The 57,010-nt window shown below is 56.9% G+C and carries 53 protein-coding genes and 1 pseudogene (2 of these 54 cut by a window edge); 35 read left to right on the top strand and 19 right to left on the bottom strand.

Going from position 1 to position 57,010, the window contains the following annotated elements; translation table 11 throughout:
- On the top strand, positions 1-477 hold the 3' end of the coding sequence (acnB, locus tag ACNT1W_RS22455) for a bifunctional aconitate hydratase 2/2-methylisocitrate dehydratase (protein ID WP_012146710.1). Its footprint begins 2,121 nt before the window's first position; only the last 477 of its 2,598 coding nucleotides appear in the window; its start codon lies off the left edge, out of view; it ends in the stop codon at positions 475-477.
- A 139-nt stretch (positions 478-616) separates the two neighbouring features.
- Positions 617-979: a protein YacL gene (yacL, locus tag ACNT1W_RS22450; RefSeq protein ID WP_012146709.1), complete on the top strand. Its 363-nt coding sequence runs from the start codon at positions 617-619 to the stop codon at positions 977-979.
- 43 nt (positions 980-1,022) lie between these two features.
- On the opposite strand, the gene ACNT1W_RS22445 is transcribed toward yacL, so the two are convergent.
- From ACNT1W_RS22445 to ACNT1W_RS22415, 7 genes are all read right to left on the bottom strand, one after another.
- On the bottom strand, positions 1,023-2,258 hold the full coding sequence (locus tag ACNT1W_RS22445) for a phosphopentomutase (RefSeq protein WP_419246155.1): 1,236 nt from the start codon (positions 2,256-2,258) through the stop codon (positions 1,023-1,025).
- Entirely contained in the window at positions 2,251-3,417 is a 1,167-nt protein-coding gene (locus tag ACNT1W_RS22440; RefSeq protein ID WP_012146707.1) for a YhfX family PLP-dependent enzyme, read from the bottom strand. Before ACNT1W_RS22440 ends, ACNT1W_RS22445 begins: the two co-directional genes overlap by 8 nt.
- 60 nt (positions 3,418-3,477) lie before the next feature.
- Positions 3,478-3,846 carry a PRD domain-containing protein gene (locus ACNT1W_RS22435; protein WP_012146706.1) on the bottom strand — a complete coding sequence of 123 codons (369 nt, stop codon included), beginning with the start codon at positions 3,844-3,846 and terminating at the stop codon, positions 3,478-3,480.
- Positions 3,847-3,861: 15 nt separating this feature from the next.
- Positions 3,862-4,761, bottom strand: a complete 900-nt coding sequence (gene yhfZ / locus ACNT1W_RS22430) for a GntR family transcriptional regulator YhfZ (protein WP_115183849.1) — start codon at positions 4,759-4,761, stop codon at positions 3,862-3,864.
- 187 nt (positions 4,762-4,948) lie between these two features.
- Entirely contained in the window at positions 4,949-5,743 is a 795-nt protein-coding gene (gene speD, locus ACNT1W_RS22425) for an adenosylmethionine decarboxylase (RefSeq protein ID WP_419246154.1), read from the bottom strand.
- Positions 5,744-5,770: 27 nt separating this feature from the next.
- Positions 5,771-6,634 (bottom strand): polyamine aminopropyltransferase, encoded by an 864-nt coding sequence (gene speE / locus ACNT1W_RS22420; RefSeq protein ID WP_012146703.1) that lies wholly within the window; start codon positions 6,632-6,634, stop codon positions 5,771-5,773.
- Positions 6,635-6,744: 110 nt separating this feature from the next.
- The gene (locus ACNT1W_RS22415; protein WP_037410781.1) at positions 6,745-7,092 is read right to left on the bottom strand and encodes a YacC family pilotin-like protein; all 348 of its coding nucleotides are present in this window, start codon (positions 7,090-7,092) and stop codon (positions 6,745-6,747) included.
- 221 nt (positions 7,093-7,313) lie between these two features.
- On the opposite strand from ACNT1W_RS22415, the gene cueO reads away from it, so the two are divergent.
- A complete protein-coding gene (gene cueO, locus ACNT1W_RS22410; protein ID WP_261132608.1) occupies positions 7,314-8,933 on the top strand; it encodes a multicopper oxidase CueO in 1,620 nt (539 codons plus the stop codon).
- A gap of 97 nt (positions 8,934-9,030) precedes the next feature.
- Positions 9,031-9,567, top strand: a complete 537-nt coding sequence (gene hpt / locus ACNT1W_RS22405; protein WP_012146700.1) for a hypoxanthine phosphoribosyltransferase — start codon at positions 9,031-9,033, stop codon at positions 9,565-9,567.
- Positions 9,568-9,604: 37 nt separating this feature from the next.
- On the opposite strand, the gene can is transcribed toward hpt, so the two are convergent.
- Positions 9,605-10,261: a carbonate dehydratase gene (gene can / locus ACNT1W_RS22400; RefSeq protein ID WP_012146699.1), complete on the bottom strand. Its 657-nt coding sequence runs from the start codon at positions 10,259-10,261 to the stop codon at positions 9,605-9,607.
- Positions 10,262-10,497: 236 nt separating this feature from the next.
- On the opposite strand from can, the gene ACNT1W_RS22395 reads away from it, so the two are divergent.
- From ACNT1W_RS22395 to ACNT1W_RS22385, 3 genes are all read left to right on the top strand, one after another.
- Positions 10,498-11,421, top strand: a complete 924-nt coding sequence (locus ACNT1W_RS22395; protein WP_012146698.1) for an ABC transporter ATP-binding protein — start codon at positions 10,498-10,500, stop codon at positions 11,419-11,421.
- The gene (locus ACNT1W_RS22390; protein ID WP_012146697.1) at positions 11,418-12,188 is read left to right on the top strand and encodes an ABC transporter permease; all 771 of its coding nucleotides are present in this window, start codon (positions 11,418-11,420) and stop codon (positions 12,186-12,188) included. Before ACNT1W_RS22395 ends, ACNT1W_RS22390 begins: the two co-directional genes overlap by 4 nt.
- 221 nt (positions 12,189-12,409) lie before the next feature.
- Positions 12,410-13,690: a polysaccharide deacetylase family protein gene (locus tag ACNT1W_RS22385; protein WP_017893937.1), complete on the top strand. Its 1,281-nt coding sequence runs from the start codon at positions 12,410-12,412 to the stop codon at positions 13,688-13,690.
- Between the two features lie 39 nt (positions 13,691-13,729).
- Here ACNT1W_RS22385 and panD read toward each other — a convergent pair whose 3' ends face one another.
- From panD to panB, 3 genes are all read right to left on the bottom strand, one after another.
- Positions 13,730-14,110 carry an aspartate 1-decarboxylase gene (gene panD / locus ACNT1W_RS22380; protein ID WP_012146695.1) on the bottom strand — a complete coding sequence of 127 codons (381 nt, stop codon included), beginning with the start codon at positions 14,108-14,110 and terminating at the stop codon, positions 13,730-13,732.
- 222 nt (positions 14,111-14,332) lie between these two features.
- Positions 14,333-15,187 carry a pantoate--beta-alanine ligase gene (gene panC, locus ACNT1W_RS22375; protein WP_112363496.1) on the bottom strand — a complete coding sequence of 285 codons (855 nt, stop codon included), beginning with the start codon at positions 15,185-15,187 and terminating at the stop codon, positions 14,333-14,335.
- Positions 15,188-15,211: 24 nt separating this feature from the next.
- The gene (panB, locus tag ACNT1W_RS22370; RefSeq protein ID WP_419246153.1) at positions 15,212-16,006 is read right to left on the bottom strand and encodes a 3-methyl-2-oxobutanoate hydroxymethyltransferase; all 795 of its coding nucleotides are present in this window, start codon (positions 16,004-16,006) and stop codon (positions 15,212-15,214) included.
- A 169-nt stretch (positions 16,007-16,175) separates the two neighbouring features.
- Between panB and qseB the strand changes: the two genes are divergently transcribed.
- Both qseB and qseC read left to right on the top strand, forming a co-directional pair.
- Positions 16,176-16,838: a quorum sensing response regulator transcription factor QseB gene (gene qseB, locus ACNT1W_RS22365; RefSeq protein ID WP_012146692.1), complete on the top strand. Its 663-nt coding sequence runs from the start codon at positions 16,176-16,178 to the stop codon at positions 16,836-16,838.
- Complete coding sequence (gene qseC / locus ACNT1W_RS22360; RefSeq protein WP_419246152.1) at positions 16,835-18,193, top strand: quorum sensing histidine kinase QseC; 1,359 nt, start codon at positions 16,835-16,837, stop codon at positions 18,191-18,193. Before qseB ends, qseC begins: the two co-directional genes overlap by 4 nt.
- Positions 18,194-18,219: 26 nt before the next feature.
- On the opposite strand, the gene folK is transcribed toward qseC, so the two are convergent.
- From folK to thpR, 6 genes are all read right to left on the bottom strand, one after another.
- Positions 18,220-18,720 carry a 2-amino-4-hydroxy-6-hydroxymethyldihydropteridine diphosphokinase gene (folK, locus tag ACNT1W_RS22355; protein ID WP_017893931.1) on the bottom strand — a complete coding sequence of 167 codons (501 nt, stop codon included), beginning with the start codon at positions 18,718-18,720 and terminating at the stop codon, positions 18,220-18,222.
- A complete protein-coding gene (gene pcnB / locus ACNT1W_RS22350) occupies positions 18,720-20,270 on the bottom strand; it encodes a polynucleotide adenylyltransferase PcnB (protein WP_071593043.1) in 1,551 nt (516 codons plus the stop codon). The genes folK and pcnB overlap by 1 nt, the downstream gene beginning before the upstream one ends.
- Before the next feature lie 61 nt (positions 20,271-20,331).
- Positions 20,332-21,243: a tRNA glutamyl-Q(34) synthetase GluQRS gene (gene gluQRS, locus ACNT1W_RS22345; protein ID WP_012146688.1), complete on the bottom strand. Its 912-nt coding sequence runs from the start codon at positions 21,241-21,243 to the stop codon at positions 20,332-20,334.
- Positions 21,244-21,314: 71 nt separating this feature from the next.
- Positions 21,315-21,770, bottom strand: coding sequence for an RNA polymerase-binding protein DksA (gene dksA, locus ACNT1W_RS22340; RefSeq protein WP_012146687.1), 456 nt, complete (start codon positions 21,768-21,770; stop codon positions 21,315-21,317).
- A 183-nt stretch (positions 21,771-21,953) separates the two neighbouring features.
- Entirely contained in the window at positions 21,954-22,661 is a 708-nt protein-coding gene (gene sfsA, locus ACNT1W_RS22335; RefSeq protein WP_017893929.1) for a DNA/RNA nuclease SfsA, read from the bottom strand.
- The gene (thpR, locus tag ACNT1W_RS22330) at positions 22,658-23,200 is read right to left on the bottom strand and encodes an RNA 2',3'-cyclic phosphodiesterase (protein WP_012146685.1); all 543 of its coding nucleotides are present in this window, start codon (positions 23,198-23,200) and stop codon (positions 22,658-22,660) included. Before thpR ends, sfsA begins: the two co-directional genes overlap by 4 nt.
- 79 nt (positions 23,201-23,279) lie before the next feature.
- Between thpR and hrpB the strand changes: the two are divergent.
- From hrpB to ACNT1W_RS22290, 8 genes and pseudogenes are all read left to right on the top strand, one after another.
- Positions 23,280-25,704: pseudogene (gene hrpB / locus ACNT1W_RS22325) on the top strand (ATP-dependent helicase HrpB).
- A gap of 99 nt (positions 25,705-25,803) precedes the next feature.
- On the top strand, positions 25,804-28,314 hold the full coding sequence (mrcB, locus tag ACNT1W_RS22320; RefSeq protein ID WP_129939581.1) for a bifunctional glycosyl transferase/transpeptidase: 2,511 nt from the start codon (positions 25,804-25,806) through the stop codon (positions 28,312-28,314).
- Between the two features lie 181 nt (positions 28,315-28,495).
- Positions 28,496-29,890, top strand: coding sequence for a DUF1996 domain-containing protein (locus tag ACNT1W_RS22315; protein WP_419246151.1), 1,395 nt, complete (start codon positions 28,496-28,498; stop codon positions 29,888-29,890).
- 222 nt (positions 29,891-30,112) lie between these two features.
- A complete protein-coding gene (gene fhuA / locus ACNT1W_RS22310; protein WP_261132595.1) occupies positions 30,113-32,302 on the top strand; it encodes a ferrichrome porin FhuA in 2,190 nt (729 codons plus the stop codon).
- A 47-nt stretch (positions 32,303-32,349) separates the two neighbouring features.
- Positions 32,350-33,147 carry a Fe3+-hydroxamate ABC transporter ATP-binding protein FhuC gene (fhuC, locus tag ACNT1W_RS22305; protein ID WP_012146680.1) on the top strand — a complete coding sequence of 266 codons (798 nt, stop codon included), beginning with the start codon at positions 32,350-32,352 and terminating at the stop codon, positions 33,145-33,147.
- Positions 33,147-34,055 (top strand): Fe(3+)-hydroxamate ABC transporter substrate-binding protein FhuD, encoded by a 909-nt coding sequence (fhuD, locus tag ACNT1W_RS22300; protein WP_218217929.1) that lies wholly within the window; start codon positions 33,147-33,149, stop codon positions 34,053-34,055. The genes fhuC and fhuD overlap by 1 nt, the downstream gene beginning before the upstream one ends.
- Complete coding sequence (fhuB, locus tag ACNT1W_RS22295; RefSeq protein WP_419246150.1) at positions 34,052-36,040, top strand: Fe(3+)-hydroxamate ABC transporter permease FhuB; 1,989 nt, start codon at positions 34,052-34,054, stop codon at positions 36,038-36,040. The genes fhuD and fhuB overlap by 4 nt, the downstream gene beginning before the upstream one ends.
- 315 nt (positions 36,041-36,355) lie before the next feature.
- On the top strand, positions 36,356-36,508 hold the full coding sequence (locus ACNT1W_RS22290; protein ID WP_041418706.1) for a Hok/Gef family protein: 153 nt from the start codon (positions 36,356-36,358) through the stop codon (positions 36,506-36,508).
- 125 nt (positions 36,509-36,633) lie between these two features.
- Here ACNT1W_RS22290 and metK read toward each other — a convergent pair whose 3' ends face one another.
- A complete protein-coding gene (gene metK / locus ACNT1W_RS22285; RefSeq protein ID WP_012146676.1) occupies positions 36,634-37,788 on the bottom strand; it encodes a methionine adenosyltransferase in 1,155 nt (384 codons plus the stop codon).
- A 757-nt stretch (positions 37,789-38,545) separates the two neighbouring features.
- Here metK and ACNT1W_RS22280 point away from each other — a divergent pair.
- From ACNT1W_RS22280 to rluF, 4 genes are all read left to right on the top strand, one after another.
- A complete protein-coding gene (locus tag ACNT1W_RS22280; protein ID WP_112347340.1) occupies positions 38,546-38,689 on the top strand; it encodes a virulence promoting factor in 144 nt (47 codons plus the stop codon).
- Positions 38,682-40,658 carry a biosynthetic arginine decarboxylase gene (gene speA / locus ACNT1W_RS22275; protein ID WP_012146675.1) on the top strand — a complete coding sequence of 659 codons (1,977 nt, stop codon included), beginning with the start codon at positions 38,682-38,684 and terminating at the stop codon, positions 40,656-40,658. Before ACNT1W_RS22280 ends, speA begins: the two co-directional genes overlap by 8 nt.
- A gap of 772 nt (positions 40,659-41,430) precedes the next feature.
- Positions 41,431-42,351 (top strand): agmatinase, encoded by a 921-nt coding sequence (speB, locus tag ACNT1W_RS22270; protein WP_115183856.1) that lies wholly within the window; start codon positions 41,431-41,433, stop codon positions 42,349-42,351.
- 53 nt (positions 42,352-42,404) lie between these two features.
- Positions 42,405-43,265, top strand: a complete 861-nt coding sequence (rluF, locus tag ACNT1W_RS22265) for a 23S rRNA pseudouridine(2604) synthase RluF (RefSeq protein ID WP_419246149.1) — start codon at positions 42,405-42,407, stop codon at positions 43,263-43,265.
- Positions 43,266-43,315: 50 nt separating this feature from the next.
- On the opposite strand, the gene ACNT1W_RS22260 is transcribed toward rluF, so the two are convergent.
- Positions 43,316-44,563, bottom strand: coding sequence for an MFS transporter (locus tag ACNT1W_RS22260; protein WP_012146672.1), 1,248 nt, complete (start codon positions 44,561-44,563; stop codon positions 43,316-43,318).
- A gap of 394 nt (positions 44,564-44,957) precedes the next feature.
- Here ACNT1W_RS22260 and ACNT1W_RS22255 point away from each other — a divergent pair, with 394 nt between their 5' ends.
- The 14 genes from ACNT1W_RS22255 to ACNT1W_RS22190 all read left to right on the top strand — a co-directional run.
- Positions 44,958-45,275, top strand: a complete 318-nt coding sequence (locus tag ACNT1W_RS22255) for a non-heme iron oxygenase ferredoxin subunit (RefSeq protein WP_012146671.1) — start codon at positions 44,958-44,960, stop codon at positions 45,273-45,275.
- A 2-nt stretch (positions 45,276-45,277) separates the two neighbouring features.
- The gene (locus ACNT1W_RS22250; protein WP_012146670.1) at positions 45,278-45,586 is read left to right on the top strand and encodes a recombinase-like helix-turn-helix domain-containing protein; all 309 of its coding nucleotides are present in this window, start codon (positions 45,278-45,280) and stop codon (positions 45,584-45,586) included.
- A 20-nt stretch (positions 45,587-45,606) separates the two neighbouring features.
- A complete protein-coding gene (locus ACNT1W_RS22245; RefSeq protein WP_012146669.1) occupies positions 45,607-46,650 on the top strand; it encodes an aromatic ring-hydroxylating oxygenase subunit alpha in 1,044 nt (347 codons plus the stop codon).
- Positions 46,647-47,402 (top strand): SDR family oxidoreductase, encoded by a 756-nt coding sequence (locus ACNT1W_RS22240; protein ID WP_012146668.1) that lies wholly within the window; start codon positions 46,647-46,649, stop codon positions 47,400-47,402. Before ACNT1W_RS22245 ends, ACNT1W_RS22240 begins: the two co-directional genes overlap by 4 nt.
- A gap of 28 nt (positions 47,403-47,430) precedes the next feature.
- A complete protein-coding gene (locus ACNT1W_RS22235; RefSeq protein WP_419246148.1) occupies positions 47,431-48,225 on the top strand; it encodes an IclR family transcriptional regulator in 795 nt (264 codons plus the stop codon).
- A gap of 110 nt (positions 48,226-48,335) precedes the next feature.
- Positions 48,336-49,277: a VOC family protein gene (locus ACNT1W_RS22230; protein ID WP_259191757.1), complete on the top strand. Its 942-nt coding sequence runs from the start codon at positions 48,336-48,338 to the stop codon at positions 49,275-49,277.
- Complete coding sequence (locus tag ACNT1W_RS22225) at positions 49,274-50,485, top strand: NAD(P)/FAD-dependent oxidoreductase (RefSeq protein ID WP_419246147.1); 1,212 nt, start codon at positions 49,274-49,276, stop codon at positions 50,483-50,485. Before ACNT1W_RS22230 ends, ACNT1W_RS22225 begins: the two co-directional genes overlap by 4 nt.
- A gap of 24 nt (positions 50,486-50,509) precedes the next feature.
- Positions 50,510-51,772: an MFS transporter gene (locus ACNT1W_RS22220; RefSeq protein WP_017893911.1), complete on the top strand. Its 1,263-nt coding sequence runs from the start codon at positions 50,510-50,512 to the stop codon at positions 51,770-51,772.
- 31 nt (positions 51,773-51,803) lie between these two features.
- Positions 51,804-52,328, top strand: a complete 525-nt coding sequence (locus tag ACNT1W_RS22215; RefSeq protein WP_012146663.1) for a cupin domain-containing protein — start codon at positions 51,804-51,806, stop codon at positions 52,326-52,328.
- Positions 52,328-53,146, top strand: coding sequence for an alpha/beta fold hydrolase (locus ACNT1W_RS22210; protein ID WP_419246146.1), 819 nt, complete (start codon positions 52,328-52,330; stop codon positions 53,144-53,146). The genes ACNT1W_RS22215 and ACNT1W_RS22210 overlap by 1 nt, the downstream gene beginning before the upstream one ends.
- The gene (locus ACNT1W_RS22205) at positions 53,143-53,937 is read left to right on the top strand and encodes an SDR family oxidoreductase (protein ID WP_218217943.1); all 795 of its coding nucleotides are present in this window, start codon (positions 53,143-53,145) and stop codon (positions 53,935-53,937) included. Before ACNT1W_RS22210 ends, ACNT1W_RS22205 begins: the two co-directional genes overlap by 4 nt.
- 17 nt (positions 53,938-53,954) lie before the next feature.
- Complete coding sequence (locus tag ACNT1W_RS22200) at positions 53,955-54,749, top strand: aspartate dehydrogenase (protein ID WP_012146660.1); 795 nt, start codon at positions 53,955-53,957, stop codon at positions 54,747-54,749.
- Positions 54,750-54,764: 15 nt separating this feature from the next.
- Positions 54,765-56,234: an aldehyde dehydrogenase gene (locus ACNT1W_RS22195; protein WP_112363483.1), complete on the top strand. Its 1,470-nt coding sequence runs from the start codon at positions 54,765-54,767 to the stop codon at positions 56,232-56,234.
- Positions 56,235-56,283: 49 nt separating this feature from the next.
- Positions 56,284-57,010, top strand: the 5' portion of a protein-coding gene (locus ACNT1W_RS22190) for a thiamine pyrophosphate-binding protein (protein ID WP_329908138.1). Its footprint extends 914 nt past the window's final position; only the first 727 of its 1,641 coding nucleotides appear in the window; the start codon lies at positions 56,284-56,286; the stop codon falls past the right edge of the window.

Below are 57,010 nucleotides of genomic sequence, written 5' to 3'. Positions count from 1 at the left end.
GGGTCCTGTATGACCAACATCGGCCACTTCCGTGCCGCCGGCAAGCTGCTGGATCAGCACAAGGGCCAGTTGCCGACCCGTCTGTGGGTAGCACCGCCAACCAAGATGGACGCAGCTCAGTTGACCGAAGAGGGCTACTACAGCGTATTCGGCAAGAGCGGGGCACGCATCGAGATCCCGGGTTGTTCACTGTGCATGGGTAACCAGGCGCGTGTGGCTGATGGTGCGACGGTAGTTTCCACCTCTACCCGTAACTTCCCGAACCGCTTGGGTACTGGCGCTAACGTCTATCTGGCGTCTGCAGAACTGGCGGCGGTGGCTTCATTGCTGGGCCGCCTGCCAACGCCGGACGAGTACCAGACGTACATGGCGCAGGTTGATAAAACGGCGGCGGATACTTACCGCTATCTGAACTTTGACCAACTGGGTCAGTACACTGAAAAAGCCGACGGCGTGATCTTCCAAACCGCTGTTTAAGTCGCTATATTGCGCAACTGTTTAACGGGAGGCCTTGGCCTCCCGTTTTATTTTTCTCAGTTGCCAACTTTGCGAGCGCTCACTGAGTTAGTCATGAATTAATGTTTACACTAAGAGAAAGGGCTCAGGAGGGCGTGCTATGGATTACGAATTTCTGCGTGACGTGACCGGACAGGTGATCGTCAGATTTTCGATGGGGCATGAGGTCATTGGCCACTGGATCAACGAAGAACTCAAAGGCGATTTTAACCTGCTGGATCGCATTGAAGCCGGTGCGGCGGAAGTGAAAGGCAGCGAGCGTCAATGGCAGTTGGAAGGCCATGAATACACATTGCTGATGGACGGTGAAGAAGTAATGATCCGTGCCAATCTGCTGGAGTTTGAAGGCGAAGAGATGGAGGAGGGGATGAATTATTATGACGAAGAAAGCCTCTCATTCTGCGGCGTCGAAGATTTCCTGCAGGTGCTGAAGGCCTACCGTTCTTTTATGCTGAAATACTGATTGTGCCGGCAGGGGCAGTGAGAGTGCCCCTGTACATTAGGCGCTAAGCGTTAAGCGCGGCCAGAAATGAGCGGCCGTTGTAGGGAGCTTTAGCGTTGAAGAACTCACAAACTGTTGCCCCCACGTCAGAAAGCGTGGTGCGAATACCGAGTGAGCAAGCCGCTTGTCCTGGGCGAAAAATTAACAGGGGAACTTGCTCGCGCGTGTGTTTGCTGTGACCAACGGTAGGATCGTTACCGTGGTCAGCCATGACGACCAGACAATCGCTTCCATCCATCGCGGAGATGAGTTTTGCCAGTAAAGCATCGACCAGTTGCAGGCGTTCGGCGTAACGTTCTGCATCTTGCGCATGACCGGCAAGATCGGTTTCCTGAATATTGGTGCAGATAAACGCCGGCCCCGGGCGCTGCAATTCATCGAGCGTGATATCCAGAATGGTTTGCGAATCAACCAGCTGCTGATAATTACGTCCCTGCGGGTTTTCGACAATATCGGCCACTTTCCCTACCAGGACGGTCAAAATGCCTTGCTGGTATAATTGTTGCGGTACCTGAACGCTGGCATCGACCCCATAGCCCAGGTGGATCACCTGGAAGCCGTTCCGATAAACCCCGGCCTTTGGGCTGTTGATGCCGATAAAGCGGTTATCTTTGACTTCCACCGCCGCCAGGATTTGTTCACTGCTTTCCAGCAAGCCGCCGTAGGCGATAACCCGGCCAACTTCGACACAACTGCGCACCACCCGACCAATTTTTTCAACCTGTTCAAAACTGATGGCCGAGAGATTGCCACAGACATTAAACACCTGGCCTAAATCCGCTTCGAGGTTGTCACCAATGGCGACTGCGTCGTTGACCCAAAGTAAACGCAATTCGCTGTTGTGAGCCGGATAGCGTTCGACCTTAAAACCTTCGTTCTTTAGCGCCTGTTCAACCTTTTCAAGCCGGGTAGAGAAGGGCATGCGCACCGGAGGAAGCGGCAGGGTACCCATGATCTCCTGATGCCCCATGAAGGTATCACCGCCCTCGTGTTGCAGCAGTGCGACGCCAAAAGCCGCTGTCGGGCTTTCGTGCATGGCGCTGACGCGATGGCCGGGTTCGGCGATATGCAGCGCATTGATCAAACCGAGCTTTTCCAACATCGGCAGTTGCAGATTGGGCAACCGTTGCAAAATATGGCCGCAAGTATTGGCGCCAATGTCCTGTGGGCGCACTTCGGGAACATCGCCCATCGCGCCCACGCCAAAACTATCAATGACCAAAACCACAAACTTATCCATGATGGCTCCTTGCCAGGTCGTTACCGAGACTATCAAACACCCCCAACAGTTGAGGGTTACCCATTTGAATACCGCTTATCAGCGCCACATCGCTGCGTGTTACAAAAACCTGAGTGCGAAAACACATAATCACCGGGCTGCTGACAGGCCAGCGTCCTGCTAATGGCAGCGTATAGTCGATGCTGTCGCTATCTATCGGCAGTACGCGACAGCGCTGCCATTGGCCGTCGAGCACCAGCGCGTTTTGCAGGTGACCGCGGCGATAGTAGCCACCGCCATAGCAGAAACTGATGTTGTCCTGGCCGTGCGAAATTTCAGAAAGATAAAGCATGGCTATTTTTTCCGGGCCGCCGCCGTACTGATTCGCGGGCTGCGTGCCCGTCAGGGCATGGCCGGGCTCGGTATGGGTCACGCCGGCAGCGGCCAGTTTGGGCAGGGTTTCAATGCAGGTTGCCGAAGCGGCATTCATTTGGCGAACTTCAATACCCTGCTGTTCCAGCAGGTTTTTTGCCCTGGCTAATGTGGCGAGATTGGGGGTTGCCTCGGTAGTTTGCCGTTGCTCGTTGAATAGCATGCAGGGGAAGTGAGTGACCCCAATAATTTCAACGCCTGCCATCCTGCTGATTTGATTAATCACGTCCGGCAGTTCTGCCAATAAGAAACCCGCCTCCTGGCCCGGATAGACCACGTCGCCTTTATCCTGAACTTTCAGTAGCAGTGCCTGCCGGTGATTTTGGCGCAGCGCCGCAGTGGAGATCTGCCGTGCTTTTTCAACGCTATAAACGGTAATGACTTCTGGACGCTGGGCAATGGCTTCATCAATCATATTGACGGGCGTTTGCACCAGATGGCCAATGTGGGCTATCGGTAAACCCTGCTGCCAAAGTTGACGCGCCTCTTTAAAATCAACGGCGACAATGCCCTGATAACCCTGCTTCAACAGTAGCTGGCATAGCAGCGGATTGCGGCCAAACTGTTTGCTCATCAGGTACAGCGAAAGGCCCAGTTTCTCTGCGCATTCCTGTAATAGCCGGGCATTTTCCAATACCAGGTCGACATCGATAACGTAGCAATCCGGCTTGATAGCGCCGTTACGCCAAAAGTGAACAGCGGCATCAATCAGGGCAGGGTTTTGTTTTTCCAGCGCATTTAGAAACATAGGTCCCTCGATGTGTGCTATTAATTCATTTTTTTGAATATTTAATGCGTGATCAAAACTTCACACTGTGCTGCTGTCTGTCTGAGCGAGATACAGGCCAAAAACGTTAGCCAGTAGGTAGCCGAGTTCAGAATCTGGAATCGCAAATGCGAATAAACTCAGCAGGTCACTGTTGATTTCCCGGATGTTGGCAAAGACGTTTGATGCTTCGATCTCATCTAATAGCTCCGGATCGATAGCCGCGATGATTTCCCCACGGCGTGCGCGTGTCAGGGCATTGGCCATATGGGTAATCATCATTTCGCCCTGGGTATGGCGGATATTAAGCTGCCAATGCTGCTCGAGCCGTTTAACGACCTCGAGCATACCGATATAGACCTCAGTATCGATGACCTGGGCATCATGTAAAATCTGCAGACGTGTTTCCATTTTGCTGCTCCTGAGTTAGTAACTGGGTTCTCTGGTGCCTTTTTTGACTTCTTGTTGATGTGCCAATAGCCGCTGCAGGTTAACCAGCGTCTTGACCAGATGAGGGATCACCCGGTCATCATTGCGCACCAGCAGGACGGCTTCGGAAGCCTTAATGCTAACCGGGTAATGATTAAGGGGTTCCTTGACCAGGTTCAGACTGTCGAGATCTTCGGTTACGTTCCACACCGTTGCATCTATTTCTCCCCGCTCAATCCGCGTCAGAGATTCGTTATAAGGCAGGTTAATGCGTTCAATATCCTGCCCGGCAAATACCACTTCCGTGAGTAAACGCTGATCGGGTGAACGAGAGTCCAGACCAATACGACGGATGTTCTGCTTTTCGCCTTTGCGATAAACCAACTGATGCCCGTCAACGTAAGAACCGGCCCCCAACATCATTGCCGCAGTGACTTTGCCATCGCGCAAGTAGCTTTCTGCGGCAAGATGGGAGACGACCGCCATGTCATAAACGCCGTCGATCAGGCATTCAATGCGGACATCTGCACCGCGCATATGGGCGTAATAGAGTGGGTAACCCTCAAACTGGGCCTTAAGCGCGCTGGCCAGTCCTTCATACAGTCGGGTGTAGGGCAATGGCATGGCACACACAATATTGCCGATATCCGCTTGCTCCAGCAGGGCCGGATAATTCATGTTGCTAAGCAGGGTGCCATTCCTGCCGCGACGCTCCAGCGTAACGCAAGACGCGGTTTCCAGGGTCTTCAAGGCGTGTTGTACCACGCCGACCGAGAGATTCAGTTCGCTGGACAGCTCATCAATGGTTTTCAGACGGGCACCCGGTGCCAGTCCGAACAGGTAGCGTGCCAGGCTGACTAACGCCAGACCTTCCTTCTTAATAAATGCCTTGCTCATCTTTTTTAATTTTCATTTTTGTGAAGATTTAAATCTTCTATCTTCCCGGCCCATCAGGCAATCGACAAAAAATGATAATGGGAGAGGGATCACATAACTCAGAGAGGTAGACGAATGAGGCTTATGGTTTGGGCGAAAACAGACAGGCATTTAAGAGTAGGGTGCGGCATGCCGCACCCGTTACTTATCACAGATGCGGAATATTGCGGCCGTAATAGATTTCCTGCATCTCTTTCCACAGCAGATCGGTAATCTCTTTACGTTCGGCGGCACTCAGCGCATCCGGTTTGGCGTTAAACAGGTAGTGCTTCAGATCGAAATCCTTCAGCAACATCTTGGTATGGAAGATGTTCTCCTGATAAACATTCACGTCCATCATGTGGTACAGCGCCTTCATATCATCAGGCATAAAGTTCTGGATCGAGTTGATCTCATGATCGATGTAATGCTTCACGCCGTTCACGTCGCGGGTAAAGCCACGCACGCGGTAGTCCATGGTAACGATGTCGGATTCCAACTGGTGGATCAGGTAATTCAGCGCTTTAAGCGGTGAAATCACGCCGCAGGTCGAGACTTCGATATCGGCGCGGAAAGTGCACAAACCACCTTCCGGATGGCTCTCCGGATAGGTATGAACGCAGATGTGGCTCTTGTCCAGGTGGGCAACCACCGTTTTTGACAGCGGGCCTGGGTGTTCCGAGGTATCGACATCGTTCGGATCCACCGGCTCTTCGCTGACCAGAATGGTCACGCTGGCACCCTGAGGCTCATAGTCCTGGCGGGCAATGTTCAGAATATTGGCGCCAATGATCGAGCAGGTTTCGCTCAGGATCTCGGTCAGGCGATTGGCGTTGTATTGCTCGTCAATGTAGGCGATATAGCCAGCGCGGTCATCCGCGGTTTTGGCGTAACAAATATCGTAAATACAAAAACTCAGGCTCTTGGTCAGGTTGTTGAAGCCGTGCAGTTTTAGCTTATGCAATTTGGTTCACCTCCTTTATCTTCTCGCTTAACGTGAAACGTTCAGTGCGTCGAGCAAATACTGCGGCAGAGCAAAGCTGCCCGCGTGAATTGCCGGGTTGTAATAACGACAGTTTAAGCCGCTTTGATGAAAGCGATGTTGCAGCGTGGTCAGATCAAGCTGGCGCAGCGCCGGATCCTGGCTCGCCCAGGCGAAGGTCATGATACCGCCGTAATAGGTCGGGATCGCCGCCTGATAGAAGCTGACGTCCTTGAAGTATTGGCTCAGCCTGGTGTGGCTATTGACCGCTTCGTCTTGCTGCAGGAAGCACACGCCGTTCTGCGCAACAAAAATGCCGCCTTCGTTCAGGCAGCGCGCGCAGCCTTCGTAGAATGCTGAGGTGAACAGACTTTCGCCGGGGCCGATGGGATCGGTACAGTCAGAGATAATCACATCGAATTTTTCATCGGTCTGATTAACAAAGTTGACGCCGTCGTCGATCACCAGCTTGAAGCGCGGATCGTCATAAGCACCGGCATTGTGGTTTGGCAGATATTGGCGACAGAACTCGACCACACCGGCGTCGATCTCAACCATGGTGATCTGCTCTACGCCCTGATGGCGGCTGACTTCGCGCAGCATGGCGCCGTCGCCACCGCCGATGATCAGCACTTTCTTCGCCTGGCCGTGGGCCAGCAGCGGTACGTGGGTCATCATTTCGTGATAGATGAACTCATCGCGCTCGGTGGTTTGCACCACGCCGTCGAGCGCCATCACGCGCCCCAGAACCGGGTTTTCAAAAATCACCAAATCCTGATGCTCGGTCTTCTCACGATACAGTACGTTCTCTACCGAGAAGTACTGGCCGAAGTTGGCATGCAGCGTTTCATACCAAATTTCTTTCTGGGTCATGTGCGGGGACTCCGTAATAACAGCCATGAAAAATTGGCGCAACATCATAGCTAACTCTGCCTGGTGATGCACGGCTGAATTTCAAACAGAGGTAGCGCAAGGCGGGGGGATTAGTTGGCGTATGCCAGCAGGCTCAGCGAGTCGCGCGCCAGGGATTTGCACTTGTTAGGGGTAGGGATGGCTATCCCGCTGAGATCGCGATAGCTGTCTTCACCCAGCGCCTTCATATTAAAACTATTATAGTTGGTCAGATCCCAACGGTTTTGCTGAGCGAAATAAACGATGGCGCGCTTGATTTGTGCATTGGGCAAATCGTTGTAGCCGCAGTCATTTTTCAAATAAATAAAGACCGCCGTCAGATCGGCCAGATCTTCCGCCTCAGACTCATTCAGCGCCAGACTGGCGTTGGAGAACCCCAGCATGGTGAGCAGCAGCACCAGTAACGTTGTTTTTTTCATCATGAAAATAGACCTGTTTATTGTCCACAGACGTTATCACACTTGCCTGTAAAGGCACCAAATTTTATTACCGGCAGGTAACATAACCGGCAGCAAAGGCTTGACCTTCCGCTAAGGGGAGGGTTTAGGCTGCGAACAGATCAATCTATACCCATACTCTTTCAAGTTGCAGTACAGCTTGTGCCGCATTAAGTGCCGATCAATGAAAAAGGGAGTCAGCGATGTTACGCCGTGATTTTATCAAATTGACCGCTGCGCTGGGCGCGGCAAGTGCTTTACCCTTGTGGAGCCGGGGCGTGTGGGCAGCCGAGCTGCCGGCGTTGCCGATCCCGCCGCTGCTGATGCCGGACGCTCAAGGGAACATAGCGCTGGCGCTGCAAACCGGCGAAATGAACTGGCTGCCGGGCAAGGCGACCCAAACCTGGGGCGTTAATGGGGCGTTATTGGGGCCTGCGGTGCGATTGCAGCGCGGCAAACCGGTGACGGTGGATATTCGCAATGGCTTGCCGGAGGCCAGTACCGTTCACTGGCACGGTCTGGAAATCCCCGGTGACGTTGATGGCGGCCCGCAGGCACTGATTCAGCCAGGTACCACGCGCAGGGTGCAGTTCAAGGTCGAACAGCCCGCAGCCACCTGCTGGTTCCATCCGCATACTCACGGCAAGACCGGCCAGCAAGTGATGATGGGTTTGGCGGGGCTGGTTCTGCTGGAAGACGACGAGAGCAGCAAGTTGCCGCTGCCTAAAACCTGGGGGCAGGATGATATTCCGGTGATCCTGCAGGACAAACGGTTGGGTAAAGATGCACAGATTGAATACCAGCTGGACGTAATGAGTGCCGCAGTAGGCTGGTTCGGTGACCGCATGTTCACCAACGGTGCCCAGTATCCACGGCATGTGTCACCGCGCGGTTGGCTGCGTTTGCGTTTCCTCAACGGTTGTAATGCGCGTTCACTGAATCTGGCAACCAGCGATAATCGACCGCTCTACGTGATCGCCAGCGATGGCGGCTTTTTGGCCGAGCCGGTCAAGCTGACCGAACTGTCGATGCTGATGGGCGAACGCTTTGAAGTGCTGGTGGATGCCTCCGACGGCAAGCCTTTCGATATTGTTACGCTGCCGGTTAAACAGATGGGCATGACGCTGGCCCCGTTCGACCAGCCGCTGCCGGTATTGCATATTCAGCCTTCGCTGGCGCAGGGTATCAAGAGCATGCCGGACAGCCTGGTCAAATTGCCCGCAATACCGGCGGTAAGCGGGATCCAGGAGCGCTGGTTGCAACTGATGATGAACCCGCAGTTGGATAAGCTGGGTATGCAGGCGTTGATGGACCGCTACGGCCATCAGGCCATGGCCGGCATGAGCATGGACCACGGCAGCATGCCTAAAGACGGTGGTGATATGGCCGGCATGAAAGGCATGGACCATGGCAGTATGAAGGGGATGGACCACGGCAATATGAAAGGGATGGATCATGGTGCCAAGTCGTTCGACTTCAGCCATGCCAATATGATCAACGGCAAGGCCTTCGACATGACCAAGCCGATGTTTGAGGCCAAGCGCGGCAAATACGAAAAATGGACCATTTCGGGTGAGGGCGACATGATGCTGCATCCGTTCCATATTCACGGCACCCAGTTCCGCATCCTGTCGGAAAACGGCAAACCTCCGGCGGCTCACCGCAGCGGCTGGAAAGACACGGTGCGGGTCGAAGGTTGGCGCAGTGAAGTATTGGTGCGCTTTGATCACCCAGCCAATAGCGATCATGCCTATATGGCCCACTGCCACCTGTTGGAACATGAAGATACCGGCATGATGCTGGGCTTTACCGTCACCGACTGATCACCCCCATGGAAAACCGGGCGGCGCACTCGCGTCGCCAGCGGCGTCAGGCTATGCTAAACTCTGCGCCCTTCTTCCGGCAACTGACCTGAAAACTATGAAACACACTGTAGAAGTAATGATTTCCGAGCAGGAAGTTAAGACCCGTATCGCCGAACTTGGCCGCCAGATCACCGAAGATTACCGCGATAGCGGCAGTGATATGGTGCTGGTCGGGCTGCTGCGCGGTTCCTTTATGTTCATGGCCGATCTGTGTCGCACCATTGAAGTGCCGCATGAGGTCGACTTTATGACCGCCTCCAGCTACGGCAGCGGCATGTCCACCACCCGTGACGTGAAAATCCTCAAGGATTTGGATGAAGACATCCGTGGCAAAGACGTGCTGATCGTCGAAGACATCATTGACTCCGGCAATACGCTGAACAAAGTGCGCGAAATTCTGGCGTTGCGCGGGCCGAAATCACTGGCGATTTGCACCCTGCTGGACAAGCCTGAACGTCGTGAAGTCGAAGTGCCGGTGGAGTACGTGGGCTTCCCGATCCCGGACGAGTTCGTGGTGGGTTATGGCATCGATTACGCTCAGCGTTATCGCCATTTGCCGTACGTTGGCAAAGTAGTGCTGCTGGACGAGTAATATGCGGTGGGCGCGGTTTGCCGCGCCCCTGACAGGATTAAATCCCCTTATCCTGCTGCAGTGTAGCCATCGCCTTGCGATAGCCCATTTCCAGGCTTTCCCGGCTGGTGGCTGCAACTTCCAGATCCCGCAGACGTCCGTCTTGGATCCCGTACACCCAACCGTGAATCATCACTTTCTGCCCGCGTTTCCACGCTGACTGCATAATGGTGGAATGGCCCAGGTTATAGACTTGCTCAATCACGTTGATTTCACAGAGTACGTCGAGGCGCTGTTCTGGCTCCAGCTCACCCAACAGTGAACTGTGTTTGTACCACAGGTCACGGATGTGCAGCAGCCAGTTGTTGATCAGCCCCAGCTCAGGATTCTCAACCGCGGCCTCTACGCCACCACAGCCCAGGTGACCGCAGATAATAATATGCTCAACTTCCAGAACGTCGACGGCGTACTGCACCACCGACAGGCAGTTTAAATCGGTGTGAATCACCAGGTTGGCCACGTTACGGTGAACAAAGAGTTCACCCGGTTCCAGCCCGGTCAGTCTTTCCGCGGGAACGCGGCTGTCTGAACAACCTATCCATAAAAAGCGAGGCTTTTGCGCCTGGGCCAAACGTTCAAAAAAGTTCGGGTCTTCCTTGCTGATGTTAGCCGACCAGGTATGGTTATTAGCGATAAGCTTTTCGATTTCTTTCATGGAGGTTATAGACCTGTAACGGACAGATTGCGTTGGGGTAATATAGGACAAGCGTCACAGTTTGGAAATCGGAACAGCTACGCTAGAGGGTATTCAGCCACTTTTTATACAGTAAAGCGGGATGGAACCTGAATTTTCCGCACGGATTTGCCTCAGTGAAAACGCTGCTGATGATAACATCACCTTCATTACAAGACGCAGCAGCATACTCATCGTCACAAGGTACTTTTTAACTTATGAATTATGCACTGGAAATAGCGCAGCTCACCAAGACTTACGCCGGTGGCGTCAAGGCATTGCGCGGGATCGACCTGAACGTCGAGGCGGGGGATTTCTACGCCTTGCTGGGGCCTAACGGCGCCGGAAAATCCACTACCATCGGCATTATCAGCTCGCTGGTTAATAAGACGTCCGGCAGCGTGCGGGTGTTCGGCTACGATATCGATAAAGACATCGTCAACGCCAAGCGCCAACTTGGGCTGGTGCCGCAGGAGTTCAACTTTAACCCGTTCGAAACCGTGATGCAGATTGTGGTCAATCAGGCCGGCTACTATGGCGTGACCCGCCGTGAGGCGCTGGTGCGGGCGGAAAAATACCTGACCCAGCTGGATCTGTGGGGCAAGCGCGACGAACGTGCCCGCATGTTATCTGGCGGGATGAAGCGCCGCCTGATGATCGCTCGCGCATTGATGCATCAGCCAAAATTGCTGATCCTCGACGAACCGACCGCCGGGGTAGATATCGAGCTGCGCCGCTCGATGTGGGGCTTCCTGAAAGAGCTTAATGCCCAGGGCACCACCATTATTCTCACCACCCACTATCTGGAAGAAGCAGAAATGCTGTGCCGCAATATCGGCATTATCCAAAATGGTGAGCTGGTGGAAAACACCTCGATGAAAGGCCTGTTGGCCAAGCTGAAGTCTGAAACCTTCATCCTCGATCTGGCGGCGAAAAGCCCGTTGCCGAAGCTGGACGGTTACCGTCATCGCCTGACGGACACCTCAACGCTGGAAGTGGAAGTGATGCGCGAGCAGGGCCTGAATGGCCTGTTTGCCCAGCTCAGTGCGCAGGGCGTTCAGGTACTGAGCATGCGTAACAAGGCCAACCGGCTGGAAGAGCTGTTTGTCACTCTGGTTAACGGTAATGGAGAAAAAGCATGATGCGTTTGTATTGGGTGGCCTTGCAGAGCATCTGGGCTAAAGAGATCAACCGTTTTGCCCGCATCTGGATCCAGACGCTGGTGCCGCCGGTGATCACCATGACGCTGTATTTCATCATCTTCGGCAACCTGATAGGTTCACGCATTGGCGAGATGCACGGTTTTGATTACATGCAGTTTATCGTCCCCGGTCTGATTATGATGGCGGTGATCACCAACTCATACGCCAACGTGGCGTCATCGTTCTTTAGCGCCAAATTCCAGCGCAACATTGAAGAGCTGCTGGTGGCACCGGTACCGACGCACGTGGTGATTGCCGGTTACGTCGGTGGTGGCGTAGCGCGCGGTATTTGCGTCGGCGTGCTGGTGACCGTGATTTCGCTGTTCTTCGTGCCGTTGCAGGTGCATGCCTGGTGGGTGATTGTCGCTACGCTGCTGCTGACGGCGATTTTGTTCTCGCTGGCGGGGCTGATCAACGCGGTGTTTGCCACCACCTTTGACGACATCAGCCTGATCCCGACCTTCGTGCTGACGCCGCTGACCTATCTGGGCGGGGTGTTTTACTCGCTGACGCTGCTGCCGCCGTTCTGGCAGGCGGTGTCCAAACTGAACCCGATTGTCTACATGATCAGCGGATTCCGCTATGGCTTCCTGGGCATCAGCGACGTGCCGTTGACGCTGACCATGACGGTGCTGGTGGCGTTCATTGCGGTGTTCTACCTGCTGTCCTGGTACCTGATTGAGCGCGGTCGCGGTCTGCGTACCTGATTAACCAGCGTCCCCGGACATCGCGTACGGGGACGCTTTATCTCACCTGAAGCAAGTAGCCTGTAAATCAATAGAATTGCTCAAATAACCCCTTTCTCCCCGCCATTCAAATCGTGCTATGCTGGCGCTCCACATTTTCTCCATTTTGTTATATACCCTATGAATTTCAAGTTGCGGCTGGAAAAGCGACGGGTATACGCACTCGTAAGCAGAACATAACCATGCGGTCTACACACAAGATAGCGGCTGGGTTACTCGGCATTCTGTTGTCCCTTGTCGCCCCGGCAAGCCTGGCCAATTTGTTGTCGGAAGACAGTGCCGTTAAATCCGAATATATGGAAGCGCAACGCGACAGTGAGGTTTATTCGCTGATTGGCGAGCATGTCATTCCTGTCGGTGAAGTGAAGCAGGGGCAACTGATCCAGGTGTTCCCGGCGGATGCGGAATATTACGAGTTCAAATTCGGCCACGGCACGGGTTTTATCGATAAAGACGATGTGCGAGAGCTTAAAAAATCACGCAAGGTGAAAGACGATCTGGGGGAGTTGAATAAACCGCTGACTAACCAGAACCTGATCACGCAGAAGGCGATCAACGTCTATACCGATGCGGATAACACCAGCGATGTGTTTGGAGTACTGGAACAGAACCTGCGCTACCCGATTATCGGCAAGCTGAAAGATCGGCTCAACAACACCTGGTATGAGGTCAATATTGGCGATCGCCTGGGTTATGTCAGTGAGCTGGACTGCGAGATTGACACCGGTATACCGATACTGACCTATCATCATCTGCTGAAAAACGAAGAGAACAAGCGCTTCCGCCATACCTCGACGACCACCTCTGACGTGGCGTTCAGTAACCAGATGACCTATCTGAAGCAGGCGGGCTACGACACCATTTCCCTGTATCAGTTGGAAGCCTACCTGAAAAACCAGATCAATCTGCCGGGCAGGGCGGTGGTGCTGACATTTGATGACGGGCTGAAATCGGTCTATCGCTACGCTTACCCGGTCTTGAAGAATTACGGCTTCCGTGCCACGGCGTTTATTATTTCTTCACGCATCAAGCGTCACCCGCAGAAGTGGAACCCAGATTCGCTGCAGTTTATGAGCATTTCCGAGCTGAAGCAGATTCAGGACGTGTTCGACGTGCAGTCGCATACCCATTTCCTGCATCGTACCGACGGTAATCGTCAACCGATCCTGCTCAGTCGTTCGCTGCACAATATTGAATTCGATTTTGAGCGCTCACGCCGCGCGCTGTCGCAGTTTAATCCGCATGTGCTGTATGTCTCCTACCCATTTGGCGGCTACAATCAGCGGGCGATACAGGCTGCGAAAGACGCCGGTTTTCATATGGCGGTGACCACGGTGCAGGGCAAGGTGAAACCGGGGGATAACCCCTATACGCTGAAACGGCTGTATATCTTGCGCACCGACTCGATTCAGACCATGGCGGACAGAATAGCCAATAAGCCAGGAACGCTGGTGGTGCAATAATCAGGAAGGAACGGGCGCCGACAGCGCCCGTTTTTACTTTTATGCGACCTGAACCGGCACGGCTTTCGCCTTGCGCTGCAGGTGGTTGTCACCCTCGAAGTAGCCCACTTTCGGGCGGTGTTGGCGGGCATCGGCATCGCTCATCTGTACGTAGGAGCAGATGATCAGTTTGTCGCCCACGCAGGCGCAGCGTGCTGCCGCACCATTGACCGAAATAATGCGCGAACCGCGTTCGGCGGCGATGGCATAGGTTGAGAAACGCTGACCGTTATCAACGTTATAAATATCGATAGCTTCATATTCCAGAATGCCTGCGGCCTCCAGAAAGTCCTGATCAATCGCGCAGGAGCCTTCATAGTGCAAGTCGGCCTGAGTCACTTTCACCCGATGCAGCTTGCCTTGCAGCATAGTACGTATCATAACTTTACCTAACTGAGTATCAGCCTTCACAGGCGATTGAGGTGGCGTTTATACCCTTCGTCTTTCAAGCTGCAGCGTTGTTGGCTGCTTACGCTCACCCCAGTCACTTACTTGAGTAAGCTCCTGGGGATTCCCGTACTTGCCGCCTAGCTGCAACTCGAAATCCATTAGGGTAGATTTTTATTACTTTCCCAATAACAACGGTACCAAATATGCAAAAATCTACAGCGTCAGGTCAACCTGCTGGTTGTCGATCAGCCGCGCTTTACCCAGCCAGGCGGCCATTAACACCACGGCACGTTGGCTTTCAACACCCAGCGGTTGCAGGCTGTCGGCGTCGCGGATAAACAGCTCATCCGGGGTGAACCCGGCGTTGCGCAGGTGCTCTGCGGTTTGTTCCAGCAGCTCGTCGACGTGGCGTTCACCGTTGCTGAGCTGTTCGGCCAGCGCATTCATGATTCTGCTGAGCTGTGGGGCGATTTTCCGCTCTTCGGCGGTCAGGTAACCGTTGCGTGAGCTGAGCGCCAGACCATCTTTGGCCCGTACTGTCGGTACGCCAACAATGTCGATGTCGTAGCCCATATCCGCCACCATCTTGCGGATCAGCGCCAGTTGTTGGTAATCCTTCTCGCCAAAACAGGCCAGATCCGGCTGCACCAGATTGAACAACTTGCTGACAATAGTGGCGACGCCGCGGTAGTGGCCCGGACGGCTGGCACCCTCCAGCATGGTGGAAATCCCCGGTACGTCGACATAGGTTTGCTGTTCCAGCCCCTGCGGATAGACATCGGCCGGCGCAGGGGCGAACACCAGTTCGACGCCGCGGCGGGTTAGTTTCTCGCTGTCTTCCTGCAGGGTGCGTGGGTAACTGGCCAGATCTTCAGGGCGTTCGAATTGCATCGGATTGACGAAAATACTGACTACCACGATATCGGCGCGCGCGCGGGCTTCATCGATAAGCTGCATATGACCTTCGTGCAGGTTGCCCATGGTCGGCACCAGCGCGATGCGTTTCCCATCCTGACGCCAGCGGCGGATCTGCTGACGCAACAGCGGCAGGGTTTCGATAATTACCATTCCATAACTCCTAACGCGGACACTTTAGTTGAAAGAGTGCTCTTCAGCGGGGTAAATGCCTTGCTCTACGTCCTGAATATATTGTTGCACCGCCGAGCGGATATCGCCGCTCTGTGCCAGGAAGTTTTTAGCGAATTTTGGCGTGTGGCCACCGGTAATGCCGAAGGCGTCGTGCATCACCAGGATCTGTCCATCGGTGGCGTTACCGGCACCAATGCCGATCACCGGAATGGTCAGGGCTTCGGTGACCTTGCGTGCCAGTTCGGTTGGTACGCACTCCAGCACCAGTAGTTGGATACCGGCCAGCTCCAGATTTATTGCATCTTCCAGCAGTTGTTTGGCGGCAAGTTCATCGCGGCCTTGCACCTTGTAGCCGCCGAATACGTTGACTGACTGCGGCGTCAGGCCGAGATGGCCACAGACCGGCACCGCGCGTTCGGTGAGTGTTTTCACCGTTTCACACAGCCAACTGCCGCCTTCCAGTTTCACCATATTGGCACCGGCCTGCATCAGCTCGGCGGCATTGGCGCAGGCCAACTGTGGGGTGGCATAGCTCATAAAGGGCAGGTCGGCCAACAGCAGACAGGCCGGAGCACCCCGGCGCACGGCACGGGTATGATAGGCGATATCGGCGACGGTGACCGGTAGGGTAGAGTCGTGGCCCTGCAGCGTCATGCCCAGTGAATCGCCCACCAGCAGCACTTTAACGCCTTGCTCTTCAAACAGTTTGGCAAAGCTGGCATCGTAGGCGGTGAGGGAAGCAAACTTGCGCTGTTCCTGCTTCCACTGGTGCAAATGGGTCACGGTGGTGGGTTTCATCACGTCGTCTCCTGAATAGAGCCGCGCGGTGTACGCAGGGCCCTGGCGGCAAAAAAGTGCTGTCATTCTACTGTAACCCTAACGGGGTGGGTAGCGCAGATCATAATGCTTAAGCGGTTCTTAAGAACCTTGTGGTGTAATGGGCGGCAATGGCTAAAAAAGGACGCACATGCGAATTCTGCTGATAGAAGATGACAAGTTAATCGGCGACGGTATCAAGGCCGGGCTGACCAGGCTGGGCTTTAATCTGGACTGGTTTACCGATGGATTGGTCGGCAAAAATGCGCTGGAAAGCGCGCCTTACGATGCGGTGATCCTCGACTTGAGCCTGCCGGGCCTCGATGGCCTGGATCTGTTGCGTCAGTGGCGGCAGGCCGGCCATGACGTGCCGGTGCTGATCCTGACCGCGCGTGATGCACTGGAGCAGCGGGTCAGCGGCCTGCAAAGCGGTGCCGATGATTACCTGTGCAAACCTTTTGCCCTGACGGAGGTTGCGGCGCGCCTGCAGGCCTTGATTCGCCGTCGTCACGGCCAACTGATGCCGCAACTGGTCCATGGCAATGTGGTGTTCGATACCGCAACCCGCAGCGTGAGCTGTAACGGTGAGCCGGTCACGCTGACCCCGCGTGAATTGGCGGTGCTGGAGCTGTTTTTGCATAACAAGGGGCGGGTATTGGCACGGCCGCTGATCCAGGAAAAACTGTACAACTGGGACGACGAAGTCAGCAGCAACGCGGTGGAGGTGCATATCCATCATCTGCGGCGCAAGCTGGGTAACGGGTTTATCCGCACCATACACGGCGTGGGTTATACGCTGGGGGACAACGCGTGAAACATCTTAGTCTGCGGTTGAGATTGATCCTGATTTTCAGCCTGCTGGCGTTATTGACCTGGTGTGCTGCCAGCCTGGTGGCCTGGAAGATGAGCCGCAATACCATCAACGAAGTCTTCGATACCCAGCAGATGCTGTTTGCCAAACGGCTGGCAACCGCCAATCTGGGCGATCTGTTGGCAGACGAGAGCGTGCGCAGCCTGCCGAAAACCAAAAAACTGGTGCATCACGGCAAGCGTGGCGAGCAGGATGATGATGCGCTGGCGTTCGCCATCTTCGACCGCAGCGGCAAGATGCTGCTCAATGACGGGGAGAACGGGGCAGATTTCCGTTTTGACGGCGACCGTGAAGGTTTCACCGACGGAGAACGTAAGGGCGATGACGACAGTTGGCGGTTGCTGTGGCTGACCAGCCCGGATGGCCGTTATCGCATCGTGGTGGGGCAGGAGTGGGATTATCGCCGGGATATGGCGCTGGGCATGGTAACCGGGCAACTGGTGCCGTGGCTGGTGACGCTGCCGATACTGATGCTGCTGATTGCGCTGATGGTCGGGCGCGAGCTGCGGCCATTACGCACCGTCGCTGCCGGGCTGCGTAAACGCGCACCGGACGATGCCACGCCGCTGGATGCCGGTCAGGTACCGACCGAAGTCCGGCCATTAGTCGATGCGCTTAATGCTCTGTTTGCCCGAATCAATGCGCTGTTGGTGCGTGAACGCCGTTTTACTTCTGACGCCGCCCACGAACTGCGTAGCCCATTGGCGGCGCTGCGGGTGCAAACGGAAGTGGTACAACTGGCCGGTGATGACGAGCAGATGCGTGAGCATGCGCTGGGCAATTTGACGGTAGGTATCGATCGCGCCACCCGGTTGGTGGATCAACTGCTGACGCTGTCGCGGTTGGATTCCCTGTCAGACCTCGCCGAGCTGGAAGCTGCCGACTGGAGCCAACTGGTACCGATGACGTTGGCCGAGCAGGATCGCCATGCTCATGCGGCCGGCGTCACGCTACGTTACGAACAGCAGGGGATGCCACCACCGTTACAGGGGCAAGCGTTGCTGCTGTCGCTGCTGGTGCGCAACCTGGTGGATAATGCGGTGCGTTACACCCCGACGGGCGGTACGGTCACGGTGAGGCTGACAGAGCGTCTGTTGACGGTGGTAGACGATGGCCCGGGCGTGACGACGGAACATCTGGCGCGGTTGGGGGAGCGTTTTTATCGTCCACCGGGTCAGGAACAGACCGGTAGCGGGTTGGGGTTGTCAATTGTGCAACGCATTGCCGGTTTACACGGGCTGCGGGTTAGCTTCGCCAATCGGCCTGAAGGGGGCTTTATTGCTCAGGTAGCGCTGTAGGGGCGTTCTGTATATCCTGCGCCGACTCAGGCTTTTTGCCTGGGTTGGTGCCAGAGCTCCATGCCGTTTTGCGGCACACGCTTCAGGCAACTGACCAGCGATTCGCCGTCCGGGAAGACTAACTCGGGGGCGATTTCTGCCAACGGATAGAGCATAAACTCACGCTCTTTCAGACCGTAGTGCGGCACCGTCAGGCGATCGGTATGGATCACTTGTTCGCCATACAGCATGATATCCAGATCGAGGGTGCGTGGGCCCCAGCGCTCATCTTTGCGCACGCGGCCCTGATTGCGTTCAATCGCCTGGGTGTGATCGAGTAACTGTTCGGCGGGCAGTAAGGTATCCAGTGCCACCACCGCATTGAGAAAGTCCGGCTGGTTCTGCGGCCCCAGCGGCTTGGTGCGGTAAAACGAAGAACAGACGATCAACCGGGTGCGCGGGAGATGCTCCAGCGCTTCCAGTGCGGCTTTCACCTGCTGTAGCGGGTGCGCCAGGTTGCTGCCCAGCGCGATATAAACGCGGATCATTATTCTCCTTCTTTACGCGGCGTCCGACGGCGAGGGCGGCGCTGACGCGCACGGCGCGGTGCCGGATCGTCACCCAAAGTACTTAACATGGTTTTCTGTCGTGCCGGTGTGGCTTCCTGGAACTCGCCCCACCATTCGGTCAGACGCAGCATCTCCTGGTTTTCTTCTACCTCGGCACGCAGCGCCAGCAAATCGTAAGCGGCGCGGAATTTCGGATGTTCCATCAGCTTGTGCGCACGCTTGCCCTGACGGCGGGACAGACGCAGCTGCAACTGCCAGATATCGCGAACCAGCGTGGTGATGCGTTTCGGGATGGCCAGCGAACGACACTGCTCGTCCAACACATCATTCATCGCCAGCGCGAAGGCGTCGTAGTAAGCCAGCCCACTTTCCTGCGCCAGTTTCTGCGCATGTTCCAGCAGCGGATACCAAAGCATAGCAGCAAACAGGAACGCCGGATTGACGCGCATGTTGTTTTGCAGACGGTAGTCGGTGTTCTTCAGTACCTGCGCCAGAATACGCTCCATTGGCGTGTCCTGACCCGGCGTGAAGTGACGTGCAATCTGCGGGAACAGCGGCTGGAACAGCTGGTATTCACAGAGTTTCAGATAGGTCGGGTAACCGTAGCCTGCCTGCAGCAGCTTGAGTGATTCCTCAAACAGACGCGCCGGCGGGATCTCATGCAGCAAGGACGCCAGGCGCGGGATTGGCTCGGCGGTTTCATCGCTGATGGTCATGTCCAGCTTGGCGGCAAAGCGCACCGCGCGCAGCATACGCACCGGGTCTTCACGATAACGGGTTTCCGGATCGCCAATCAGGCGGATCACGCCCTGTTTAAGATCGCGCAGGCCATCGACGTAATCACGCAGGGTGAAGTCCGCTACGCCGTAATACAGGCTGTTGATGGTGAAGTCGCGGCGCTGGGCATCTTCTTCGATCGAACCAAAGATGTTGTCGCGCAGCAGCATGCCGTTTTGGGCCTGCTGGGAAGAATTTTTGTCAGACTCCGGCGTTTGCTGCTCGTGGTGACCACGGAAGGTGGCAACCTCAATGATTTCCGGCCCGAACATCACGTGGGCCAGGCGGAAGCGGCGGCCAACCAGACGGCAGTTGCGGAACAGCTTGCGCACTTGCTCCGGCGTCGCGTTGGTGGTGATGTCGAAATCTTTCGGTTTTTTGCCCAGCAGCAGGTCGCGTACGCCGCCACCGACCAGATAGGCTTCGAAGCCGGATTTGTTCAGGCGATACAGCACCTTCAGCGCATTCTCACTGATGTCTTTACGTGAGATGGAATGCTGGTCGCGTGGGATCACGGTCATTGAGCCGGTTCCCTCTGCGGCAGGAAAAGGGGGGCGTTTACGCGGTGCCGGCCGGCGGGCAGGGCTTTCTCTGCCGCGTTCGACGGAACGTCGCTGCGGCGCGGCCGGCTGTTCCGCCACCACGCTTTCTTCGCGGACTACGTTTTTATCGCTGACCGGCGCATCGTCGCGCGGTTGCTTGTCATCGCGGATTAGCACCTTACGGCAGAAATTGGCTACTCGGGTAAAAATGGTACACCTCGATAGTGTCTGATAAAAATGGCGCTAACAAAAAATAGCGGCTAATCATAGCTCACCATGGCTCTTTTGAGAATGCCGATGTGTTTTCGTCCAGGGAAATAGCCTCCCGGCGTGGCACATCCTCCAGCTTCCAGTGAGCGACTGCCCAGCTCAATAATAACGACAGGTCAAGATCTTGCCAGCTTTCCGGCAGCGGTTGACGCAGAAATTTCAGCGCGGCCACCAGGGTCGGCCGTGGATCGCCGTCGGGGAGAGCGGGCGCATGGTTTTGCTTCGACAGTTTGCTGCCGTTAGCGCCCAGCGCCAGCGGCAGATGTACATAGGTGGGTACCGGCGCCTGCAACTGGTGGTACAGCGCTATCTGGCGCACCGTGGGTTCAATCAGGTCGGCACCACGCACAATTTCGGTAACGCCCTGAAAATGGTCGTCCACCACCACCGCCAGATTATAGGCGAACAGCCCATCGCGTCGGCGGATGATAAAGTCTTCCCGTGCCAGCGCCGGGTCGGCCTGCAACTCGCCCTGCAGGCGGTCATGAAAGGCGTAAACCGGGGTGGACTGGCGTAAGCGAATGGCGGCACCCTGCGGGCCAAGATTCAAATGACGACAGTGGCCGTCATACAGACCGCCTAGCTGCTGGATACGGCTGCGGGTGCAGTTGCAGCAATAGCTGAGCCCCTGCTGATGCAGTAGATCCAAAGTAGCGCGGTAGGCTTCATGACGTTGGGATTGATAGATGACCTGGCCGTCCCAGAGGAGACCATAGTGTTCCAGAGCGGATAAGATACGATCGGCCGCACCGGCGACTTCGCGCGGGGGATCGATATCTTCAATGCGAACCAGCCACTGCCCGCGTTGGGCACGAGCCTGGAGGTAGCTTCCCAGAGCGGCAATCAGCGAACCAAAATGCAGGCTTCCGGAAGGCGATGGGGCAAAGCGCCCCACATATTGTCTTTCTTGCATATCAGAGGGGAAACTTTCCCTTTTCTCTGTGCGGCGCACGCAGAACGCACGCCGCAGCGGTAACAACTGTATTAGCCTGCCATCTGCTTTTCGCGGATTTCGGCCAGAGTCTTGCAGTCGATGCACAAATCAGCAGTCGGACGCGCTTCAAGGCGACGAATGCCGATCTCCACGCCGCAGGATTCGCAGTAGCCGAAATCTTCGTCTTCTACTTTCTTCAGCGTTTTCTCGATCTTTTTAATCAGTTTGCGTTCGCGGTCGCGGTTACGCAGTTCAAGACTGAACTCTTCTTCCTGAGTGGCACGGTCGGCCGGATCAGGGAAGTTGGCTGCCTCTTCCTGCATATGAGATACAGTACGATCCACTTCATCCCTGAGCTGGTTGCGCCATGCTTCAAGAATGCGCTTGAAATGCGACAACTGGGCGTCGTTCATGTACTCTTCGCCCGGCTTCTCTTGGTACGGCTCCACCCCAGCGATGGCGAGAATGCTCAAGGACGAGGTTTTACGGGTTTGCCCTTCTTGCATGTTGCTTCTCCTACATACACACGCACTATCGAATCCCCAATGTGGGGGAAAAACAGGCCGCTATAAATAACAGATGGGAAGTAGGTTGGCAATTATTCCTGTCGCCTGCTTGACAATGGTGTGAAGGAAGGCGTATTTGGCGACGCGTTAACCGGTTGTCGAATTATTGGTGCCCGGTCAGTGCTAATCGATAAAAAACGGTAACTTATCGCAGAGATATATACCGTCAGGTGATAATTTAGCCCCATAGCAAACCACTTCTACGCCCAACTGCTGAACCTGTGCCAACAGTGTCGCATAACGCTCATCTATATGATGTGCCGGTGCGACCTGCTCAATACCGCTATGTAACACAGCAAAGAACAATACCGCCCGTTGCCCGCTTTCAACCACGCTTAGCAACTCACGTAAGTGCTTCTGTCCTCTGAGCGTTACCGCATCAGGGAAGTAACCACGTTGTTGTTGCAATAATGTGACTGACTTAACTTCAATATAGCAGTTAGCGCGATCTTCTGCCTGTAATAACAAATCGATACGACTGCTTTCGCTGCCATATTTTACTTCGCTACTTATTTTACTGTAACCGGATAATTCATTGATTAGATTCTGTTCGATCGCCTCACGTACCAGGGTGTTGGCTCGCAGGGTGTTCACGCAGATCCAGTCCCCCTGTTGGGTATGCGTCAGTTCCCAACTGTGGGCATATTTACGTTTGGGGTTATCCGAGGTGGAATACCAGACGGTATCGCCAGGCGTGGCACAGCCGGTCATGGCACCGGTATTGGCGCAGTGCAGGGTGAAGGTTTCTCCTTCCGGGGTAATGACGTCCGCCAGAAAGCGTTTGTAACGTTTAATCAGCGTGGCGTGGCGCAACGGTGGCGAAAAAATCATGGCGTATCCTGATGGGCTAAAGACCATTGCTCAAGCATCTGATAACGCGTGCGGCCGTTTTCAAACACTGACTGGTACAGGGCGAATTCGTTAGCGCTGAAGTTCCAGCCCGGCGTAGCGGGCGGTACGGCGACCGGCTGCGTTGCGCTGCGCAGCAGGGTGATATGCGGATGAAACGGCATGGGGTTTTGATAGCAGCCGCTGCGGGCCGCTTGCGATCGCAACAGCTCCGCCAACTGCAATAGCCCACGCGGTGCCCGCCGGGTGCCGAGCCAGACCACGCCGGGGCGCGGCCAGTGGCCGAGGTCATCGAGCACCATGCTGAAACCGGGCTGGCTGATACGGGCGGCCAGTTTTTTCAATGCGGATTCTTTTTGCGCCGAAACGTCACCAAGAAAGGCCAGCGTCAGATGTAAATTGGCTGCCGCGACCGGTCGGCCGACTTCCGGCGCGAAGGCTTCGGCGCGCCAGCGGATCACCTGTTGCTGCAGCGCATCAGGCAAGGTCAGGGCGAAAAACAGGCGGCGCGAGCTGGACATAGGTTCCCGGCAAGTAATGAAAGGCGGAGTCTAATGCTACAATGTGCGCCGCCCAATGTTAACCACTACGGAGAGTTCTGTGTCTTCACTGCCCGTCAGCGCGGTTCTTGATGAATTACTCACTGCGCTGCAATCCGCCCCGCAGGTATTGCTGCATGCGCCGACCGGTGCCGGTAAATCCACCTGGCTGCCATTACAGATCCTGGCCAGAGCCGGGCTGCCGGGGCAAATTATCATGCTCGAACCACGGCGATTAGCGGCGAAAAACGTGGCTTATAGGTTGGCACAGCAACTGGGAGAAGAGCCTGGCCAGACGGTGGGTTACCGCATGCGCGCCGAAAGCAAAAGCGGGCCGAATACCCGATTGATCGTTGTTACCGAAGGTATTCTTACCCGCATGCTGCAGCAGGATGCCGAGCTGCAGGGCGTCTCGCTGGTGATCCTCGACGAATTCCATGAACGTAGCCTGCAGGCCGATCTGGCATTGGCGCTGCTGCTGGACGTACAGCAGGGGCTGCGTGACGATCTAAAGCTGCTGATCATGTCGGCGACGCTGGATAACGCCCGCCTGTCGCAGTTGCTGCCGCAGGCCCCAGTGGTGGTCTCTGAAGGCCGCAGTTTCCCGGTTGAACGCCAGTATCAGCCGTTGGCCAGTCATCAGCGGCTGGAGGACGGCGTGGCCGCGGCGGTCAAACGCCTGCTGTCGGAACAGACGGGATCGCTGTTGCTGTTCCTGCCGGGCGTAGCGGAAATCAACCGGGTGCTGGAGCGGTTGAACGGAGAGGTGGCGGCCGATACCGAGCTATGCCCGCTGTACGGTGCCTTGCCGTTGGCACAGCAACAGAAAGCGATTCAACCGGCCCCCGCCGGGCGACGCAAAGTGGTGCTGGCGACCAACATCGCCGAAACCAGCCTGACTATTGAAGGTATCCGGCTGGTGGTAGACAGCGGCCTGGAGCGAGTGGCGCGTTATGACGTGCGTAACGGGCTCACGCGGCTGATCACACAACGTATCAGTCAGGCGTCAATGATCCAGCGTGCAGGCCGTGCCGGGCGTCTGGAGCCGGGTATCTGCTGGCATCTGTTTGCCAAAGAGCAGGCAGAACGGGCGGCAGAGCATGCCGAACCGGAAATTCTGCAAAGCGATCTCGCCGGTTTTTGGCTTGAGTTGCTGCAATGGGGCTGTCATGACGTCGGGCAACTGACCTGGCTCGATAGGCCACCGGAAACGGCGCAGGCTGTTGCAGCGGCTGGGGGCCATTGATGACGGCGATAAACTCACCTCGCGCGGCCGGCAGATGGCCAAACTGGGCTGTGAGCCACGGCTGGCGGCGATGTTGACCCACGGCGCGGAGCTTGGCGCTGATGGGCTGGCAACGGCCGCCGCGCTGGCGGCGTTACTGGAAGAGCCTCCGCGCAGCGGACAAATGGATATTGGCTACTGGCTGAGCCGTCCGCAGCCGAACTGGCAACGCCGTGCCACCCAGCTTGCCCGACGTTTGCCAGGAAAAACCGGGCAGGTTGATGTCGAGATGGCACCGCGCCTGTTGGCGTTAGCCTTCACTGACCGCATCGCTCAACGGCGCGGTCAGGATGGCCGTTACCTGCTGGCCAACGGCATGGGGGCGGCGATGAATCAGGATGAGGCGTTATCGCGTGCGCCATGGCTGATCGTACCCAGTCTGCTCCAGGGGCATAACAGCCCCGATGCTCGTATCCTGCTGGCGCTGCCGGTGGAGATTGAGGCGCTGGCGGCACAGTTGCCGGCGATGGTTTCCCAGCAAACCGCCGTAGAGTGGGATGAGGAAAAAGGCACGCTGCGCGCCTGGAAACGCCAGCAGATTGGTCGCCTGACGCTGCGTGCGCAGCCGCTGGCCAAACCGGCTGCCGAAGAGCTGCAACTGGCGCTGCTCAATTGGGTACGTGCCCAGGGGGTAGCGGTGCTCAACTGGGACACCGCCGCCGAACAGTTGCGTGTACGCTTGCAGTGCGCACAGAACTGGCTGCCGGAGGCTGACTGGCCACCGGTCGACGATGAGTCGTTGTTGGCATCACTGGAACAGTGGCTGCTGCCGTCGCTGAGTGGCGTACGCGACATGCGTGGACTGAAACAGGTGAATATCGCCGAGGCGCTGGCGCGGTTACTGAATTGGCAGCAAAAGCAGCGACTGGATAATGCGTTACCCACTCATTACACTGTGCCGACCGGCAGCAGGCTGCCGATCCGCTATGATGCCGGCAAACCCCCGGCGCTGGCGGTGCGTTTACAGGAAGTGTTTGGTGAACAACGCAGCCCGATGCTGGCCGAAGGTCGCATCCCGGTGGTGCTTGAGTTACTCTCACCGGCGCACCGGCCGTTGCAAATCACCGGCGATCTGGCGGCGTTCTGGCAGGGCGCTTATCGGGAAGTGCAAAAAGAGATGAAAGGGCGTTACCCGAAGCACGTGTGGCCGGACGACCCGGCAAATACCGCTCCTACGCGGCGCACGAAAAAATATCAGTAAATGAATTCAGATGTTTCTTCTGTTCAGCGGCGTCACGCCACGACAGATTAAGCGACTTATAATGGCCGGCAGTGCCGCCAAGTCTGGAGATTAACAGCAATGGCTGGGGATGACCGCGAGCCCATCGGGCGCAAAGGGAAACAACCAACACGCACCGCGTCGCGCAAGCCGCCGCGCCGTCGTCGAGATGACGATTACGATGATTACGAGGAAGACGAGTACCAGGATGACGAAGATGATTATGAAGACGAGGAAGAACGCATGCCGCGTAAGGTAAAAGCGACTCCGCCGCGTAAAAAACGCCGCTGGCTCGGCCTGCTGATCAAACTGATTCTGGTGGTTGCCGTGCTGTTGGCAATCTACGGCGTTTATCTGGATTCGCAGATCCGCAGCCGCATTGACGGCAAGGTCTGGCAGTTACCGGCGGCGGTGTATGGCCGCATGGTCAACCTGGAACCGGGTATGCCGTACAGCAAAAAGGAAATGGTCGATCTGCTGCAGGGCATGCAATACCGTCAGGTTAGCCGCATGACCCGTCCGGGCGAATTTACCGTACAGGCCAACAGCATTGAGATGCTGCGTCGTCCATTTGACTTCCCGGACGGTAAAGAAGGGCAGATCCACGCCCGTCTGGATTTCCAGAACAACCGCCTGGCGAAAATCGAGAACATGGAAAACCAGCGCAGTTTCGGGTTCTTCCGCCTCGATCCGCGCCTGATCACCATGTTGCAGTCACCTAACGGTGAACAACGTCTGTTTGTCCCGCGCGCCGGTTTCCCGGACCTGCTGGTGGACACGTTGATCGCCACCGAAGACCGTCACTTCTATGAACATGACGGCATCAGCCCATACTCCATCGGCCGTGCCGTGCTGGCTAACCTGACCGCCGGGCGTGCAGTGCAGGGCGGCAGTACCCTGACGCAGCAGTTGGTGAAAAACCTGTTCCTGACCAACGAGCGTTCGCTGTGGCGTAAGGCCAACGAAGCCTATATGGCGTTGCTGGTGGATTACCGGTACAGCAAGGATCGTATCCTTGAGCTGTATCTGAACGAGGTTTACCTCGGTCAGAGCGGCAACGACCAGATCCGCGGTTTCCCGCTGGCCAGCCTGTATTACTTCGGCCGCCCGGTGGATGAACTGAGTCTGGATCAGCAGGCGCTGCTGGTTGGTATGGTTAAAGGGGCGTCGCTGTATAACCCTTGGCGTAACCCTAAACTGGCGCTGGAACGTCGCAACCTGGTACTGAAACTGTTGCAGAACCAGGGGGTTATCGATGCCGAACTGTATAACATGCTCAGCGCCAGGCCGTTGGGCGTGCAGCCGAAAGGTGGGGTGATCACACCACAGCCGGCGTTTATGCAGATGGTGCGTCAGGAACTGCAAGCCAAGCTGGGCGACAAGGTTAACGATCTGTCCGGTGTGAAAATCTTCACCACGCTGGATCCGGTTTCGCAGGATGCGGCGGAAAAAGCGGTCGAAGACGGTATTCCGGCATTGAGGGCGGCTCGTCACGTGCAGGATCTGGAAGCGGCGATGGTGATTGTCGATCGTTTCAGCGGCGAAGTCCGCGCCATGGTCGGCGGTGCCAACCCGCAGTTCGCCGGGTTTAACCGTGCGATGCAGGCGCGCCGTTTGGTCGGTTCACTGGCCAAGCCACCCACTTACCTGACCGCGTTGTCCGAGCCGGATAAATACCGTCTGAATACCTGGCTGGCGGATCAGCCGTTGACGCTGAAACTGCAGAACGGCACCGTCTGGCAGCCGAACAACTATGACCGTAAGTTCCGTGGGCAGGTGATGTTGGTGGATGGCCTTGCCTTCTCACTCAACGTGCCGACGGTGAACCTGGGCATGGCGGTTGGGCTGGATCAAATCAGTGCCACGTTGCAACGTCTGGGCATTCCGAAAGCGGAAATCAATCCGGTACCTTCCATGCTGCTCGGTGCGATTGGCCTGACGCCGATGGAAGTGGCGCAGGAATACCAGACCATCGCCGGTGGCGGTAATCGTGCGACGCTGTCTGCGGTGCGCTCGGTGATCGCCGAAGACGGTTCGGTGCTGTACCAGAGCTTCCCGCAGGCGGAACGCGTGGTACCGGCACAGGCCGCTTATCTGACGCTGTACGCCATGCAACAGGGTGTCGCACGCGGGACTTCTCGCTCGTTGTCGGTGAAATTCCCCAACTACAATCTGGCGGCGAAAACCGGTACCACCAACGATCTGCGCGACAGCTGGTTTGCCGGTATTGATGGCAAGGAAGTGGCTATCGCCTGGGTGGGTCGTGATAACAACGGCCCGGCCAAACTGACCGGTGCCAACGGTGCGCTGACCCTGTATCGCCGCTATCTGGAAAACCAGACGCCGCTGCCGCTGATGCTGCAGCCGCCGGAAGGTATCAACCAGATGGGCATCGATTCAGGCGGTAACTTTGTCTGTGGCGGCGGCGGGCGCACCATTCCGGTGTGGACCGATAATCCGCAAGGATTGTGCCAGGCAAGTCAGGCAGCTCAACAACAGCAGCAGCAACAGCAGCAACAGCCGCAGGATGCGGGTGAGCAAAAAGATGCCGACGGCGTTGCCGGTTGGATCAAGGACATGTTCGGCAAGTAAACATTGCTGAAACCTTCCCTAAAGGGCACAAATTTTTGTGCCCTTTTTCATGTTTATATCAAGATGTTGGCATTTTCTATTCCCTATTATCGGTGTCGATGAAGGGCGGTCACACCTGAGAATTAACCTTCTAAAGGTCTCGACGTCGCCTTCTCGCTAAAACGTAATAAGGAACATAACGATGCGATATTTTTCTGCTTATTCAGCGTTAACCATCGGCATGGCCGGTGGGTTACCCCTCAGTACTTTTGCCGTACAGCCCAGCGGGCCGCAGGCCGACGTGCAATGCCATTACAGCCATACGCTGGCCGACGATGCCATTATGATGCCGGGCGAGGCCGGTATGGCGATGTGGCATGATTTCTTTGGCAACACGGCAACCGACGCCAATTCTACCTCCGATACTTTGTTGGCTAACCCGGAAACCACCTGTAATAACCTGGCCGACAATTCCGCGTACTGGGTGCCTGCACTGCGGTTGGAAGACGGTACGGTGGTGCGCCCGGCCTATCAGAAAACCTATTACCAGGCGAAAAACGTAGAGCAGTTCCCACTGCATTCATTTCCCCGCGGGCTGGAATTGTTGGTGGGCGATCATCAAGGCACTAAACCCACGCCTGGCGTGGTGAACTATTTTTGTCAGGGGCTGGGGTATTCTGCCGTGCCGTTTGAAAACTGTCCGCCGTATGCGCCAGGCAAACTGCAGTTCAATATTGCTCTGGCATTCCCTAATTGCTGGGATGGAAAAAACCTCAAGCCAGGCAAAACGTTGAAAAATGCGGTCTATGCGGTGAAGGATGCGTGCCCGGCGGCCTATCCGGTGAAACTGCCAACCATCAATATGAACGTCGCCTATGAGCTGGATAGTGATACGGCGGTAGATATCAGCAAGGCTCAGCTGTCGCTGGATCCGGTGATGGAAAACGGCAAAATGGTGGAGAAATGGGGTTCGATCTACACCGCACACGGTGATTTTATGAATGGCTGGACTGAACAGGCCGCAACTTTTATGACCGACCAGTGCATGAATTTCCCTATGGATTGTGGCAAAAAAATACCTTATAGCTATTCAGCCCCCCTGGCTGAGGCTACGGTTGCCGCTGATGGCAGCATAAATGAAAATCCTGCCGAGCTGTTGGTGCGGGGAGACAGCAAAAAACCGGGCCTCAGGAAAATTGCCTATCTCAAATTTGCGGTGCCTGAGTGGCCGGCAGACAAAGATATTGATACCGATAAAGATCTGGTTTATCACCTGCGAACGGTTGCTGGCAACGTGACCGACGCCACTGCCGGCATGATCTATTTTTATCAATGCAACAATGACTGGCAGCCGGAGAACCTGAGCTGGGGCGCCCGCCCGGCATGTTCTACCGACACCAAAACGGCGCTGTATCTGGACCACAATCGCGAATACCGTTATAGCAACGTGGATGCGTGGTTGCGGCAGGCAGTGAAAAATCAGCAAACCGAGATCACTATCGCGGTGGAAGGTAATGACAGCGGTCGTCTGTTCAGTATTGATTCAGCCGAGAGCAAAACACCGCCGTTGTTGATGTTAACGGGATATAGGAAATAAGCGCATTGTGTTGTCCGGCCCGCACTATTGTGTTGCGGGCTTTTTGTTCTTATCCGCTCAGTCTATTCCCACTCTGTTAATCCGTGTATCAACCCCGTCCCCTCTGGCTTCTGCTGCTGAAATGAGCTTGCAGTTTAATTTGGCTTCTGCATAAAATGCGGCGCTTATAATAATTATTATCGTTTACATTCGTCATCAAATAATTTACCAGAGAAACCATCTATGTCGACCAAGCGTCTTTCATCTTCCGGGGCCAAGCAGGGCCGCACTCATGTCAGTGGGTTAGCGATAACTATCGCTGCCGCACTTGGTACGCTGGCAATGCCGGCATTTTCCGCCGACACCAAGGAAGAGACCCTTACCGTGGTGGGCAGCAGCCAACCGCAGCAGGAAAGCGCCTGGGGGCCGGTCGGCACCTATGTGGCCAAGCACAGCGCCACCGGTACCAAAACCGATACGCCGATCGAAAAGACCCCGCAGTCGGTTTCCGTGGTAACGCGTGAAGAGATGGATATGCGCCAGCCGGAGACGGTGAAAGGTGCGCTGGCTTATTCGCCGGGGGTGATGGTGGGCAACCGTGGTGCTTCCACCGCCTACGATGCCGTGAACATTCGCGGATTCAGTTCGGTAGGTACCAATATGTACCTCGACGGCCTGAAACTGCAGGACGACAACTACTCCATTTACCAGATCGATCCTTACTTCCTTGAGCGTGCCGAAGTGCTGCGTGGTCCTTCTTCGGTACTCTATGGCAAGAGCAATCCGGGTGGAGTCGTCGCTCTGGTCAGCAAACGCCCGACCACCGAAAGCCTGCGTGAAGTTCAGTTCAAGATGGGTACCGACAACCTGTTCCAGACCGGTTTCGATTTTGGCGGCGCAGTGGATGATGATGGTGTTTACTCTTACCGTTTGACAGGTCTGGCGCGTGATGAAGATCAGCAGCAGGTGGGCGAAAAGAGTAAGCGCTATGCTATTGCGCCTTCTTTCAGTTGGCGGCCGGATGATCGTACTTCTTTGACTTTCCTCAGCAGTTTCCAGGATGATCCTGACCTGGGCTTCTATGGCTGGCTGCCGAAAGAGGGCACGGTGCAAAATGGCATCAACGGCAAGTTGCCAACCAGTTTCAACGACGGTGAGCCGGGTTATAACAACATCTCGCGCAAGCAACAGATGGTCGGTTATGCCTTCGAGCACGGTTTTGACGACGTGTGGACGGTGCGCCAAAACCTGCGTTACTCAAAAATGGATCTTGATTACCGTTCCATTTATGGTCAGGGCATCAGTCCGACTAACCCGGCAGAGCTGACGCGTGGCGTGATGAACTCGAAAGAGCATTTGTCGAGCTTTGCGGTGGACACCCAGGCCCAGGCAAAATTTGCCACCGGCGTGGTTGATCATACCTTGCTGATGGGGGTGGACTACATGCGCATGCGTAACGACGTCGTCTATCAGTACGGCACCGCTTCCCCGCTGAATGTCGTGGCTCCACAGTACGGCAACCAAAATTACACCATTACCGGTGGTGCAAGTCAGGTCAATCGTCAGGAGCAAACCGGGCTTTACGTACAGGATCAGGCCGAGTGGAATCAGTGGGTGCTGACCATGGGTGGGCGCTATGACTGGAGCGATACCAACAGCACCAACCGTTTGAATCAGAACTCGGTATCCAAGCAAAAAGACAACGAATTCACCGGCCGGGCTGGCTTGAATTATGTCTTTGAAAACGGTATTGCGCCGTATGTCAGCTACAGTGAATCCTTTGAGCCGACTTCCGGCACGGACTTCAGTGGTAACACCTTCGCCGCCTCCAAGGGCAAGCAGTATGAAGCCGGTGTGAAGTTTGCGCCGAAAGATCGTCCTATTACTGCCAGCATGGCGATCTATCAGCTGACCAAGACCAACAACAAGGTGGCTGACCCTAATCCAGATCATCCATTCGCCAGCGTGCAGGGCGGTGAGATCCGTTCTCGCGGGGTCGAACTGGAAGCCAAAGCCGCGCTGTCGGCCAACCTTAATCTGCTGGGTTCTTATACCTACACGGATGCCGAGTATTCCAAAGACACTACGCTGCAGGGCAATACCCCTGCCGCGATCCCAAAACATATGGCTTCACTGTGGGCGGATTACACCTTCCATGAAACCGCCATCAGTGGCCTGACCCTGGGGTCTGGTGTTCGCTATGTCGGCTCCAGCTATGGTGATGAAGCCAATACCTTTAAAGTGAAAGACTACACGGTGGTTGATGCTGCGATAAAATACGATCTGGCGCGTTTCAATCTGCCGGGTTCCTCGATTGGCATCAATGTGAATAACCTGTTTGATAAAGAATACGTCTCTAGCTGCTTCGCCACCTACGGCTGCTATTGGGGCGCAGAACGCCAGGTGGTCGCCACCGCAACCTTCCGCTTCTAACCGGATCACCGGGGCGGCATCATGTCGCCCCGGAAAAAGTAGGACCTATGCAGGATAAACACCCCAATCACGACGCCACTTTTACGTTAGACAGCGCCAGCTTTGCCGTTCCCGGCCGCGTGCTGTTGCAGCCGTTATCGCTGACCTTTCCCGTGGGAAAAGTCTGTGGGCTGATCGGCCATAACGGCTCCGGTAAATCCACGCTGCTAAAAATCCTTGGTCGCCATCAAAGCCCCACCACCGGCAACGCGCTGCTTAACCAGCAGCTACTGGGCCAGTGGGACAGTAAGGCCTTTGCGCGTCAGGTCGCCTATCTTCCCCAGCAACTGCCCGCTGCAGAAGGCATGACGGTGCGTGAACTGGTGGCGATTGGCCGCTATCCATGGCATGGCGCGCTGGGCCGTTTTGGCGCTAACGATCGTCAGCAGGTGGAAGAGGCGATTGCGCTGGTGGGCTTGAAGCCATTTGCCAACCGCCTGGTGGACAGCCTGTCCGGCGGGGAGCGTCAACGCGCCTGGCTGGCGATGATGGTGGCGCAAGACAGCCGCTGTCTGCTGCTGGATGAACCTACCTCGGCCCTGGATATCGCTCATCAGGTTGAGGTGCTGGCGCTGATCCAGCAACTGAGCCGGCAACGTGGCCTAACGGTGATTGCGGTACTGCACGATATCAATATGGCGGCGCGTTATTGCGACCATCTGGTGGCCTTGCGCGGCGGTGAGATGATTGCCCAGGGTAGCCCACTGGATCTGATGCAGGGCGAGGTGCTGGAACAAATTTACGGTATTCCTATGGGAACGCTGCCACATCCAAGCGGCGGTGCGCCGGTGAGTTTTGTCTACTGATGCCTGATTCCTCCGATTTTCACCATGACGCCGTTCGCCGACGCCTGTTGACGGCAATGGCGCTGTCGCCCTTGTTGTTTTCTTTGCCGGGACAAGCCGCAGCCACGCCGCCTGACCTTGCGCGTATTGTGGCGCTGGAATGGCTGCCGATTGAGCTGCTGTTGGCGCTGGGGGTTACCCCGCTGGCGGTCGCTGATATCCATAACTATAACCTGTGGGTGGAAGAGCCAAAGTTGCCGGCCTCGGTGATTGATGTTGGCCAGCGCACCGAACCTAACCTCGAGCTGTTACAGCAGCTTCAGCCATCGCTGATGTTGCTGTCGAAAGGCTATGGCCCCACGCCGCAAAAGCTGGAGCCGATAGCGCCCTCAATGAGCTTTAGCTTCAACGACGGCAGCGGCAAGCCGCTGACGGTGGCCAGGCAGTCACTGCAGGCATTGGCGCAGCGGTTGGGGCTGGAAACCCGGGCGGTGCAGCATTTGGCTCAGTTTGACCGCTTTCTTCAGGATGCGCGTCAGCGTCTGCATTCATACACCACACAGCCATTGCTGATGTTTTCACTGATCGACACTCGCCATGCGCTGGTCATTGGCCAGAAAAGCCTGTTCCAGGAAGTGATGGATCAGCTTGGAATAATCAATGCCTGGGAAGGGGAAACCAACTTTTGGGGCACGGCAGTGGTGGGGATTGAACGTCTGGCGGTGGTGAAAAGTGCGCGGGCGATTTATCTCGACCACGGTAATCAGGAAATGTTGAAGAAAGTCAGTTCCACCCCGCTGTGGCAGGCATTACCGTTCGTGCGGCAGAATCAATTGCGCCAGGTACCGGCGGTGTGGTTCTACGGGGCAACGCTGTCGGCGATGCGCTTCTGTCATCTGCTGGAGCAGGCGCAGGAGAGTTATTCATGAGCGCGCGCATCCGGGCATTTCCGCTGACGCTGGTACTGCTGCTGTTGGCTGCGGCTGGCGGCCTGACTCTCTACAACCTGTTGCAACAACTGCCCTGGGCATTATGGGGGCAGGCGCTGATGGCGCCGAATATCGACGATGTGCAGCAAATGCTGTTCCACTATAGCCTGTTGCCGCGGCTGTCGGTCTCTCTGTTGGCCGGTGCCGGGCTGGGATTGGTCGGCGTGCTGTTCCAGCAGGTTTTGCGCAATCCGCTGGCGGAGCCGGCAACGCTTGGCGTTTCCGCCGGTGCCCAGCTTGGGTTGACTGTCGCTACGCTGTGGATGTTGCCCGGCGGCGAGTTGACTCGCCAGTTGGCCGCCATGGCGGGGGCGGTCGTGGTCGGTGGACTGGTGTTCGGCGTGGCCTGGGGCAAACGCATGTCGCCGGTGACGCTGATCCTGGCCGGGCTGGTGCTGGGATTGTACTGCGGTGCGGTCAACAGCCTGCTGGCGTTGTTCAATTACGATCAGCTGCAGGGGGTGTTCCTGTGGAGTACCGGAGCGCTGAATCAGCAAGACTGGAGCAACGTACAGTTTATTCTGCCGCGCCTGCTGGTGGCCGGGCTGTTGGCGGTGCTGCTGCTGCGCCCACTGACGCTGCTGGGCCTGGATGATGGCGTGGCACGCAATCTTGGGCTCGGGCTGTCGATGGCGCGTTTCTGCGCGCTGGCAGTGGCAATTATCTTCAGCGCCATGTTGGTGAATGCCGTTGGGGTGATTGGTTTTATCGGCCTGTTTGCTCCGCTGATGGCTAAAATGCTGGGGGCGCGTCGGTTGGCGCACCGCATGATGTTGGCACCGCTGCTGGGGGCTCTGCTGTTGTGGTTAACCGATCAGGTGATGATCTGGCTGACGCAGGTATGGCGAGAAGTGCCGACCGGTGCGGCTACCGCGCTATTTGGTGCACCACTGTTGTTATGGTTGCTACCGCGCCTGCGTAGTGCTTCGACACCACCGCCGATGAATCTGGGCGATAAGGTACCGGCCGAACGTGGCCACTTGGTGGTGTGGGTGACGCTGGCAGGGGCGGTGCTGTTGGCCGGTATTGCCGTTGCGCTGATGTTTGGCCAAAACGCTGCCGGCTGGCACTGGAGCCAGGGTGCCCAGCTGGAGTCATTGCTGCCGTGGCGCTGGCCTCGGGTGTTGTCGGCACTGGCCGCGGGCATGATGTTGGCGGTGGCGGGGACCCTAATCCAAAAACTGACCGGTAACCCAATGGCCAGCCCGGAAGTCCTGGGTATCAGCTCGGGAGCCGCCTTTGGCGTGGTGATGATGCTGCTGATAGTTCCGGGTGATGCCTTTATCTGGTTGTTGCCGGCAGGCAGCCTGGGGGCCGCGGGAACCCTGCTGGTGATCATGATTGCCGCCGGGCGCGGAGGCTTCTCCACCGAGCGTATGCTGCTGGCCGGTATCGCGCTCAGCACGGCGTTTACCACCACCATTTTCCTGCTGCTGGCCAGTGGCGATCCACGCACCGGTGGGCTGCTGACCTGGATTTCCGGCTCCACCTATTCGGTGACGCCGGAGCAGGCGGTGCGAACGGCGGTCATTGCGCTTGCGCTAATTGCGTTGGCGCCGCTGTGTCGTCGTTGGCTCAGCATCCTGCCACTCGGCAGTGCCACTGCCCGTTCGGTGGGCATTGCCCTGACGCCGGTGCGCTTGAGTATTCTGCTGCTGGCCGCCACGCTGACTGCCATGGCAACGCTGACCGTAGGGCCATTGAGCTTTATCGGCCTGATGGCGCCGCATATGGCGCGGATGTTGGGTTTCCGCCGTGCTTTACCGCAGATGGTGATTGCCGGGCTGTTAGGTGGGCTGCTGATGGTATTTGCCGACTGGTGCGGACGCATGGTGATGTTCCCGTACCAAATACCCGCCGGGCTGCTGGCGACCTTTATCGGCGCGCCGTATTTCGTTTACCTGTTGCGCAAGCAAACCTCGTAAACGACCTGGCGACTCCGGTTTTTGCTCTCAAAGGCTCAGCATTGCTGGGCCTTGTTTTTTTGTATTTACAGACTGTTGCAGCGCTTTGCGCAACGCTGCGCAGAAACGGAATTTAGTGCGGAAAGGGACGCCGAAACCAAGGTATGGGTGAATATACTGCGTGCGGGTGCTCTGGATCTTTCGTCCTGAGCATACGCAAGGGATAGAAAGAGAAAAGCCCCGTGTCGATATACATCAACCCGAGGCCAACTCTAACGCCAGAGAACGTTAGGTTAGCTTCTTACCTGCCGAGAGGCAAGGAAAAGGAGGTCAAAAATGCAGCAGGGACGGATAGTTCCAAGGCTGATGATTATCTGCATGACGCTTATTGCGCTTATGTGGATCACCCGCGGTTCGCTGTGCGAATTGCGCATCAAGCTGGGCGACACGGAAGTTGCAGCCATTCTGGCTTACGAATCCAAAGGGTAAGGCAACCCAACGGCGGGGGCGTTGCTCCCGCCTGTTGGTTGTTTGTGCGTTGATCCATGAGCACCCATCCGATAAAAACAAAACGGCAGGCCTCGGCTTGCCGTTTTCACTTCCGATACCCGGGCTTATTTCAGGCCGGCGGCATCGCGCAGCAGGGCTGCCTTGTCGGTGGCTTCCCAAGGGAAGTGCTCACGGCCGAAGTGGCCATAGGCAGCAGTTTCGCGGTAGATCGGCTGCAGCAGATCCATCATCTGGATCAGGCCGTATGGGCGCAGATCGAAGAACTCGCGCACCAGCAGGGTCAACTGCTCGGTAGGGATCTTCTCGGTACCGAAGGTTTCCACCATGATTGAAGTCGGTTCTGCTACGCCGATAGCGTAGGAAACCTGGATCTCACAGCGGTCAGCCAGGCCGGCAGCAACGATGTTTTTCGCTACGTAGCGCGCTGCGTAGGCTGCTGAACGGTCAACCTTGGACGGATCCTTACCGGAGAATGCACCGCCGCCGTGACGAGCCATGCCGCCGTAGGTATCAACGATGATTTTACGTCCGGTCAGACCGCAGTCGCCCATTGGGCCACCGATAACGAAACGGCCGGTTGGGTTGATGTGGTATTTGGTGCCGGCGCTCAACCATTCGGTAGGCAGAACCGGTTTGATGATCTCTTCCATCACTGCTTCTTGCAGGTCTTTGAGAGAAATATCTTCGGAATGTTGAGTGGACAGTACGACCGCGTCGATACCAACGATTTTACCGTCGTCGTACTGGAAGGTGACCTGGCTTTTTGCATCCGGACGCAACCATGGCAGAGTGCCGTTCTTGCGCACTTCGGCCTGGCGCTGCACCAGACGGTGTGCGTAGGTCACCGGTGCAGGCATCAGCACTTCGGTTTCGTTGGTAGCATAGCCAAACATCAGGCCCTGATCGCCGGCACCCTGTTCCAGCGGATCGGTACGGTCAACACCCTGATTGATATCCGGGGATTGCTTACCGATGGCGCTCAGTACGGCACAAGAGTTGGCGTCGAAACCCATATCTGAATGAACATAGCCGATTTCACGCACGGTTTTACGGGTGATTTCTTCGATATCTACCCAGGCGCTGGTGGTGATTTCACCGCCGACCAGCACCATGCCGGTTTTCACGTAGGTTTCGCAGGCTACGCGTGCTTTAGGATCCTGTTCCAGGATGGCGTCGAGAACGGCATCGGAGATCTGGTCGGCGATTTTGTCAGGATGTCCTTCAGAGACGGATTCAGACGTGAAAAGGTGTTTAGCCATTGTGTTCGTTACCTTGCATAAGACGGGTTAGAAATTACTGCACAGCGCTGGAGATCCGGCATCAAAGCGAAGGGTCTTCCGCTGATGGCGCGAGATGCATCCTGCAACGCCCCTCAGGCAAAGCCGTTAAGCAGTTTCTTCGTTAATCAGTATAGATGGATTAACATCTGGACGTCTATTTTAGGTCAGGCCTTGGCCGGATTGCCAGTATTTTTTTGCCATTTCGCTCTTTTGCGCAAAGCCGGCGACGCCATTTTCATCGCTTGAAACAGTTTCCGGCAAATTTTCATTTTGCATTTTCCCCGTGTTATCGGTATAAACTGCGCGCGCGGCTCATTTGATGCACAGCGTGGGGCAAGAAGTTGTAAATTTCTGTGACGCTCCCGTTAGTCGCCTGATGGTCAGCCGCAGACGCGCTTTTGGCGTCGCCGCTTCATAGAACGGTCACGTTCTTACACTATTAATAGAGGCTCGGTCGTTCATTGTGGGCGGCGTGCGTGGAGGTGGTTGGATTAATGATCCGTTGTCTACCGGTTGTTGGTTCTCAGCAACAGTGCCGTTCTGGCGCACATTCTTTTGCTATCTCCCGTCTTGTCTCTACACCACCTTTCAGGTGTGATAAACACCTGGGCGCTACTCAGGATTCTCGGGCCGGTTAACGGTCGTCTGAAGAACTGAACAAGGGTAGCCTGCAGCCTTCCTGTGGGATGTTTCTTGACCCGATTCACGAGGTTTGAACAGGGTGTCTTACAATTATATGAGTAATAAACCGATCGCTGACCGCGAACGGCAGTTTTATTCGCTGCCGCAAGGGCGGTTTGTTGGGTTGTTCTCGCGGGTTGTAGCTGCGATAGTGGCTGACTGTATCGTCAGTACGGGATGTGAGGCGAGTAATGTCTGATGATCTATTGATTCACCGTCCGTCAGCAACGGGCGAATCTATATCTTTGCGCTCCATGCAGGAGGTTGCTATGAATGACCGTGATGCCAGCAAGATGCTGCGCACTTATAACGTCGCCTACTGGGGCAACAACTATTATGACGTCAATGAACTGGGCCATATCAGCGTGTGCCCGGATCCGGACGTCCCGCAGGCACGTGTCGACCTGGCCGATTTGGTAAAACAACGCCAAAAAGATGGCCTGCGTTTACCGGCGCTGTTCTGTTTCCCGCAGATCCTGCAGCACCGCCTGCGTTCGATCAATGCCGCGTTCAAACGCGCGCGTGAATCGTTCGGCTATGAAGGCGGTTATTTCCTGGTTTACCCGATCAAAGTGAATCAGCACCGTCGCGTGATTGAGTCCCTGGTCAACTCCGGCGAACCGCTGGGGCTGGAAGCCGGCTCCAAAGCCGAGCTGATGGCGGTGCTGGCGCATGCCGGCATGACCCGCTCGGTGATCGTCTGTAATGGTTATAAAGACCGTGAATACATCCGTCTGGCGCTGATCGGCGAAAAACTGGGGCACAAGGTGTACCTGGTGATCGAGAAGATGTCCGAGATCAACATGGTGCTGGAAGAAGCTGAACGTCTGAACGTGGTACCGCGTCTGGGTGTGCGTGCGCGTCTGGCGTCACAAGGTTCCGGTAAATGGCAGTCGAGCGGTGGCGAAAAATCCAAGTTCGGTCTGGCAGCCATTCAGGTGCTGAAGCTGGTGGAAACCCTGCGCGAAGCGGGTCGTCTCGACAGCCTGCAACTGCTGCACTTCCACCTGGGATCGCAACTGGCCAACATTCGCGATATCGCTACCGGCGTGCGCGAGTCTGCACGTTTCTACGTTGAACTGCACAAGCTGGGCGTAAACATTCAGTGCTTCGACGTGGGCGGCGGTCTGGGCGTGGATTATGAAGGCACCCGTTCGCAGTCCGACTGCTCGGTGAACTATGGCCTGAACGAATACGCCAACAACGTAATCTGGGGTATCGGCGACGCCTGTAATGAACACGGTTTACCGCACCCGACGGTGATCACCGAATCCGGCCGTGCGGTCACCGCGCACCATACGGTGCTGGTATCTAACGTGATCGGCGTTGAACGCAACGAATTCAGCGAGCCATTGCCGCCGGCAGAAGACGCGCCGCGCGCGTTGGAAAGCATGTGGGAAACCTGGCAGGAATTGAACGAGCCGGAAAACCGTCGCTCGCTGCGCGAATGGCTACACGACAGCCAGATGGACCTGCATGATGTTCACACTCAGTACGCTCACGGCATGCTGGATCTGACCAAGCGTGCCTGGGCCGAGCAGCTGTACCTGAACATCTGCAACAAAATCCAACAGCAGTTGGATCCAAGCAACCGCGCCCACCGTCCTATCATCGACGAACTGCAAGAGCGTATGGCGGACAAGTTTTACGTCAACTTCTCGCTGTTCCAGTCAATGCCGGACGCCTGGGGTATCGATCAACTGTTCCCGGTGCTGCCGCTGGAAGGGTTGGACAAGCCGCCGGAAGGCCGCGCGGTGCTGCTGGACATCACCTGTGACTCTGACGGCACCATCGATCACTACATCGACGGTGACGGCGTGGCGACCACCATGCCGATGCCACCGTACGATCCGGAAAACCCGCCGGCGCTGGGCTTCTTTATGGTCGGTGCCTATCAGGAAATTTTGGGCAACATGCACAACCTGTTCGGTGATACCGCCTCGGTTGACGTGTTTGTCTTCCCTGACGGCACGGTAGAAAGCGAAGTGTCCGATGAAGGCGATACCGTTGCCGACATGCTGGAGTACGTGCAGCTCGATCCTACCGCGCTGCTGGCCAAATTCCGCGATCAGGTGAAAGAAACCGATCTGGACAGCGAGCTGCAGGCGCAGTTCCTGGAAGAGTTTGAGGCCGGTTTATACGGTTATACTTATTTAGAAGATGAATAAGTAGAGCCGAACTGAAAGGCCGGGCATCTCAAGGATGCTTGGCCTTTTTTAATTTTTTTCTTCTATTATTTTCAGTTTTATGAGTTTTTATAATCACCATTTACCTAGTTTATGGTGAAACCTCCAATCTATAATTATTTTTAATGCTTATTCTGACTCAATAAATTGGTAAATATAGTTCATTGATATCATTGAGATAGGAATGTAGATAAGTACTATTTCTATGGAGATTTCATTCAGTGCATCAAATTTAGAGCACAGATAACCCAATGGAATACTTGATAAGAAAGCGATAACTTCTAGCGTTATATAAAGTTTTTTATTTTTAATGCTTCGTTTGTAGCTCATTGGCATGATGTTAAACATGGCTTTGATTAATTCCGTTTCATATATCAGTTTGATTTTTTTATTTATTAATGGGATGAATGTTCTATTTTTGTATTATTAATAAAGTTGGTCGATGTAATGAACTTAAATAATTTATCCTCCAGGTAAAGGGATCAAAATCACAAAGCTCGAAGTGTCGGCGAGCGGCGACGGTCACATGCCTGAAGGATGCAGGGTCTATACTGGGTGACGACGAGCAGTCGGGATGATGATGCGCGCTCTTGAAGCGCGAACCAAATACGGCGATAATCTGCCGTATCAGCAGTACTAAACAGATTTCGAATGGATCCCTTTCTCGTCGGGCTAACGACGCGGGAGGGATTTTTTTTTGCCAGCGCCTGTGTGATTTTTCAACAGGTGAAACGTTGAAATATGAGGGTTTACTATGAGTACCTTAGGCCATAAGTCCGATAATTCTTTAGTGTCCAACGCCTTTGGTTTCCTGCGCTTTCCGCTGAACTTTATGCCTTACGACAGCGATGCAGAGTGGGTCATCACCGGCATTCCATTTGACATGGCAACCTCCGGCCGCGCCGGTGGCCGTCATGGCCCTGCGGCGATCCGTCAGGTTTCCACCAACCTGGCCTGGGAAGGCAACCGCTGGCCGTGGAACTTTGACCTGCGCGATCGTCTGAACGTCGTCGATTGTGGCGACATCGTGTTCAACTTTGGTGATGCTCAGAGCATGAGCGACAACCTGCAGGCGCACGCGGAAAAACTGCTGGCGGCCGGTAAACGTATGCTCTCATTCGGCGGCGACCACTTCGTCACGTTGCCACTGTTGCGCGCGCACGCCAAACATTTCGGCAAAATGGCGCTGGTGCATTTCGATGCCCATACCGACACCTACGCCAACGGCAGCCAATACGACCACGGCACCATGTTCTTCCATGCGCCGAACGAAGGCCTGATCGATCCAACACACTCGGTGCAGATCGGTATCCGTACCGAATACGATCACGACAACGGCTTTACCGTATTGGATGCTGCGCAGGTTAACGATCGCAGCGCGGACGACCTGTTGGCCCAGATCAAACAGATCGTCGGCGATATGCCGGTGTACCTGACCTTCGATATCGACTGTCTGGATCCGGCGTTCGCACCGGGCACCGGCACGCCGGTGATCGGTGGCCTGACCTCCGATCGCGCGCTGAAACTGGTTCGCGGCATGCAATCACTGAACATCGTCGGTATGGACGTAGTGGAAGTGGCACCGGCCTACGATCAGTCCGAGATCACCGCGCTGGCTGCGGCGACCCTGGGCCTGGAAATGCTGTATCTGCAGGCTGCCAAAAAGCAATCTTAAACAGTAACAGCTAAAACTCTGGCCTTTCAGAGGCCAGAGTCCATGGAGAAAGCATGCTGACCAAACCTTCCACACGTCTCAACAAATATATAAGCGAGAGCGGTATTTGCTCGCGCCGCGATGCCGATCGTTATATCGAACAAGGCAATGTTTTTATCAATGGCAAGCGCGTGACGCTTGGCGATCAGGTGTTCCCAGGCGACGTCGTCAAGGTCAACGGTCAGCTGATTGAACCGCGTAATGAAGACAATCTGATCTTTATCGCGTTGAACAAGCCAGTCGGTATTGTCAGCACCACGGAAGAAGGCGAGAAAGACAATATTGTCGATTTCGTCAATCACAGCACCCGTATCTTCCCGATCGGGCGATTGGATAAAGATTCACAGGGCCTGATCTTCCTCACCAACCACGGCGATCTGGTGAACAAGATCCTGCGGGCGGGCAATGACCACGAGAAAGAGTATCTGGTCACGGTCAACAAACCGGTAACCGATGACTTCATTCGCGGCCTGGGGGCCGGCGTGCCGATGCTGGGTACGGTGACCAAAAAGTGCAAGGTGAAGAAAGAAGCGCCATTCGTGTTTCGCATCGTGCTGGTGCAGGGGCTTAACCGCCAGATCCGCCGCATGTGCGAGCATTTCGGCTATGAGGTGACCAAGCTGGAGCGTACCCGCATTATGAATGTGGGCATGGCCGGGTTGCCTCCGGGTGAATGGCGCGACCTAACCGACGATGAGCTGGTCGAGCTGTTCAAATCGATCGAAGGCTCTTCCTCGGAAGCCAAGCCGGCGAAGAAAGCCAAACCGGCGGCGAAAAAGCCCGCCAGTGCGCCGAAAAGCGCCGAAAAGCCAGCCGGAGGTGCCCCTGCGCGTAAGCGCTTCGCTCAGCCTGGCCGTAAAAAGAAAGGGCGTTAAGCCGCAGTAACATGAATATGAGTCGGGGCGCGTTATCTGCCCCGACCCTTTTACGCCCGCCTTGCCTCACGCGTCATCAGCATCCGGCTGAACAGCACGCCGCCTGCCAACAGTGTCACTACCTGCGACACAATCAGCACCGCAAACCCCGAAGACACCTTGCCCTGGCTGGCCATCACCATGCCCATAATCATAGGTACAAACGCCGAGAACATATTGCCGATGCCGTTAATCAGCCCATAGGCGCTGCCGACGGCCTGCGGCTGCGCATAATGCTGCAACAGCGTCGGGATCGCGGCTCCCTGAGCGCCCCAACAGGCATTGGCCGCCAGCAGGAAGAAGGCTATCCAGCCGAGCTGTTCGCTATGCATCACGCCATAGATGCACAGTGCCGTCGCTGCACCGCCAAAGGCGAAAATCAGCGGTGCCTGATAAGGGCGGATGCGATCAAGCAGTACGCCGCCGAGATATTTAGAGGCAATGCTGACGATAAACGGCAAGGAGGCCATCCAGCCCATCTGTTTGATGGAAAAGCCTTTCTCGTCGGTCAGGTAGGCCGGGAGCCAGGAGCTGGATCCCCACAGATAGCTGAGGGTGGCGATCTCGATAAGCATGATCCAGCCGAGCATCGGGGTGCGCCAGGCGAGGGTAAAAGTATCCCAGACGCGTTGCAGGATCGGTCTTGGGTCAACGGCGCGCGGCGGCAATGCGGCGGGATGGATAAACAGCCGTACCAACGCCAGCCCCAGCAACAGGTTGATCAGCGCCAGCAGATAGAAAGAAACCGCCCAGCCGAAGTGCGCCATCAGGAAGCTCACCAGCGGAAAGCCAATCACCAGCCCCAGCGAGACGCCCAGAGTGCTGACCGCATTGGGCTTGCCGCGTTCATCGGCAGCGAAGTGATCGCCGATATACATGGTTTTCAGCGAGAACAACGGGCCCTCACTGGCACCCAACAATGCGCGCACCGCAAATAACAGCAGCAGCGACCCTGCCAGCGGCGAGGCGGCGGTGAGCAGCGCCCATAGCACAATGCTCAGCGTCAGCGCACGGCGATAACCCATCAGCGTTTCCAGAAACGGCGTCAGCAGCATGGCGGAAAGCCCGTAACCGAGCAAAAACACCGTCATCAGCATGCCCTGATGCGCACGGTTTCCCCCGAGCTGAAAGTGCTGCAGAAAGTCGGGGTTGACCAGCATCACGGCGATATTGACCCGATCGGCATAGGCGATGACGATCAAAAACAGCAGGGCCACGACCCCGAACCAGCGTTGACGTTGTTGCACAATGCGCTCCATCTGCGCTCCTTTGGCGGGTGGTTAAAGAATTCAGGCAGCAGAGAACTAACCCGCTGATTTCACAGTGCTGAAAAGCAGGATTGAGTCATCTAAATGTAAATTTATTGTTATTTAAAAGGGTGATTAGTCAGTGAGAGAGAACTTTTACTCTCATTGCCTCAGCCAGATCAACCTGTTTTTTGCCATGAATTTGTGATTAAAAGCACAATGTTCATCAGTTTTTCATATCGGTGCATTTTTTCGTGATCCTCTCCGCATTTGTCATGTTTAAACAACTTTCCATTAACAATTGCCGCTTTGCTCTCTTGACGAAAGTTTCACCAGACTTATAGTGGCTGTATTAAATAAGAAACTGAGTTTCATATATGAAACAATCAGATAGAGGACAGAAGCAATGAGCTGGAAGAAAGTGTGTGAAGTGTCTCAGGTGAAAGAAGATTTTCCTTTCTCCGCCAACGTGGAAGGGAAAGAAGTCGGGGTGTATCTGATCGACGGCAACTATTACGCGCTGGAAGACGTTTGCCCACATGCCTATGCCTTGCTCAGCCAGGGGTTTGTTGATGACGGTAAGGTCGAGTGTCCGTTGCACGAAGCATTGTTCGACGTGCGTACCGGCCAGTGTCTGCGTGAGCCAGGCGGCCGCGATCTGCAAACCTATGCCACCCGGGTGATCGACAATCAAATCCAAATCACCTTTATTGCGGAGGAGTAATCATGCAGCACATCACCGATTTCAATCCCTGGCTGCCGGACACCCAACAGGTGATCCCGGCGCGCGAAGGCGGCAACGGTCAAATTCACCAACCAGGCCAATTCCAAAACGTCATCTGGCAGAACCGTGCCCGGGTGCCGGACGGTTTTGAAACTGCGCTGGTGACGGCGTTGGAAGAGATCTTCGATCAGGGTGCGGAAGAGTTGGAGCAGATCGTCAGTGCGCTTAATCAGCGTCGCCTGTTTGATCGCAACGGCCAGCCGTGGAATGAGACGGCGTTCCGCGAATTCCTTCACGTTAACGGTTTCTGATCCACACCCGGGAGAAGACAATGACAGCAAACACAACATCCTCCGCACAAGCCTTGCAGGACTATCTCGATCAGGGGCTGCGCGGCATGTGGTATCCGGTGCTGGCCAGTTGGGAAATTGGCAATAACCCGGTCGGCATTACGCGCCTGGAGCAGCAAATCGTGGTGTGGCGTGACGGCGAAGGCGCGATCCACGCGCTGGAAGATCGCTGTCCGCATCGCGGAGCGCGGCTTTCCATGGGCTGGAACCTGGGCGATCGCATCGCCTGCTGGTATCACGGCGTGGAAGTCGGCGGTGACGGTACGGTTAAAGACGTGCCGGCGGTCGATCGTTGCCCGCTGGTGGGGCAAAAATGCCTGCGTTCTTATCCGGCCAAAGAGGCCTACGGCGCGGTGTTCCTCTATTTCGGCGTGACCGCAGATGAAGAACCGGCCGAACTGACCTTCCCGCCGGAGCTGGCGGACGAAGCGGCCTACAGCAACTTCCTGTGCACCGCCAGTTGGGACTGTAATTACCAGTACGCATTGGAAAACGTGATGGATCCGATGCACGGCACCTACCTGCATTCCTCGTCGCACTCAATGGCGGAAGGGGATCGCAAGGCGGATATGGCGCTGGAGCCGACCGACAGCGGTTTCATCTTTAAGAAGAATGGCCAGATCGGCGTGAACTTTGACTGGGTAGAGTTTGGCAGCAGCGGCGCCTACTGGATGCGCCTGTCGATCCCGTACAAAAAACGCTTTGGGCCGGGCGGCCACTTCTGGATCATCGGCATGGTGGTACCGGAAGACAAGGATCACTGCCGGGTGTTCTTCTGGCGGATCCGCAAGGTGAAAGACTGGCAGCGTGACATGTGGCGCTTTATGTACCGCAACCGCCTGGAATCCTTGCACTGGGATGTATTGGAGCAGGATCGCATCGTGCTGGAAAACATGGCACCGAACGCGCGTGGCCGTGAATATCTGTATCAGCATGACGTCGGGCTATCTCGCCTGCGCCGCATGATGCAAAAAGAGGCGCAGAAACAGCTGGCGCGGCTCAGTGAACTGGAGGCGGCGCAGTGAACGGCCTGCTGACGGGGAAACGTATTGTGGTGACCGGCGCTGCACGCGGGCTGGGGCGTAGTTTCGCCGCCGCTATTGCCGCCGCCGGTGCCAAGGTGGTGATGTGCGATATTCTGGCGGATGAATTGGCAGACGCTGCCGTCAGCCTGCGTGAGCAAGGGGCACAGGTCGAAAGCCAGGTTATCGATCTGGCCGATCCTGCCTCGATCAGCGCCGCGTTTAACGCCATCGCCGCAGGCGGAGCGATCGACGGGTTGGTGAACAATGCGGCACTGGCCACCGGCGTCGGCGGCAAAACCATGATGGAATACGACATCGATCTGTGGGATCGGGTGATGCAGGTTAACGTACGCGGCACCTGGCTGGTGAGCCAGGCGGCGGTACCGCTGCTGGCTCAAACCCCGCATGCCAAGATTGTTAACGTGGCTTCGGATACCGCGCTGTGGGGCGCACCGCGCTTAATGGCCTATGTGGCCAGCAAAGGGGCGATTATCTCGATGACCCGCTCGATGGCGCGTGAGCTGGGCCCGCAGGGCATTTGCGTCAATGCCATCGCACCGGGCCTGACGCGGGTGGAGGCCACGGAATACGTGCCTGCCGAGCGTCACCAATTGTACGAGCAGGGCCGGGCCTTGGCTGGGGCGCAGCATCCTGACGACGTCAACGGCACGGTGCTCTATCTGCTGTCACCGTTGGCGAACTTCGTGACCGGTCAGTTGTTGCCGGTTAACGGCGGCTTCGTCTTTAACTAATCAATATTCAATTAGCCAGGAGCAGCACATGGCAGACGACCAAGAGTGTAAATATCTGATCCCAGGACTGGATCGCGGATTGCAACTGTTGCTGGCGTTTGGCGAGCAACATAAGGAAATGACCTTTGCCCAATTGCATCGCCTGGTCGATATGCCAAAAGCTACCGCCTATCGCGTGGTGCAAACGCTGGAGCATCTGGGTTTTCTGGAGCGCAATCCACGCACCAACACTTTCTCGCTGGGCATCAAGGTACTGCGCCTGGGCTTTGAATATATTGCCTCACTGGACGTGGCGCAGGCCGGTCAGCCGGTAATAGAACAACTGCGCGATCGCAGCCAGTGCAGCAGTCATCTGGCGATCCGTGATGGACGCGATGTGATCTACATCGCCCGCGTCAGCGCCGCCGGTTCGCAAATCAACCAGGTCAGCGTCGGCACCCGTCTGCCGGTGCACCAAACTTCGCTTGGCCGCATGTTGCTGACCAGCGCCACCCGCGAAGAGTTCGAACTGCTGTATCCGCAGGAGCAACTGCCGGGTAGCGGCCCGGGCACCCCGGCGGATCGCGAAACGTTATGGCAAATGGTGCAGCAGGACAAGGCGCGCGGCTATGTGATCGGCGAGTCGTTTTTCCGCCACGGTATTTCCTCTATCGTCTACCCGATCTTCAACCGCGAGCAGCGGGTTGAGGCCGTGATCAGCATTATGGTGCCGTCCGATGAGATCCCAAAAGCGGATCGCGAGCGGTTACGCATGGAGGTGCGGGACGCCGCAGTGAAAATCTCCGGCTTCCTGGGCGCACCGCCACAGGCTAACGCCGGTTAACTGACGACACCGACTCTTTTACTCAGGCAGGGATAAGGCCCATGGCAAACAGGGGCCGGGGTTCGATCATGCCTGAAAACAGCATTCAACGAGAACGTGAGGCACACTTAATGAGCGTAATCGGAATCGAAAAACTGGAATTTGGCGTCGAAGATCTGCCAACCTGCGAAAAGTTCATGCAGGACTTTGGCCTGTTGGCGGCGCAACAGCACTGGGGCGAAACCCAGCGCGAATTCACTACCCTGAGCGGGGCGCGCGTGGTGCTGCATCCGCTGCAGAGCGAAGCTTTACCCGTGGCATTTGAGGGCGGTTCGACCCTGCGCCGCATGACCTGGGGCGTTGGCAGCCCGGCCGAATTGGCGGCGTTGCAGCCATTGCTGGCGCAGATGCCGGGTTTCCGCCTGGTCGGGGAAGAACTTGAGTGCCTTGATCCGAACGGTATGACGGTGCGCTTTTGCGTGAGCCGGCAGAGGGAAGTTGATTTGCCGGTATCGCCGATCAACCAGTGGGGCGACGTGCGCCGCATCGATCAGCCCAGCCCGGTGTATGCCCAGGCGCAGCCGATCAATATCGGCCACGTGGTGTTTTTCGTCGAGGATCTGGCGGCGACCGAGCGCTTCTACCGTGAAGTGCTGGGGTTCCAGGTGTCGGATCGTTATATCGACCGCGCAGTATTCCTGCGAACTCAGGCACGCGGCGGCCATCACAACCTGTTCCTGCTGAAATTGCCTAATCGTCCACGCGGCCTGAATCATGTGGCCTTTACCGTACGCGACATCCACGAGGTGATCGGCGGCGGCATTGCCATGAATAAAGAGAACTGGAGCACCTTTATCGGCCCCGGCCGTCACCCGATCTCCTCGGCCTATTTCTGGTACGTCAACAGCCCGACCGGCGGGGCGTTTGAGTACTACACCAACGACGATTATCTGACCGAAAACTGGCAGCCACGCGAGCTGGAGCACTCACTGGTGTCGTTCACCGAGTGGGCAGTGGAAGGCGGTATCGACCACGATACACGTCGCCAGCATAAAAAGCCGGAGGCGTTATGAGCCAGCCAGAATCGGCGGGCATCCTGATCATCGGCGGCGGGCAGGCCGGGGGTTGGGCAGCGAAAACGCTGCGTGACCGCGGCTACACCGGCAAGCTGACGGTGGTCAGTGACGAACCCTATGACTTTTATGAACGTCCACCGCTTTCCAAGGCGGCGTTGCTGGACGGCAATGCGCCGCTCAGCCGGCTGTTCAGTGAGCAGGTGGTGGCCGGGTTGAACATCAACTGGTGCCGCCCGTTGCGTGCCGAAGCCATTGATGCACAGCAACAAATTGTCACTCTCAGCGACGGCCGACGGCTGCAGTTTGATCAACTGCTGATCGCTACCGGTGGGCGACCGCGTCTGCCGGACGCCCGTTGGGCCAGTCATCCGCGCGTTATGACGCTGCGCTCCTGGGACGATGCGACCCGACTGCGCCAGGCGCTGCAGGGTTGCCGCCGGCTTGCCATCGTCGGCGGCGGTTGGATTGGCCTGGAGATCGCCGCTTCGGCACGGCGTCTCGGGGCTGGGGTAACGGTGTTTGAGCGCCAGCCTGCATTGTGCATGCGCAGCGTGGGTGCGGACGTCTCCCAGGCGTTGCTCGAACTGCATCAGCAGCAGGGCGTAACGGTGCATTGCGGCTGCGGTGACATCCAACTCGAAGATCGTGACGGCAGCGCCTGGATCGGCAGTGACAGCAGCGATCCTCAGGAGTTTGATCTGGTGGTGGTGGGGATCGGCGTGGAGTTGAATCTGGAACTGGCGCATAGCGCCGGGCTGAAGGTTGACGCCGGCATCGTGGTTGACGGCCAGGGACGCACCAGCCACCCGGCGATCTTCGCCGCCGGCGACGTAGCTCTCCACCCGACGCTGGGTCTGTGCCTGCAATCCTGGGCCTATGCGCAGAATCAGGCGATCAGCACCGCCTGCGCGATGCTGGATGCCTTTGCCTCACCTTACGATGACGTGGCCTGGCTTTGGTCGGATCAATACGACGCCAATATCCAGATCCTCGGCATCCCGACCGGCGGCGTGCATCACGTGGTGCGACGCACGCCGCAGTCACAGGTGTTCTTCACGCTGAATGCCGACCGGCAGTTGGTGCAGATGGTGGCGTTTAACGATGCACGCACCATCAAGCTGGGCAAGCGCTGGCTGGCCAGTGGGCGAGTGTTGGAGCCACAGCAGTTGGCGGACGCGGAGTTTTCTTTGATGGCGTTGAAATAACGCCCGTAACCTCGGGAGCGTTTCATGACTACGCAAGATATTGACGCCCGCGCTGGACGGGTGGGGGAAGCCGTTGCCGAAAATCCGCAGCAGCGGGTGCGCTGGTCGGTGCCAATTGCGCTGTTTGCCTGCGTGCTGCTGGCGTTTTTCGACAAGATCAGCATCGCGGCACTGTTTTCCGATAGCGAATTCCAGCAGGCGCTGGGCATCAGTTTTGACCCGGCGCGGCTGGGCTTGCTGATGAGCGCATTTTTGTTCTCGTACGGCATTTCTTCGATGCTGCTCAGCGGCATTGGCGACCGGCTGAATCCGGTAAAAGTGCTGATCGGCATGATGGTAGTGTGGGGCGTATTGATGGTGCTGATGGGCCTGGCCCGTTCGTATCACACCATGATGACGCTGCGCATTTTGCTCGGCATTGCCGAAGGCCCACTGTTACCGATGGCCTACGCCATTATCCGCCAGGCCTTCCCGCAGCGGCTGCAGGCGCGTGCCACCATGCTGTGGCTACTCGGCACCCCACTGGGGGCGGCGCTCGGTTTCCCGGTCACGCTGTATATCCTCAACACCTTTGACTGGCAGACCACCTTCTTCTTTATGGCGTTTCTGACGCTGCCGGTAATGCTGTTGGTGCTGTTCGGTATGCGTCATCTGAATGTGTCACGCCCGGCCGCCGCTACCGTTTCAAAACCGGCCATCGCCGAACGCAAACAGCATCGCCTTGAGCTGCTGCGCAACCCGCATTTCTGGATGATTTGCCTGTTTAACATCGCCTTCCTGACCTACCTGTGGGGCATGAACGGCTGGCTGCCCAGCTACCTGATCAAGGGCAAAGGTATTCACCTGGAACACGCCGGGTACCTGTCATCGCTGCCGTTTATCGCCATGCTGCTGGGTGAAGTGCTCGGGGCCTGGCTGTCGGACAAACTGGATCGTCGTGCGCTGGCCTGTTTTATCTCGCTGTGCGGTGCCGGGCTGGGGTTGGCCGCGGTGCTGCATATGCAGGGCACCTACAGCGTGATCGCCGCCATGGCCTTCAGCACCTTTATGTGGGGGGCCGGTGCGCCGAACATCTTTGCCCTGCTGGCGAAGGCCACCAGCAGCAAGGTCAGCGCTACCGCCGGCGGTATTTTTAACGGATTGGGCAATTTTGCCGGTGCGCTGGCACCGGTGCTGATGGGGGCGCTGATCGCCGCCACCGGCAACATGGATAACGGCTTGCTGTTCCTGGTGGTAATGGCCTTTATCGGCTGCATCATTCTGCTGCCGTTGCTGAAGAAATATTGATATCCCATTGATTGAAAAGAGGAGTACCAACATGTCCCAGGTTGAGAAACAAGCCGGCGTCAAGCCGCAGGATCAGTCGATAGAGCATTGGGTGGAATCCCGTATCGCCCGCTTTGAAGGCCGTAAGTATGACTGGAATGCGTTGAAGTTCCAGGCTGACTACGACCCGAAATACCGCCGCGCGCAGATGCGTTATATCGGCACCGGTGCCACCGGGGTGGTTAACGACACCAATACCATTCCGGCGGGCAACTTTACCTTCTCCACCATGGTGCTGCCGTCGAAATGCGAAGGCCCGCTGCATCTGCACGACGATGTGGAAGAGGTGTTCTTTATGCTGAAGGGCAGTATCACGCTGATGATCCAGGACGGCACGGAGTACTACGAAACCAAGCTGAAAGAGCGCGATCTGATCTCGGTGCCGGCCGGTGTTTATCGTGGGTTGTTCAACCACGGCGAGGAAGAGGCGTTGATGTGCGTGATGCTCGGCACGGCCAAACCGGAAACGCCGACCTACCCGGCAGATCATCCCTTGTCCAAAGTGAAGCGTAACTGATGAACGGCCTGGTTCAACGTCAGCAGGCGCACTGTGGGAATTACACCCTGAGCTGGCGTGAAGCGGGGCACGGCCGCCCGGTGGTGTTGCTGCACGGCATCAGCTCCGGTTCTGCCTCGTGGATCAAGCAGTTTAACGATCGCGGCCTGGCCGACGGTCACCGCCTGCTGGCCTGGGATGCTCCGGGCTACGGCGGCAGCCTGCCGCTGACGGTGAACCAGCCGGACGCCGCCGCTTACGCCGCCGCGCTGGCGGCGCTGGTGGCAGAGCTTGGACTGGAGCAGCCGCTGATCGTCGGCCATTCGCTCGGGGCGTTGATCGGCAGTGCCTATGCTGCGGATCATCCCGACGGCCTCTGCGGACTGGTGCTGGCCGATCCGGCCCAGGGCTATGCCACCGCGCCTGAAGAAAAACGCCAACAGGTTTACGGCCAGCGTAAACAGATGATTGAAACGCTGGGGCCGCAGGGCTACGGCGAACAGCGGGCGGCTGCGCTGTTGCGTGATGGCGCGGATCCACAGGATATCGCCTGGGTGCGCAACGGCATGCAACAGCTGGATCCGGAAGGTTTTCTCAGCGCCGCCTGGATGCTGGCCAACGACGATATCGGCCGCCATCTGGCGCGTTACCGTGGCCCGTTACAGGTGTGGTGCGGCGACTGCGACCGGATCACACCGCCGGAAGCGGCGGCAATACTGGCGCAGCAGCAGGACGCGCCTCTGAGGTTGATTGAGGGCGCAGGGCACGCCAGCTATCTCGATGCGCCGGAGCAATTTAACCGTTATCTGCAGGACTTTACGGGAGCAATCCAACCATGAATTTTCAGCTTGAGCAACGGGTCGCAGTGGTCACCGGCGGTTCGTCGGGCATCGGTTTTGAGACCCTGCGCCTGCTGTTGGCGGAAGGGGCGAAGGTGGCCTTTTGCGGCCGTAACCCGGACAAACTGGCCGGGGCCGAAGCCAGCCTGCGTAATGAGTTTCCACAGGCGGAGATCCTGGCGCTGTGCTGCGACGTGTTGGACGAGGCGCAGGTGACGCAGTTTGCCGCTCAGGTGACGGCGCACTTCGGCGGGGTGGATCTGTTGATCAACAACGCCGGCCAGGGATTCGTCGCGCATTTTGACCAGACGCCACGTAGCGCCTGGCTGCATGAGGCGGAGCTAAAACTGTTCGGCGTGATTAACCCGGTGCAGGCGTTTTTGCCGGCGCTGGAGCGTTCGGATATCGCTTCAATTACCTGCGTGAACTCACTGCTGGCATTGCAGCCGGAAGAACACATGATCGCCACCTCGGCGGCGCGCGCCGCACTGCTCAACATGACGCTGACGCTGTCGAAAGAGCTGGTGGACAAGGGCATTCGCGTCAACTCGATCCTGCTGGGCATGGTGGAGTCCGGCCAGTGGCGACGCCGCTTCGACGAGCGCAGCGATAAGGATCAAAGCTGGGAGCAGTGGACGGCGGCGATTGCCGAACGTCGCGGCATCCCGATGAAACGCCTCGGCAAACCGCAGGAGCCGGCGCAGGCGCTGTTGTTCCTGGCTTCGCCTTTGGCGTCTTTCACTACCGGTGCGGCGCTTGACGTCTCCGGTGGCTTTAACCGCCATCTTTAACCGCAGGGGCTGAAAAGATGAAGAAGATCATGATGATTGGCTACGGCGCAATGGCCAGAGAAGTGCTTTCCCGCTTGCCGGACGGGGTGAGCGTGGGCTGGATCCTGGCGCGTGCGGCTCATCATGCGGCAATCGACAGTGCCTTCGGTGGCCAGGTGCAGGCGTTAACCCACCCGGATCAGTGTACTGAACAGCCGGATCTGGTGCTGGAATGTGCCAGCCAGCAGGCGGTGGCGGAATTTGGTGAAGCGGTGGTGACGCGCGGCTGGCCGTTGGCGGTGATATCCACCGGGGCGCTGGCGGATGCGGCGCTGCAGCAGCGGTTGCAGCAGGCCTGTCGGCAGCACCAGGGCCAGTTGATCGTCCTGTCCGGAGCGGTGGCGGGGATGGATGGGCTGGCGTCGGCGCGTGAAGGCGGACTGGACAGCGTCACCTATCAGGCCTGTAAAAGCCCGGCGAGCTGGCGCGGCAGCATGGCGGAGCAATTGATTGATCTTGATGCCGTGAGCGAGGCGCAGGTGTTTTTTGAAGGTTCGGCGCGTGAGGCGGCGCGGCTGTTCCCGGCCAATGCCAACGTGGCCGCGACCATTGCGCTTAACGGATTGGGGATGGACGCCACCCGGGTGCGGCTACTGGTCGATCCCGCCACCCGGCGCAATACCCACCGGCTACAGGTGTGCGGCAATTTCGGTGAGTTTCAGATTGAGCTGAGCGGCAACCCGCTGGCGAGCAATCCCAAAACATCAACCCTGGCGGCGCTGAGCGCAGTACAAGCCTGCCGCCGTCTGGTTGACGGTGGCTTTATTGCCTGAACGGCAGGAGCGAGCATGGAAAAGTTAAAGATTTTTGTAGCTGGGCGCTGGTGTGAAGGGCGTGGCGACGAGATGACCTCGGTGTTTCCGGCCGATGGCAGCGTCAATGCGCAGCTGCGTGCCGCCAGCGTTGAAGACGTCAATGATGCGGTAGCCGCGGCGGAACGCGCCTGGCGTGCGCCCGAGTGGCGTGGGCTGGTGCCACATCAGCGCGCCAATATTCTGTACCGCGTCAGTAATCTGATTATGGCGCAGCAGGAAGAGTTGGCGCAGTTGCAGACCCGCGACAACGGTAAACCGCTGGCGGAAACCCGTGGGCTGGTGGCCAGTGCAGCGGCAACGGCCCGCTACTTTGCTGCCGCCTGCGAGGTGCTGGAGGGCGAACTGCCGACCCAACGCAGCGCCGAGGTGATGACGCTGAGCCAGTATCAACCGCTGGGGGTGATCGCGGCGATTACGCCGTGGAACTCGCCGATTGCCAGTGAAATGCAAAAGGTGGCCCCGGCGCTGGCGGCGGGCAACGCGGTGATCCTCAAACCGGCCGAAGCCACGCCGCTGATGGCGCTAAAACTGGCGGAGCTGTTTGAACAGGCCGGGCTGCCTGCCGGGCTGCTCAGCGTGCTGCCGGGCAAAGGTTCGGTGATTGGCGAAGCGCTGGCCCGCCACCCGTTAGTGAAAAAGATTTCCTTTACCGGTGGCACCAATACCGGTCGCCATTTGGCGCATATCGCCGCCGAGAAACTGATCCCCACCTCGCTGGAACTGGGCGGTAAGTCGCCGACCATCGTGCTGGAAGATGCGGATTTGGAACAGGCGGCGCGCGGCATCTGCTATGGCATTTTCAGCTCCGCCGGTCAGGCCTGCATCGCCGGTTCGCGGCTGTTTGTGCACCGTTCTTTGTACCAGCCACTGCTGGCGCGCCTGAGTGAACTGGCGGCCGGGTTGCGGGTGGGTAATCCACTGACGCCGGGTGTGCATCTCGGCCCGCTGATTAACCAAAAGCATCGCCAAAGCGTGGCGGATTACGTAGCGCTGGCGCAGCAGGAAGGCGGGCGGATAGTGATTGGCGGTGAAGCCCCGGCCGATCCGCTGCTGGCGGAGGGCAGCTATTACCTGCCGACGATAATTGAAGGGTTGAGCAACAGCGCCCGTGCCTGTCAGGAAGAGATTTTTGGCCCGGTGCTGGTGGTGCTGCCGTTCGACGACGAGCAGCAGTTGATCGACCAGGCCAATGATTCGGTCTACGGGCTGGCGGCCGGTATCTGGAGCCGTGATTTCCCACGGGCCATGGCGCTGGCGGAGCAATTGGAAACCGGCACGGTGTGGATCAACACCTACAAAACATTCTCGATTTCTACGCCTTTCGGCGGTTTCAAAGAGAGCGGTCTGGGCCGCGAAAAGGGCCTGCACGGCATCAAAGCCTATATGCAGCAAAAAAGCCTGTATCTGGCGCTTAGCCATCAGGTGAATCGCTGGAGCGATTAGTTTTGAGCGACGGTGCGTACCCTACAACGAACATATAAGAAGGCTGATGATGAGCGAGAAAATAACGGTTGGCGAGGCGATAGCCCGGACTCTGGAACAGTACGAGGTGTCGGCGATGTACGGCATCATTTCGATTCATAATCTGCCGATTGCCGATGCGGTGGGGCAGCGCGGCAACATTCGCTTTGTGCCTGCACGCGGTGAGGCGGGGGCCGTGACCATGGCCGATGCCCACGGCCGTTTCTCCGGTCTGGGCGTGGCCTTGACCAGTACCGGTGCCGGTGCCGGCAATGCGGTCGGCGCAATGATCGAGGCGATGAACGCTAATACGCCGTTGCTGCACATTACCGGTCAGGTGGAAAAAGCCTGGCTGGATGCCGACGCCGGGTTCATTCATGAAACCCGCGATCAATTGGGTTTCCTGCGCGCCTGCTCCAAACGCGCGTATCGGGTTAACTCTGCGGAACAGGCGGTGGCAGTGATCCAACGGGCCATTCTCGACGCGCAGACGGTGCCTTGCGGTCCGGTGGCGGTAGAGATCCCAATCGATATTCAAAGCAGCCTGGTTTCCAGCGCGGTGCTGAGCCCGCCGGTGATGCCTGCGCCACTGCCGCCAGCCAGTGATGACGCGGTTGAACGGTTGTATCAGCGGCTGAAACAGGCCAAACGCCCACTGTTATGGCTGGGCGGCGGTGCGCTGGGCTGCGCTGAGGCGGTGCGTAAATTGGCGGATGCCGGTGTGGCAGTGATCTCCAGCACCCACGGGCGCGGCATTC

The organism is Serratia sp. NFX21, from assembly GCF_048517035.1.
In the GTDB taxonomy this organism is placed as follows: Bacteria; Pseudomonadota; Gammaproteobacteria; order Enterobacterales; family Enterobacteriaceae; genus Serratia; species Serratia quinivorans.
This window is presented reverse-complemented; position numbering and strand designations above follow the sequence as displayed.

Bases quoted from the DNA above. Each gene is read 5' to 3' on its own strand.
- thpR (WP_012146685.1), bottom strand. From the start codon at position 23,200: ATGTCCAGCTCGCGCCGCCTGTTTTTCGCCCTGACCTTGCCTGATGCG.
- ACNT1W_RS22315 (WP_419246151.1), top strand. From the start codon at position 28,496: ATGCGATATTTTTCTGCTTATTCAGCGTTAACCATCGGCATGGCCGGT.
- yhfZ (WP_115183849.1), bottom strand. From the start codon at position 4,761: ATGAGCAAGGCATTTATTAAGAAGGAAGGTCTGGCGTTAGTCAGCCTG.
- ACNT1W_RS22235 (WP_419246148.1), top strand. From the start codon at position 47,431: ATGGCAGACGACCAAGAGTGTAAATATCTGATCCCAGGACTGGATCGC.
- ACNT1W_RS22415 (WP_037410781.1), bottom strand. From the start codon at position 7,092: ATGAAAAAAACAACGTTACTGGTGCTGCTGCTCACCATGCTGGGGTTC.
- ACNT1W_RS22225 (WP_419246147.1), top strand. From the start codon at position 49,274: ATGAGCCAGCCAGAATCGGCGGGCATCCTGATCATCGGCGGCGGGCAG.
- speE (WP_012146703.1), bottom strand. From the start codon at position 6,634: ATGACCCAGAAAGAAATTTGGTATGAAACGCTGCATGCCAACTTCGGC.
- ACNT1W_RS22255 (WP_012146671.1), top strand. From the start codon at position 44,958: ATGAGCTGGAAGAAAGTGTGTGAAGTGTCTCAGGTGAAAGAAGATTTT.
- ACNT1W_RS22290 (WP_041418706.1), top strand. From the start codon at position 36,356: ATGCAGCAGGGACGGATAGTTCCAAGGCTGATGATTATCTGCATGACG.
- dksA (WP_012146687.1), bottom strand. From the start codon at position 21,770: ATGCAAGAAGGGCAAACCCGTAAAACCTCGTCCTTGAGCATTCTCGCC.
- cueO (WP_261132608.1), top strand. From the start codon at position 7,314: ATGTTACGCCGTGATTTTATCAAATTGACCGCTGCGCTGGGCGCGGCA.
- fhuC (WP_012146680.1), top strand. From the start codon at position 32,350: ATGCAGGATAAACACCCCAATCACGACGCCACTTTTACGTTAGACAGC.
- ACNT1W_RS22195 (WP_112363483.1), top strand. From the start codon at position 54,765: ATGGAAAAGTTAAAGATTTTTGTAGCTGGGCGCTGGTGTGAAGGGCGT.
- ACNT1W_RS22230 (WP_259191757.1), top strand. From the start codon at position 48,336: ATGAGCGTAATCGGAATCGAAAAACTGGAATTTGGCGTCGAAGATCTG.
- fhuB (WP_419246150.1), top strand. From the start codon at position 34,052: ATGAGCGCGCGCATCCGGGCATTTCCGCTGACGCTGGTACTGCTGCTG.
- ACNT1W_RS22215 (WP_012146663.1), top strand. From the start codon at position 51,804: ATGTCCCAGGTTGAGAAACAAGCCGGCGTCAAGCCGCAGGATCAGTCG.
- ACNT1W_RS22200 (WP_012146660.1), top strand. From the start codon at position 53,955: ATGAAGAAGATCATGATGATTGGCTACGGCGCAATGGCCAGAGAAGTG.
- panC (WP_112363496.1), bottom strand. From the start codon at position 15,187: ATGGTAATTATCGAAACCCTGCCGCTGTTGCGTCAGCAGATCCGCCGC.
- ACNT1W_RS22260 (WP_012146672.1), bottom strand. From the start codon at position 44,563: ATGGAGCGCATTGTGCAACAACGTCAACGCTGGTTCGGGGTCGTGGCC.
- ACNT1W_RS22435 (WP_012146706.1), bottom strand. From the start codon at position 3,846: ATGGAAACACGTCTGCAGATTTTACATGATGCCCAGGTCATCGATACT.
- rluF (WP_419246149.1), top strand. From the start codon at position 42,405: ATGCTGACCAAACCTTCCACACGTCTCAACAAATATATAAGCGAGAGC.
- ACNT1W_RS22245 (WP_012146669.1), top strand. From the start codon at position 45,607: ATGACAGCAAACACAACATCCTCCGCACAAGCCTTGCAGGACTATCTC.
- panD (WP_012146695.1), bottom strand. From the start codon at position 14,110: ATGATACGTACTATGCTGCAAGGCAAGCTGCATCGGGTGAAAGTGACT.
- speB (WP_115183856.1), top strand. From the start codon at position 41,431: ATGAGTACCTTAGGCCATAAGTCCGATAATTCTTTAGTGTCCAACGCC.
- ACNT1W_RS22250 (WP_012146670.1), top strand. From the start codon at position 45,278: ATGCAGCACATCACCGATTTCAATCCCTGGCTGCCGGACACCCAACAG.
- fhuA (WP_261132595.1), top strand. From the start codon at position 30,113: ATGTCGACCAAGCGTCTTTCATCTTCCGGGGCCAAGCAGGGCCGCACT.
- ACNT1W_RS22220 (WP_017893911.1), top strand. From the start codon at position 50,510: ATGACTACGCAAGATATTGACGCCCGCGCTGGACGGGTGGGGGAAGCC.
- ACNT1W_RS22395 (WP_012146698.1), top strand. From the start codon at position 10,498: ATGAATTATGCACTGGAAATAGCGCAGCTCACCAAGACTTACGCCGGT.
- speA (WP_012146675.1), top strand. From the start codon at position 38,682: ATGTCTGATGATCTATTGATTCACCGTCCGTCAGCAACGGGCGAATCT.
- gluQRS (WP_012146688.1), bottom strand. From the start codon at position 21,243: ATGCAAGAAAGACAATATGTGGGGCGCTTTGCCCCATCGCCTTCCGGA.
- fhuD (WP_218217929.1), top strand. From the start codon at position 33,147: ATGCCTGATTCCTCCGATTTTCACCATGACGCCGTTCGCCGACGCCTG.
- hpt (WP_012146700.1), top strand. From the start codon at position 9,031: ATGAAACACACTGTAGAAGTAATGATTTCCGAGCAGGAAGTTAAGACC.
- ACNT1W_RS22385 (WP_017893937.1), top strand. From the start codon at position 12,410: ATGCGGTCTACACACAAGATAGCGGCTGGGTTACTCGGCATTCTGTTG.
- ACNT1W_RS22210 (WP_419246146.1), top strand. From the start codon at position 52,328: ATGAACGGCCTGGTTCAACGTCAGCAGGCGCACTGTGGGAATTACACC.
- folK (WP_017893931.1), bottom strand. From the start codon at position 18,720: ATGATCCGCGTTTATATCGCGCTGGGCAGCAACCTGGCGCACCCGCTA.
- sfsA (WP_017893929.1), bottom strand. From the start codon at position 22,661: ATGATTTTTTCGCCACCGTTGCGCCACGCCACGCTGATTAAACGTTAC.
- ACNT1W_RS22445 (WP_419246155.1), bottom strand. From the start codon at position 2,258: ATGGATAAGTTTGTGGTTTTGGTCATTGATAGTTTTGGCGTGGGCGCG.
- can (WP_012146699.1), bottom strand. From the start codon at position 10,261: ATGAAAGAAATCGAAAAGCTTATCGCTAATAACCATACCTGGTCGGCT.
- mrcB (WP_129939581.1), top strand. From the start codon at position 25,804: ATGGCTGGGGATGACCGCGAGCCCATCGGGCGCAAAGGGAAACAACCA.
- metK (WP_012146676.1), bottom strand. From the start codon at position 37,788: ATGGCTAAACACCTTTTCACGTCTGAATCCGTCTCTGAAGGACATCCT.
- qseB (WP_012146692.1), top strand. From the start codon at position 16,176: ATGCGAATTCTGCTGATAGAAGATGACAAGTTAATCGGCGACGGTATC.
- ACNT1W_RS22390 (WP_012146697.1), top strand. From the start codon at position 11,418: ATGATGCGTTTGTATTGGGTGGCCTTGCAGAGCATCTGGGCTAAAGAG.
- ACNT1W_RS22440 (WP_012146707.1), bottom strand. From the start codon at position 3,417: ATGTTTCTAAATGCGCTGGAAAAACAAAACCCTGCCCTGATTGATGCC.
- ACNT1W_RS22205 (WP_218217943.1), top strand. From the start codon at position 53,143: ATGAATTTTCAGCTTGAGCAACGGGTCGCAGTGGTCACCGGCGGTTCG.
- ACNT1W_RS22280 (WP_112347340.1), top strand. From the start codon at position 38,546: ATGAGTAATAAACCGATCGCTGACCGCGAACGGCAGTTTTATTCGCTG.
- panB (WP_419246153.1), bottom strand. From the start codon at position 16,006: ATGAAACCCACCACCGTGACCCATTTGCACCAGTGGAAGCAGGAACAG.
- yacL (WP_012146709.1), top strand. From the start codon at position 617: ATGGATTACGAATTTCTGCGTGACGTGACCGGACAGGTGATCGTCAGA.